This window comes from Nostoc sp. ChiQUE01b (assembly GCF_034531255.1).
GTDB lineage: Bacteria > Cyanobacteriota > Cyanobacteriia > Cyanobacteriales > Nostocaceae > Nostoc.
The window spans coordinates 1-57671 of sequence record NZ_JAVRBM010000014.1; the positions used below are offsets into that span (position 1 = coordinate 1).

The 57671-nt window shown below is 41.7% G+C and carries 45 protein-coding genes and 1 tRNA gene (1 of these 46 running past the window's edge); 14 read left to right on the top strand and 32 right to left on the bottom strand.

Annotation, left to right across the window (positions count from 1 at the left end; genetic code table 11):
- Positions 1-93 precede the first annotated feature (93 nt).
- The 4 genes from RMY63_RS11720 to RMY63_RS11735 form a co-directional block, all read right to left on the bottom strand.
- Positions 94-2292, bottom strand: a complete 2199-nt coding sequence (locus RMY63_RS11720; protein ID WP_322728866.1) for a CHASE2 domain-containing serine/threonine-protein kinase — start codon at positions 2290-2292, stop codon at positions 94-96.
- 331 nt (positions 2293-2623) lie between these two features.
- A complete protein-coding gene (locus RMY63_RS11725) occupies positions 2624-2908 on the bottom strand; it encodes a hypothetical protein (protein WP_322728867.1) in 285 nt (94 codons plus the stop codon).
- Between the two features lie 109 nt (positions 2909-3017).
- Positions 3018-3308 (bottom strand): zinc ribbon domain-containing protein, encoded by a 291-nt coding sequence (locus RMY63_RS11730; RefSeq protein ID WP_322728868.1) that lies wholly within the window; start codon positions 3306-3308, stop codon positions 3018-3020.
- Complete coding sequence (locus tag RMY63_RS11735; protein WP_322728869.1) at positions 3302-4177, bottom strand: RNA-guided endonuclease TnpB family protein; 876 nt, start codon at positions 4175-4177, stop codon at positions 3302-3304. The genes RMY63_RS11730 and RMY63_RS11735 overlap by 7 nt, the downstream gene beginning before the upstream one ends.
- 325 nt (positions 4178-4502) lie before the next feature.
- Between RMY63_RS11735 and RMY63_RS11740 the strand changes: the two genes are divergently transcribed.
- A complete protein-coding gene (locus RMY63_RS11740) occupies positions 4503-7541 on the top strand; it encodes a PAS domain S-box protein (RefSeq protein ID WP_322728870.1) in 3039 nt (1012 codons plus the stop codon).
- Between the two features lie 356 nt (positions 7542-7897).
- Here the strand turns inward: RMY63_RS11740 and RMY63_RS11745 are convergent, their stop codons facing one another.
- The 17 genes from RMY63_RS11745 to RMY63_RS11825 all read right to left on the bottom strand — a co-directional run bounded on the left by RMY63_RS11745 (position 7898) and on the right by RMY63_RS11825 (position 30449).
- Complete coding sequence (locus tag RMY63_RS11745; RefSeq protein WP_322728871.1) at positions 7898-8935, bottom strand: aliphatic sulfonate ABC transporter substrate-binding protein; 1038 nt, start codon at positions 8933-8935, stop codon at positions 7898-7900.
- 214 nt (positions 8936-9149) lie between these two features.
- Positions 9150-10238 (bottom strand): sulfonate ABC transporter substrate-binding protein, encoded by a 1089-nt coding sequence (locus RMY63_RS11750; RefSeq protein ID WP_322728872.1) that lies wholly within the window; start codon positions 10236-10238, stop codon positions 9150-9152.
- A 90-nt stretch (positions 10239-10328) separates the two neighbouring features.
- Entirely contained in the window at positions 10329-11522 is a 1194-nt protein-coding gene (locus RMY63_RS11755) for an aliphatic sulfonate ABC transporter substrate-binding protein (RefSeq protein WP_322728873.1), read from the bottom strand.
- Positions 11523-11808: 286 nt separating this feature from the next.
- Positions 11809-12672 carry a TauD/TfdA family dioxygenase gene (locus RMY63_RS11760; protein ID WP_322728874.1) on the bottom strand — a complete coding sequence of 288 codons (864 nt, stop codon included), beginning with the start codon at positions 12670-12672 and terminating at the stop codon, positions 11809-11811.
- A 36-nt stretch (positions 12673-12708) separates the two neighbouring features.
- Complete coding sequence (locus tag RMY63_RS11765) at positions 12709-13815, bottom strand: aliphatic sulfonate ABC transporter substrate-binding protein (RefSeq protein ID WP_322728875.1); 1107 nt, start codon at positions 13813-13815, stop codon at positions 12709-12711.
- Positions 13816-13968: 153 nt separating this feature from the next.
- Complete coding sequence (locus tag RMY63_RS11770) at positions 13969-14997, bottom strand: aliphatic sulfonate ABC transporter substrate-binding protein (RefSeq protein ID WP_322728876.1); 1029 nt, start codon at positions 14995-14997, stop codon at positions 13969-13971.
- Positions 14998-15495: 498 nt separating this feature from the next.
- Complete coding sequence (locus RMY63_RS11775) at positions 15496-16317, bottom strand: class I SAM-dependent methyltransferase (RefSeq protein WP_322728877.1); 822 nt, start codon at positions 16315-16317, stop codon at positions 15496-15498.
- A 154-nt stretch (positions 16318-16471) separates the two neighbouring features.
- Complete coding sequence (locus RMY63_RS11780) at positions 16472-17653, bottom strand: acyl-CoA dehydrogenase family protein (RefSeq protein WP_322728878.1); 1182 nt, start codon at positions 17651-17653, stop codon at positions 16472-16474.
- A 267-nt stretch (positions 17654-17920) separates the two neighbouring features.
- Positions 17921-19408 carry an amidohydrolase family protein gene (locus RMY63_RS11785; protein ID WP_322728879.1) on the bottom strand — a complete coding sequence of 496 codons (1488 nt, stop codon included), beginning with the start codon at positions 19406-19408 and terminating at the stop codon, positions 17921-17923.
- Between the two features lie 123 nt (positions 19409-19531).
- Complete coding sequence (locus RMY63_RS11790) at positions 19532-21022, bottom strand: amidohydrolase family protein (protein ID WP_322728880.1); 1491 nt, start codon at positions 21020-21022, stop codon at positions 19532-19534.
- A gap of 181 nt (positions 21023-21203) precedes the next feature.
- Positions 21204-22253, bottom strand: a complete 1050-nt coding sequence (locus RMY63_RS11795; protein ID WP_322728881.1) for an ABC transporter substrate-binding protein — start codon at positions 22251-22253, stop codon at positions 21204-21206.
- A gap of 19 nt (positions 22254-22272) precedes the next feature.
- Positions 22273-22602 (bottom strand): ferredoxin family protein, encoded by a 330-nt coding sequence (locus RMY63_RS11800; protein WP_322728882.1) that lies wholly within the window; start codon positions 22600-22602, stop codon positions 22273-22275.
- A complete protein-coding gene (locus tag RMY63_RS11805; RefSeq protein ID WP_322728883.1) occupies positions 22599-24242 on the bottom strand; it encodes an FAD-binding protein in 1644 nt (547 codons plus the stop codon). The genes RMY63_RS11800 and RMY63_RS11805 overlap by 4 nt, the downstream gene beginning before the upstream one ends.
- Positions 24243-25074: 832 nt before the next feature.
- Entirely contained in the window at positions 25075-27657 is a 2583-nt protein-coding gene (locus RMY63_RS11810) for a GAF domain-containing protein (RefSeq protein WP_322728884.1), read from the bottom strand.
- A gap of 726 nt (positions 27658-28383) precedes the next feature.
- Positions 28384-28920: a bifunctional pyr operon transcriptional regulator/uracil phosphoribosyltransferase PyrR gene (gene pyrR / locus RMY63_RS11815; RefSeq protein ID WP_322728885.1), complete on the bottom strand. Its 537-nt coding sequence runs from the start codon at positions 28918-28920 to the stop codon at positions 28384-28386.
- 77 nt (positions 28921-28997) lie between these two features.
- Positions 28998-29972 carry an adenosylcobinamide-phosphate synthase CbiB gene (cbiB, locus tag RMY63_RS11820; RefSeq protein ID WP_322728886.1) on the bottom strand — a complete coding sequence of 325 codons (975 nt, stop codon included), beginning with the start codon at positions 29970-29972 and terminating at the stop codon, positions 28998-29000.
- Between the two features lie 36 nt (positions 29973-30008).
- A complete protein-coding gene (locus RMY63_RS11825) occupies positions 30009-30449 on the bottom strand; it encodes an Rrf2 family transcriptional regulator (RefSeq protein WP_322728887.1) in 441 nt (146 codons plus the stop codon).
- A gap of 449 nt (positions 30450-30898) precedes the next feature.
- Between RMY63_RS11825 and RMY63_RS11830 the strand changes: the two genes are divergently transcribed.
- Positions 30899-31312 carry an AbrB family transcriptional regulator gene (locus tag RMY63_RS11830; RefSeq protein WP_104909531.1) on the top strand — a complete coding sequence of 138 codons (414 nt, stop codon included), beginning with the start codon at positions 30899-30901 and terminating at the stop codon, positions 31310-31312.
- A 190-nt stretch (positions 31313-31502) separates the two neighbouring features.
- Here RMY63_RS11830 and RMY63_RS11835 read toward each other — a convergent pair whose 3' ends face one another.
- Both RMY63_RS11835 and RMY63_RS11840 read right to left on the bottom strand, forming a co-directional pair.
- Positions 31503-33407, bottom strand: coding sequence for a chloride channel protein (locus RMY63_RS11835; protein ID WP_322728888.1), 1905 nt, complete (start codon positions 33405-33407; stop codon positions 31503-31505).
- Positions 33408-33586: 179 nt separating this feature from the next.
- A complete protein-coding gene (locus tag RMY63_RS11840) occupies positions 33587-33715 on the bottom strand; it encodes a hypothetical protein (RefSeq protein WP_322728889.1) in 129 nt (42 codons plus the stop codon).
- A gap of 167 nt (positions 33716-33882) precedes the next feature.
- Here RMY63_RS11840 and RMY63_RS11845 point away from each other — a divergent pair, with 167 nt between their 5' ends.
- Entirely contained in the window at positions 33883-34269 is a 387-nt protein-coding gene (locus tag RMY63_RS11845) for a hypothetical protein (protein ID WP_322728890.1), read from the top strand.
- Positions 34270-34768: 499 nt separating this feature from the next.
- Here the strand turns inward: RMY63_RS11845 and RMY63_RS11850 are convergent, their stop codons facing one another.
- Positions 34769-35773, bottom strand: coding sequence for a hypothetical protein (locus RMY63_RS11850; protein WP_322728891.1), 1005 nt, complete (start codon positions 35771-35773; stop codon positions 34769-34771).
- Positions 35774-36097: 324 nt separating this feature from the next.
- Positions 36098-37717, bottom strand: coding sequence for a glycosyltransferase family 39 protein (locus RMY63_RS11855; protein ID WP_322728892.1), 1620 nt, complete (start codon positions 37715-37717; stop codon positions 36098-36100).
- A 588-nt stretch (positions 37718-38305) separates the two neighbouring features.
- Between RMY63_RS11855 and RMY63_RS11860 the strand changes: the two genes are divergently transcribed.
- From RMY63_RS11860 to RMY63_RS11870, 3 genes are all read left to right on the top strand, one after another.
- Positions 38306-39475, top strand: a complete 1170-nt coding sequence (locus RMY63_RS11860) for a hypothetical protein (protein ID WP_322728893.1) — start codon at positions 38306-38308, stop codon at positions 39473-39475.
- A 106-nt stretch (positions 39476-39581) separates the two neighbouring features.
- Positions 39582-39707, top strand: coding sequence for a hypothetical protein (locus RMY63_RS11865; protein ID WP_322728894.1), 126 nt, complete (start codon positions 39582-39584; stop codon positions 39705-39707).
- Between the two features lie 491 nt (positions 39708-40198).
- A complete protein-coding gene (locus RMY63_RS11870) occupies positions 40199-40975 on the top strand; it encodes a PEP-CTERM sorting domain-containing protein (RefSeq protein WP_322728895.1) in 777 nt (258 codons plus the stop codon).
- A gap of 318 nt (positions 40976-41293) precedes the next feature.
- On the opposite strand, the gene RMY63_RS11875 is transcribed toward RMY63_RS11870, so the two are convergent.
- On the bottom strand, positions 41294-42601 hold the full coding sequence (locus RMY63_RS11875; RefSeq protein WP_322728896.1) for a recombinase family protein: 1308 nt from the start codon (positions 42599-42601) through the stop codon (positions 41294-41296).
- Between the two features lie 227 nt (positions 42602-42828).
- Here RMY63_RS11875 and RMY63_RS11880 point away from each other — a divergent pair, with 227 nt between their 5' ends.
- From RMY63_RS11880 to RMY63_RS11895, 4 genes are read left to right on the top strand one after another with little or no spacing between them, the layout of a single operon-like run.
- Positions 42829-44043: a transposase gene (locus RMY63_RS11880; protein WP_322728897.1), complete on the top strand. Its 1215-nt coding sequence runs from the start codon at positions 42829-42831 to the stop codon at positions 44041-44043.
- Positions 44044-44068: 25 nt separating this feature from the next.
- Positions 44069-45652 (top strand): class I SAM-dependent DNA methyltransferase, encoded by a 1584-nt coding sequence (locus RMY63_RS11885; RefSeq protein WP_322728898.1) that lies wholly within the window; start codon positions 44069-44071, stop codon positions 45650-45652.
- Positions 45582-47267 carry a type I restriction enzyme subunit R domain-containing protein gene (locus tag RMY63_RS11890; RefSeq protein WP_322728899.1) on the top strand — a complete coding sequence of 562 codons (1686 nt, stop codon included), beginning with the start codon at positions 45582-45584 and terminating at the stop codon, positions 47265-47267. The genes RMY63_RS11885 and RMY63_RS11890 overlap by 71 nt, the downstream gene beginning before the upstream one ends.
- On the top strand, positions 47264-47956 hold the full coding sequence (locus RMY63_RS11895) for a SprT family zinc-dependent metalloprotease (protein WP_322728900.1): 693 nt from the start codon (positions 47264-47266) through the stop codon (positions 47954-47956). Before RMY63_RS11890 ends, RMY63_RS11895 begins: the two co-directional genes overlap by 4 nt.
- A 3-nt stretch (positions 47957-47959) precedes the next feature.
- Here RMY63_RS11895 and RMY63_RS11900 read toward each other — a convergent pair.
- The 3 genes from RMY63_RS11900 to RMY63_RS11910 form a co-directional block, all read right to left on the bottom strand.
- A tRNA-Ala gene (locus tag RMY63_RS11900) sits at positions 47960-48032 on the bottom strand.
- A gap of 66 nt (positions 48033-48098) precedes the next feature.
- Complete coding sequence (locus RMY63_RS11905; protein ID WP_322728901.1) at positions 48099-48827, bottom strand: HAD family phosphatase; 729 nt, start codon at positions 48825-48827, stop codon at positions 48099-48101.
- Complete coding sequence (locus RMY63_RS11910) at positions 48824-49708, bottom strand: class I SAM-dependent methyltransferase (RefSeq protein WP_322728902.1); 885 nt, start codon at positions 49706-49708, stop codon at positions 48824-48826. Before RMY63_RS11910 ends, RMY63_RS11905 begins: the two co-directional genes overlap by 4 nt.
- A gap of 404 nt (positions 49709-50112) precedes the next feature.
- Between RMY63_RS11910 and RMY63_RS11915 the strand changes: the two genes are divergently transcribed.
- Positions 50113-51294 (top strand): RtcB family protein, encoded by a 1182-nt coding sequence (locus RMY63_RS11915; RefSeq protein WP_322728903.1) that lies wholly within the window; start codon positions 50113-50115, stop codon positions 51292-51294.
- A gap of 298 nt (positions 51295-51592) precedes the next feature.
- Here the strand turns inward: RMY63_RS11915 and RMY63_RS11920 are convergent, their stop codons facing one another.
- Positions 51593-52741 (bottom strand): alanine--glyoxylate aminotransferase family protein, encoded by a 1149-nt coding sequence (locus tag RMY63_RS11920; protein ID WP_322728904.1) that lies wholly within the window; start codon positions 52739-52741, stop codon positions 51593-51595.
- A 174-nt stretch (positions 52742-52915) separates the two neighbouring features.
- On the opposite strand from RMY63_RS11920, the gene RMY63_RS11925 reads away from it, so the two are divergent.
- From RMY63_RS11925 to RMY63_RS11935, 3 genes are all read left to right on the top strand, one after another.
- Positions 52916-53305 carry a DUF1499 domain-containing protein gene (locus RMY63_RS11925; RefSeq protein ID WP_322728975.1) on the top strand — a complete coding sequence of 130 codons (390 nt, stop codon included), beginning with the start codon at positions 52916-52918 and terminating at the stop codon, positions 53303-53305.
- 336 nt (positions 53306-53641) lie between these two features.
- Complete coding sequence (locus RMY63_RS11930) at positions 53642-54310, top strand: DUF1345 domain-containing protein (protein ID WP_322728905.1); 669 nt, start codon at positions 53642-53644, stop codon at positions 54308-54310.
- A gap of 38 nt (positions 54311-54348) precedes the next feature.
- Positions 54349-54591: a hypothetical protein gene (locus RMY63_RS11935; RefSeq protein ID WP_322728906.1), complete on the top strand. Its 243-nt coding sequence runs from the start codon at positions 54349-54351 to the stop codon at positions 54589-54591.
- A 247-nt stretch (positions 54592-54838) separates the two neighbouring features.
- On the opposite strand, the gene RMY63_RS11940 is transcribed toward RMY63_RS11935, so the two are convergent.
- Positions 54839-55006, bottom strand: coding sequence for a hypothetical protein (locus tag RMY63_RS11940; RefSeq protein ID WP_322728907.1), 168 nt, complete (start codon positions 55004-55006; stop codon positions 54839-54841).
- A 239-nt stretch (positions 55007-55245) separates the two neighbouring features.
- Positions 55246-57671, bottom strand: partial view of a PAS domain S-box protein gene (locus tag RMY63_RS11945; protein WP_322728908.1) — the 3' portion only. 1807 nt of this gene lie beyond the right edge of the window; only the last 2426 of its 4233 coding nucleotides appear in the window; its start codon lies beyond the right edge, outside the window; it ends in the stop codon at positions 55246-55248.

The following is a 57671-nucleotide window of genomic DNA, read 5'->3' on the forward strand; positions in this document are numbered from 1 at the left end:
GCACTCAGCACTCAGCACTCAGCACTCAGCACTCAGCACTCAGCACTTTGCTATAGTAACTTAGGACTTACGCAAAACATAACGAAAGTAGGTTTAAAAACGTTTTAAATCTTGTAAAACTGCGGTGGCTGATTGATAGCGATCGCTAAAATGATAGCAAACCATTTTATCTAAAATTGCCGCTAATTCTTCGCTCACTTGCACCGTTTGTCGCCACATCACATTCCCCGTTTCTGGATCTGGGTGCAGTTCTTGCGGTGGTATCCCAGTTATGGCTTGAATAGCAATCATTCCTAAAGCATAAATATCACTGCATAAGCGGGGATGACCTGCAAATTGTTCTGGAGGTGCATAACCCCGCGTCCCGATGGCTACTGTCGCTAATTCTGTTTGCTCACTACTCGGCGGTTGCATCAATTTCACAGCACCAAAGTCAATCAATACCAGCCGATTATTTTGAACGCATCTAATAATATTAGTCGGTTTGAGATCGCGATGAATCACTCGATGTTGATGAACAAATTCTAGAATTTCTAAAACTTGTTTAAGCATCTCCATTACAAATGATTCGTTTTGCACATTTTGTACAGGTGGTAATTCTTCGCTGAGGGTATGTCCCTCAATATATTGTTGAATTAAATAAAATTCGTGGTTATCTTCAAAATAAGCAAGTAGTTCAGGAATTTGATGATGTTTACCCAAAGTTTCTAAAATTTCAGCTTCACTATGAAACAACCTGCGAGCGACTTGCAAAAATCGTGTATCTTGACGGGCTGGCATTAACTTTTTAACTACACAAGTAGGATTACCCGGTCGTTGAGTATCCTGTGCTAAATAAGTCCGACCAAATCCACCTGCACCGAGAGTTTGAGAGATTTTGTAGCGTCCACTCAAAAGCAAATCACCTGATTTTATTTCTGGTGAATCAATTGGGGGAAGAAAGTCAACAGAGGAATCAGGAAGTGCTGTTTTATCTTCTAAGAGTACATTTAATTGGGCGATCGCTTCTTGTTGTTTTTCAACTTGCAAAACAATCACCTGAGTTTGTCGTTGATTTTGGTAGCTAGTATAAGTAATCACACAGATACTACTAATCACCAAAGCAAGAGCAGAGGGAATTAATGGTATCCATCCAGCTTGCAAAAACAAAGCAATGCAGATTACTACTAAGCCAAATAGAGTTATCGTTCCCACTACTAGCAAAAGCAGTGGATTTTGCCACCGCCATGCTAAAACACCACCTAATAGCGACCAGCCCCATACCCAAATAAGTTCCGCCCAGTCTGGCCAATACCAAATCAAGGGTCGCTCATCCAACACTGTACTGATCAGTTGACTTGCTATCTGTGCATGAATAAATAGAGCAGGCATTCTGGCTGGTTGATCTGGCAAAGCGCTGTAGGGCGTATAAAAGCCACCTGGAGGAATGTTAGCTGCTGTAGTGCCAATAATTACTAGACGGTCTTTAAATAAATTGGGGTTGACTCGACCATTAAGAACATCTGTAAGGGTTACTTGGTCGGCGAGGCTATTGGGATGACGGTAATTTAATAATATTTGATAGCCCTGTGTATCCAAATGTTGGTAGCCACCAGAATTAGGTTGTAAAGGCAAAATCTTGTTTTTACCTAACAGAAAATCTCCTTTTTTAGTAAAATCATATTCAATACCTTGTTTTTCCAGATAACGAATTGCAATTAATGCACCAAATGTAAATGATGTTGTACATTTCTTGTCTGTAGAGTTAGCAAATAACAAACTGCGGCGGAGAATTTGATCGTTTTCATTGTCAGTAACTACATCGCTAAATCCAACATTATCTATAGGAACATTCGGCGGCGGGGGAATTTCATCTCTACCCAAGCTGCTGAACAAACAGGTAGTGACAATGTTATCTTGATTTTGGAGATTAGCCGCCAAATTATTGTCTTCTGGTCGGAAAAGATATAAACCAACAATTCGCGGTTGATAAGACTCTATTTTCTTTAATAGCTGATTGATTGTCCGATCTGATATGGGCCATTTCTCTCGTTTGAGATCCTCATCAGTAATTTTTACTAGCAAAATCCGCCGATCGGGTGCTTGTGCGGGACGCGATCGCAACATTTGGTCATAAACTCTTAACTCCCAAGGCTGTAACCATTTGATTTCCCGAACTCCCCAGATAAAGACGGTAACTCCTACACTGGTAACAAAAATAATTTGCAGCCAGCTTTTGCTCTTAGAAGTTTCACGGGAATCCTGAACTTTGACAAAAGGTACACGGAGTTTTTCTAATAGTCCACTAATCACGGCGTTGGGGCGGTAGCCTGAATTGGGTAGATGTTGCAGGCGCAGAAGTTAATTTTCGGAATCTAGGTTAAAAGCTAGTTAACCTGAAGCTCCTATTAATGTAGCAATTTACTTACTATTTAAAGACTTTGACGTATTCCTACTTTTAACAAAGTGTAGGGGTTTAAGTCCCCGGCTTCTATCAAGCCGCAAGTGTTGGGCTGCTTGTCTTTATCCCCGTTACAACACGTAATTGCGAATTGCTCTCTTCGCAGCGTTAGCGACGCAGGAGCGTCATTGCGAATTGCGAATTGGTTTAACGCCCAGCCTCAACCATAGAATCAGACAAGCACTAATCATCTGTTTGAGATGTTTGAACGTCTTCAACAGGACTGGTAATTGGGAAATAAATCGGATTAGTAGATGGAGTTAGTGAATCTAACTGAGGTTGTTCAAGCGATGCTTCCATGCTGGAATCAGCAAAATAGGAACCAACAATTTTATCATAGTTAGAAGCAACAGCTAAAAAAGCGCCACCCAAAATATAGATAGGTAATGGCAGATTAAATTCTTGCAACCAGTCAAACAGTTCCGCTAAGGCAAACAGCACCAAAAAGCAGGCAAGCCAAACCTTCATATTCTTATCCCCTGAATTGAAACAATTCTATTACTAGCTTAAATAGCTTGCATGATAGTTGATGTAATACTTGACAACTCCCCGTCGTAGAACGACGGGGATTCTTCCTTCATCCAACATTGCCTCTAAAAGCAGTGCCTTTAGATGGTCTTACACGTTGTCCAGAAGCGGTAGCGAGATGCCCTCCCGCCAAAAGTCGTAAACCTTCATCTCTGATATTGATAGCGGCGTTGATATCTCTGTCATGTGTCATTTGACATTTAGGGCATTGCCAACTACGAATCTCTAAACTGAGATTATCTACTTGGCACAAGCAGTTACTACAAGTCTTTGAGCTTGGGAAAAATCTATCAACTTCAATGTAGATTTTCCCCTCCCATTGTGCCTTGTATTTCAACATGGTGCAGAACTGTCCCCATCCAGCGTCACTAATTGTTTGGCTAGCTTGGAGTTTCTTACCATGTTTTTAACTGCCAGATTTTCTACAGCTATGACTTGGTTTTCGTCAACTAATTTACGACTTAGTTTGTGTAGAAAGTCTTCACGACATCTAGTAATTTTTGTGTGTACCTTAGCAACTTTAATTCGTGCTTTATTTCGATTTTTAGATCCATAAAGTTTACGGCTAAGTTGCTTCTGCTTCTCGATCAATTTGATTTCATATTTACGGTAATATTTGGGGTTGCCATACTTAGTCCCATCAGATGTAATTGCATAGTGATTTATCCCCATATCTACCCCAATAGCCTTGCCTTGTGATGATGAAACAGGTTTATCTTTACCGTCATCATATAGGCAGGCAGCGTAATATTCACCTGATGGAATTAGCGATACCGTGACGGATTTAAGCCTATCCTCTGGCATCCGAGATACCTTGCAGTAAACTTTGCCTACCTTTGGTAGCGTCAGATAGTCGCCATCTAGTTTTACCCCTTGCGGGAAACGAATAGATTGCTTTTGTCCCTTTTTCTTGAAGTTTGGGTATTTAGCCCGTTTCTCAAAAAAGTTCAAAAAAGCACTGGACAGGTCTAATGCTACTTGCTGCAAACATTGAGAAGGAGGTTCCGTTAACCACTCATGTTCTTTTTTCAAAGCAGGCAACAAATTAATGATGTCGTTACGACTTAATCCTTTACCTGTTGAAGAGTAAGTTTCACTAGTTAAGTTAAGCGCAAAGTTGTAAAACCACCGTACACAACCAAACGACTTAGCAAGTAATACTACTTGCGATTTTGTCGGATAGATTCTGTATTTGTAGGCTTTTAACATTGTGTTTACCAAACTAAAATTACTAATGGTAAGCTAAAACAAAACAAATGTAAAGTTCCCCTAGAAGGGGGAGGTTTTAGACCCAAATTTTCGATAATCATCAACTTACAACCTCTATAACCTTAGATGGGTGCAGTTAGAGCTATAGCATCTGCTACTATATTGCATTAGAAAAATCAAAATATATTTAAATTGAGCTTATGCCAGCAATCGAACAGTCGAGGATTGACAGTTGGTTCGTGAGACTCGGCAGCACTTTAAATTTACACAGGTAAAACTGGCAACGATATTAGGGGTTCCCCTCCACACTAGAAATTGATGGAAAATGAGTGAGAATCTGAAAGCTCAAGAGGTTACTGATTTGCAGCAATATTTGAGCAAACAGCAAGTTGCACTGCGCGATAGTGAAGCACGCTACCGTTCACTGGCAGAAGCAAGCGCATCCATTGTCTGGAGGGCAGGACCTTGGGGCAACGTTGTTGATGATATTCCAACTTGGCAGGCGTTCACAGGGCAAAGTCTCGAACAATACAAAGGATGGGGTTGGGTTGAGGCATTGCACCCAGAAGATCATGCCTCGATGGTGGAAATTTGGAAACAGGCATTTCCTACACGCAGCGTTGCAGTTGCCGAGTATCGTCTTCTACGGTATGACGGCGAATACCGTTATATGAATATACGCGGTGTGCCCATACTCGACGAAACAGGCGAAATCCGCGAATGGGTGGGAATGTGCGTCGATATTACCGAACGCAAACAGGCTGATGCCAAACTGCGCGAGAGTGAGGCGCGTTTTCGGCTGCTGGCTGAGAATTCAACTGACATTATTTCCCGCCATACAGTCGATGGAATTATTCTGTACATTTCACCAGCTTGCTACACAGTGCTGGGATATCAACCAGAGGAACTAGTCGGTCATTCCAGCCATGAGTTAGTTCATCCAGACGATTTGGTAGAGATTGCCAGGAATTACCCAGTCAATGGCGATTTACCAGATATTTATACCATTACTCACCGTGCGCGTCACCAAGACGGACATTATATCTGGTTGGAAGCAACTATTCGAGCGATTCGCGATCGCCAAACTCAAGAAATTTTAGAGATGCAAGTGTCTTCGCGAAATATTACTAAGCGGAAACAGGTGGAAGAGGAGCAGCGTTTTCTGGCTGAGGCTAGTAGGATTTTGGCTGCATCATTAGACTACGAGACAACCTTAGCAAGTTTAGTGCGTTTAGCAGTGCCAGAAATCGCTGATTGGTGCTTAATTGATATTATTTGTGACAATCAATTACTCCGTGGGGTTGCAGCAGCCCATGCCAATCCAGAGAAACAAGAATTGGTAGAACAGTTACAAAATTATCCGCCTGATTTGGCCGAAACAGCAGGTGTTGCGAAGGTAATACAGACAGGCAAATCACAAATTATTCATTTGATTTCTGATGAACAGATCCAAGGGGCAACCCACAACGCCAGTCACTTGAAAATATTGCAAGAATTAAATCCGACATCTGGTATGAGTGTACCGCTAATTCTTCGGGGACGAGTGCTGGGAGTTATGACTTTGGTATCTTCTTCAAATCGTCGCTACGACACCAAAAGCCTGATGTTAGCTGAAGAGTTGGCTAGAAGGGCAGCGATCGCAGTTGATAATGCCCGACTTTACAGAGAAGCACAGCAATCTCAACAGGCGGCTTTACGCGCAACATCTCGCATTACCCGTCTGCAAGCGATTACCGCTGCCCTTTCCGAATCTTTAACTCCAACACAAGTTGCTGAAGTAATTGTAGAGCAAAGTATGGCAGCTTTGGGAGCTAGTTCTGTTTTTGTCGCACTGCTGACACAAAGCGGCACTGAATTAGAAATTATCCGAACTGTTGGTGAACAACAAGAAATAGTCGATTCCTGGCGTCGATTCTCGATTAATGCATCTGCACCACTGGCAGAAGCAGTAAGAAATAAGCAACCTATTTGGCAAGAGCCAACCGAAACAAGGGTGGCTGGTTACTCAAATCTGGCTCAGGAAAACGCTCAGTCCAACTACAGCGCTTGGATTTCGATTCCATTGATCGTTGAGGGACGAGCTATCGGGGGAATGTCTCTAGCTTTTACCGAAATTCAAAAGTTTAATCAAGACGATCAAGCCTTTATGCTGGCACTAGCACAGCAGTGCGCCCAAGCGATGGAACGTGCCCGCCTATACGAAGCAGAGCAAAGCGCCCGGAAAGCAGCAGAAAACGCCAACCGAATTAAAGACGAGTTTCTGGCAGTACTTTCTCATGAATTGCGATCGCCACTCAACCCAATTTTAGGTTGGTCGAAGCTACTCCAAACCAAAAAACTCGATCAAAAGACAATTCCTCAAGCGCTGAAGACTATTGAGCGAAATGCGAAGTTACAAGCTCAACTAATTGAAGACTTACTGGATATCTCCCGGATTTTACAAGGTAAAATCAGCTTGAATATCTACCCAGTCGATCTGGCATCTGTGATTTCGGCAGCAATGGAGACAGTGCGGCTATCGGCAGAAGCTAAATCAATTGAGATGCATATTAGCCTGGAACCAAATTTGGGACAAGTTTTAGGAGACTCCAACCGATTGCAGCAAATCGTTTGGAATCTGCTCTCAAATGCGGTTAAGTTTACACCAGAAGGCGGACGGGTTGACATTCGACTATCATCATCTTCTAAATCAAATTCCAACTCAGCACTGATTCAAGTCAGCGATACAGGTAAAGGTATCGACCCTAATTTTCTGCCTTACGTGTTTGAATATTTTCGCCAAGAGAACAGCAGCACCACCAGAAAATTTGGTGGATTGGGGTTAGGATTAGCGATAGTCCGTCACTTAGTCGAACTGCATGGCGGGACAGTCCAGGTAGAAAGCGAGGGCGAAGATCAAGGGGCAACTTTTACTGTGAGATTACCGTTAATCCAAAATCAATTAGAGATTAAACAAGACAGTGGCAATTCTGAGCCATCCTCAAATTTGAATGATGTGAAAATTTTAGTAGTGGATGATGATACAGATACGCGAGAATTTATTGTCTTCTTACTAGAGCAATATGGGGCAAATGTGACAGCAGTAACATCAGCAAATGAAGCCCTAGCTACTTTAGCCCAATCCTTGCCAGATCTACTTTTAAGCGATATTGGGATGCCAGAAGTAGATGGATGTATGTTCATGCGACAGTTGAGAACACTGCCAGCAGAGCAAGGAGGAAAAATTCGAGCGATCGCACTTACCGCCTATGCTGGAGAAATGAACGCCCAACAGGTACTAAGAGCCGGATTTAACAAGCATATTGCCAAACCAGTAGAGCCAAGTGAGTTAGTAGATGCGATCGCCAACTTAATCGCTGAATAAACCTGCCTCTACCTGTTCACCGTTACTTGATACCTAAAATTTTAGTTAAAACTAATTGTCAGTTCAAAATCATATCTGTAAGAAGATTTGCGATCGCTTGTTCCTTCGTCGGTTTTGACTTAACCAGACAATAGGCTTAACAAGTTAGTTGAGCAACTTGTTAAGCCCCTTGTTGAAGTTAGGCAAACTTCCGCTACAGTGTAATATAGCGTTTCCTAAGCAACTGAGGTACACCGAGATATTTCCAAATATTTTTTAACAAGCTTAGTAGCTTTGAAAACGTACCTCACCAGGTCGGGAACCGCTATAGCTAGCCAAGTTAATAGCTGAATAAACCTGCCTCTACCTGTTTACCGTTACTTGATATTAGCAGGTATGATCGCTTTATATTCTAGATCAGAAAGAATCCCTTGTTTGATATCAATCTTACGCGAGATGACTTTTTCATCATAATAAAAATCAGCAACGCGCTGCTGTTCGGCAATGATCGCAGGTGTAATTTTTCTCAATTTATAAGTACGACGGCTTGCCACTTTTAGTGCAACTGCTGGAGTTAATTTCTGTTCATCAACTAAAATTTTGGCATAATCGCTTGGGTTTTTTTCAGCTTGTTCTCCTACCTTCTCTGCTTCCTCTAAAAACACTCGCACCAATTGCGGATTTTGGGTGACAAATGCACGCCTGCCAATATAAAATCCACCAAGAGTGTTAATTCCTGCTGCATTTCTCAGATTCCGAATCGGGGTAGTACTTTCCACAGCAGCTAAAAGGGGATCGCCACCCACCCAGGCGTCAGCCCTGCCTTGAATAAAGGCATCGCGGGCTTCAGTTGGAGTCAAAGCAACGATTTGGATATCGCTAATTTTTAACCCTACCTCTTTCAACGCTTTTGTTAGTAAATACTGTGCATTGGAACCTACTTGAAAAGTAATTTTCTTCCCTTTAAGATCGGCTACTTTCTTAATGGCAGAATTAGCTTTCACCACAATACCTTGGTTTGTACCATCGGTGGGTGTGCGTCCAGTAAGATAGACAACTTCAGGGATGAGACCTGGACGTGCGGCTTGGTCAAATATTGGAGGTGTTTCTCCGACATTACCGATATCCACCTTACCTTCATTTAGCGCTTTTATCAATTGCGGTCCTGCTGCGAATGGCCCAACCCAATTCACGGTTACACCCAATGCTCGGAAACGTGGCTCAACAGCTTTTTTAGACTTGACAATATCACCAGAACTTTGATAAGCCAAGTTAATTACTTTGGCAGGCACTGCTTGAGTGCTTTGCATAAGGCTACCAGCCAAGGGAGATAATAAAGTAAACAGTCCCAATGCAGAATATTGGACAATACGCTTTAAGACTGTACGGCGTTGTGGTTGAAATGACTTGTTCATTAGTTGTGATTTTCCTTGTAAGTTTTAGCTTTTACCTTGTCAGTCTTACTTTCTTTGGGCAAGTAAGATAATAGGAAGTTGCTATTTAAACCTCCTAAAACACCAATTTATGATGAAAATTTGAGATTATGCTAATTTAACAAATCTCCTTTTTCATTTAGTAAATTGGTATTCTAGTTTGTTTAAAAAAACAAACTTTATATCTGATTATTCTCTACTTTTCACTTATAAGTGTTGGTGGAGTAATAGCTACATATTCTTGAGGCGTGAGCAATGCTTCTTTAACATCAATCTTTTTGGGTAATATTTTTTCGTTATAAAATAAATCAGCAACACTTTGTTGAGCTTGCATTAGTTCTGGAGTAATTCCTCTTAAGCGATAATTAGCACGGCTAGAAATTACTTCCTGAATAGGTAAATCAATTTTGAGTACAGGTGCTATGAGTTTGGCTACTTCTTTACGATTTGCTTCTGCCCATTGACCATTTTTCTCAATTTCTTCTAGGATGATGCGAACTAATTCGGGATTTCCCTTAGCAAATTCTCGTGTTCCTACATAGTATCCCCCTGGAGTACCGATATTGGTTGCATCTCTCAGCACACGTGCCCCATGGAGTTTTTCTACCAAAGCTAAATGAGGATCGCCAGTTACCCAAACTGGAATAGTACCCTGAATAAATGCACCACGAGCTTCGACATTGGGCATACTCAAAACTTGAATATCACTATATTTTAAACCTACTTCTTTTAAGGCTTGGATGATAAAGTAGTGAGAAGCAGAACCTTTTTGAAAGACTACTTTTTGACCTTTGATATCAGCTAAAGTTTTAATTGGAGAATTTTTAGGAACTGCGATCGCACTACCTTTACCGGAATTAGGGCCAAGTCTTCTCCCAGCCAAATAGATGATTTTTGCACCCGCAGCTTGGGCAAAGATCGGAGGCGTTTCTCCAACTGAGCCAATATCAATTTTGCCCACATTCATCGCTTCCATGAGTTGTGGCCCTTGAGCAAATTGTGACCACTCTACTTTCAAGCCCAAAGGCTCCAAACGTTTTTCTAAAACTCCTCTGACTCTAACTAAATCACCAGAGCTTTGATACCCTATTCGCAGTAACTTTGTTTTCAAAGTTATAGTTTTAGCCCCTGCTGGTTCTGCTTTCGGTTCAGTTCCTGTATTTGTGTTAAATACAGTTGACGTACAACTGATTAAAGTAGTAGATAAAGCTAGAAAACCAGGTATTGTAAACAAGGCAAATTTACTGATAACTGTTGTCTGGGATTTTACGAAACTTTTAAACATTTTTGCACCTCAATTTTTGATGGAAGACTAGTATAAAACCATCATTGAATAAATGAGAATATCCAATTTTATAAAGTTGATTACAACTATTTACTTATTAGATTTAATTGAATCAGGTGTGAATGCTGCATACTCTCCTGGAGTAAGTACTCCATCTTTGACATTAACTTTTTTTGGTAGAAGTCCTTGTGCATACCACAAATCAGCTATTTGTTGTTGTTTTTTAACAACTTCATCAGTGATTGGTAGTAGACCATATACTGCTTTACTATGAATTGTTTTAAGAGTAGGTACATCAATACCAACGTTACTCGTCTCAAGTTCTGCTAACTTATCAATATTTTTCTGTGACCAATCTTCAGCTTTGGTAAACTCCTCTAGAAAAACTTTGATAATCTCAGGATGCTCTTTGGCAAATTTACGTGAGGTAGTATAAAAGCTACCAATATCCTGAAGTCCTTGTCCATCTATTAATACACGACCAAGATTTTTTTGGACATTTCTAGTAATGTAAGGTTCCCAAATTACCCAAACATCAATTCCGCCCTGGCTAAAAGCCACATTTGCATCTGGAGGTGGGAGAAAAAGAGATTTTACATCACTTAATTTTAGTCCCTCTTTTTGCAACGCTTTTAGCAAAACATAGTGGGCAATAGAGGCTTTTTGAAAGGAGATTTTTTTGCCCTTAAAGTCAGCAACACTTTTAATCAGAGAGTTTTTTGGTACTAAAAAAGAAACTCCTCTACCATTAAATCGGGTCGTTGCAATATACACAAGAGGTGTACCTGCTGCTTGAGCAAATATAGGTGGTGACTCAGCTGTAGCTGCAATGTCAAGGGAACCAGCATTTAAGGCTTCTAAAGCTTGTGGGCCAGCAGCAAATTCTAGCCACTTTACAGTAAAATTCTTTGCTGCCAAACTTTTTTCTAGAGTTCCTTGTTTTCTCATCACTGCAAGAGAACCAAGCTTAGAAGAAACAACTCGTAGCTCTTGTTTTTGTGGAGTATTAGAAACTGTTTGACTTTGAGATTGTGTACTAATTTGGGATAGTTCGTTTTGAGTAGTTTTAGTTTCTTGGCTACAGCCAATCATGCTCAATGGTATGGTAAGAGTGCAAGCAGCGATTGATAAAGATATATGTTTAGACTCAATTTTATATTTGGCTTCTATGGGTTTAGTATTTAGGCTATACTCACATACCGTCTTAGTATTTTTGATTTTTGATTGTAGTAGCTGTTTATTGCTAAACAAATTTAGCCTTTGCCAACATTTCAAAAGCATCATAATATTTATTTTTAATTAAACTTAATAATTTTTGTTGTAGCGTTTTTAATGAGTGCTAACAACTATCAATTTCAGTCTATAGTGTATCAAGTTTGGTCTGAGAATAAAGTATTAATAAACACTTGTTTTGAAACAAAAAATATTTTTTTACTATTTTTGATTTACAAGCATAGAGTACGATCTTCAGACAAGTTTTATTGATCAATAGTTCAGAATAACTCTTGACTATTGACCAATAAAATGTATATTTAAACGCCCATTAGCTTAATCTTCTGAGTTATAAATCCTAAAAGGGACGACTACCTGCAAGGCTAACCCGCTTTAATACTCGTCGCTCATTCGGATTGAATGCTTGGCGGTAATGTAAGGTAGCTTGATTATCCCAGTAGACAATATCGCCTACAGACCATTTGTGTTGGTAGTAAAACTTGGGTTGATTTAGATGTTGCCTCAACTGTTCAATCAGTTTAGATCCTTCTTCCGGCTCTAATCCGACAATTTCCACTTCTGTAGCAGCATCTAAGTAAAGATGCTTTTTACCACTCTCTGGATGGGTTCTAACTAAAGGATGGGGAAAAACAGGACTGATTAAAGGAATATTCTTATCCAAACGATATAAAGGGCGCGGTGCATTCCGGTCTTGTAAGAATGGGTTGTAGGTAATTAGCTGTAAATCTGCAATCCGTTCTTTGGTGGTTTCATCTAATGCTTGATATGCCAAATTGGTATTTAACCAATAAGTATCTCCACCTTGAGAAGGTATTTCCAAAGCATAAAGAAGTGAACCGCTAGATGGGGTAGGAGTCCATTTGTGGTCAGAATGGAAAGTGAGTTCTCCAGTACCGGTATAGCCGCCATCAACGTTAGAAATCGGAATCACCACTGGGGTTTCTCCCGGTTTAGAAGCTAAGACTGGAGTTTCATCAGATGGTACAAACAGTGCGCCAAAGTATAGAGAAAAGTTCAAAAGTTCTTGCTCGGAGAGCTTTTGCTCTTTGAAGATCAAGATGTGGCGATCGCGCAGTGCTTGCTTAAGTTGTAATATAACTTCAGGTGCGATCGCTTGACTGGCATCAAAATCGGTAACTATAGCTCCCAAAGGGGCATCAATAGCACTAATTTTAACCTTTGTCAAAGTCGAGGTAGGCATAATATTCTCCTGTGCTTTAATTTTTTCTTCAGATAATTACTTATTCGCTAGAACGTCAGAGGGAGTAATTTTGGTGTACTCTTCAGGCGTTAAAAAGCCATCTCTAACATTTACCTTTTTGGGGATAAGTCCGAGGCTGTACCACTTATCTGCAACTTCCTGTTGCTTGTTAATCACTTTCTCAGTAATTGGTACTAGCCCATAATCATATTTCTTATGCATTATTTCTAGAGTGGGCGGATCTAGCTGAGTTACAGGAGCAAGCAGTTGTGCTACTTCTTTGGGATGATCTTTAGTCCAGATTTCTTTCTTTTCTAGCTCCTCTAAAAACACTTTGATTACATCAGGATGAGCCTGATAAAATTGGCGTGAGGTTGAGTAAAAGTTGCCCGTATCCCTCAACTTACCGCCATCTGCTAAAACACGAGCGATTTTATTTTGTACATTTCTAGTAGCAAATGGCTCCCAAATATACCAAGCATCCACTTTATTCTGACTGAATGCCGCATTTGCATCTGCCGGTGCTAAAAAAACTGATTGGACATCGCTCAGTTTAAACCCTGCATCTTCTAATGCTTTAACTAATAGGTAGTGACCAATGGAAGCTTTCTGAAAAGCAACTTTTTTACCCTTCAAATCGCTAACAGTTTTTACCGGAGAGTTTACAGGAACTAAAAGTGAAATAGATTTACCACTAGGCTGTGTAGTAGCTAGATAAACAAGAGGTGCTCCTGCTGCTTGGGAAAATACAGGAGGCGATTCGGCTGTCAATGCGATATCCAGTCCATTTGCATTCAGGGCTTCTAGCTGTTGTGGGCCAGCCGCAAATTCAGCCCACTGTACTTTAAAACCTAGAGGCTGTAATCGCTTTTCTAAGGAACCCTGTTTTTCTAAAACTGCTAAAGCGGTAAGTTGTTTTGAACGTACAATCCGCACTACTTGCTTCTCAGTTGACTTCTCTGTAGTGCTAGACGCAGCTACAGACTCAGGGGAAGCTGATGACTGCTGAGTGTTATTTTTGGCTTCACCACAACTCGATAAAACCGTCGATAGCATTAAGCAGTAGCCCAGAGCAAACAACAAGGAACGGCGTGTTGCTCTCTGGTTTTTCCTGAATTCAAACTTTCCTTTTAAAGCTGGCATGGGTTGTTATTTTATTCCTTGTATCGATGGTTGAAACGATTATGATTAATTGCGAATTAAATAATCCAAAGAACTCTTCCTTTTCCTTAAAACCTCTCAGAAAAAGAGAGGAGAGCTTGGTTATTCTTGAATTCTGACTTCTCTTTTAATAAATCAACTCTTAGGTTTCCATACTGCATCTTTGACTTGGAAAGTTTTAGGAATTAGCTTTTGACTGTAGAAAAGTTCAACTACCTGCTGTTGTTCAGCGACAAATTCATCAGTTATATCAAACACCCCTAAGATAGGTCGCCTTTCTAAGGCCCATTTCCAGACTCCTGGTTCTTGTCTAGTTTGCGCTGCCAACAAATTAGCAACTTCATTGGGGTTAGCTTTAGCCCATTCTTCTACTTTTCTTTGTTCTTCCAAAATTACCTTTACTAAGTTGGGGTGATTTTCAGCAAAATTGCGTGTAGCAATATAGTAGGCTCTTTGGGGAGCGACATCAGAACCTTTGGCTAGAACTCGTATTTCATTTGCTCGCTCTTTCCGAGCGTAAAAGGGATCGCTAGTAGGTAAAACATCAACCCTGGCACTTTCAAAAGCAACCTGACTTTCTGGAATAGTCAGGTAAGCAGGTTGAATATCATTGAGAGTTAATCCGGCACTTGCTATAGCTTTCAAAAGCAAATATTGCAGAGCAGTTCCTTTTTGGATCGCAACTTTCTTACCCTTGAGTTCCGCAAGAGTTTTGATTGGTGAATCTTTACGGACAATAACTGCTTGAGCACCTGCGTTGGAACCAGTTGCAGCAACATAGACAATGGGATTATCACCAGCTTGAGCAAAAATTGGTGGCAGATTTCCAACGTTGCCAATATCAACACTGTTTGCGGCCATTGCTTCCATCATTGGTGGCCCGCCCCGAAATTCTATCCACTTGATAGCAATACCATCAGCAGCAAAGCGCTTTTCCAAATAGCCCTGAGCTTTGAGTAGATTCAAACCTGGTGTACCACTCTGATGACCAATGTTGATAACCTCTAGTTTTTTTGAGCTTGCAGTAGTTGCCTCAACTTGGGGACTCTTGCTTTGAGTGCTTGAAGAGCTACAGCCTGTAACTAACAGAAAAGTCGTAAACGCCAGCAAAAAATAACGAGCTATATTCGCAGGCAACCATGACTTTCTGTAGCTTATGAACATGATTCAATGTAATTTGTTGAGGTAAGTGGATATTTTTAGTTTTTATTTTGTTAGACTGAATTTTATGAGTAATTCAGATTTAAAAAGTAGACCATTGGCCTTTCAATACGTGGTAAATCATGTGTCAATATTAGGGTTTTGTTGCTCATTCTAAACTGTATTGGATCGTAGATACTCTTACCACTTTCATAAAAAACATTTTTATCATGTCTATAGCGTCATGGAGAACATTTTTTTAATAAATAAAAATAATTTTTTGTAATATCTAAAATAGAAAAGAGAGTGGGTATTACCCACCCTATAACGACTCGAGGAACTGAAAATTTAAGAGTTGAGAGGGAAAATTTAGGAAGTGGAGTGAGAAGGACCCACTCCAGGGTTGTGCTAGTGGAAGATTGAAATTTGTGGCGTCTTGATTCTGACGCCTTGGCGGAGCGTCTTTGGCCTTTGCTCTTGAATTCTGACCTCTGAATTCTCCTTCAATCATGTTCAATTTTGCTAGTGCTTCCAAGCAACTAGGATTGTAGCTTTGAGTTCTTCTGTAAAATGTCCAGATGGCTCAACTGCTAATAACGCTTCTTTAAGATCCTTTTCAAATGCTGGAGCGTTATTGCCATAGAAAATTTTCAGAGAGAAAGCTGTAGTGTATAAATAGCCAAGATAGCTATCAACAGTCCAAGATTTTTCAAATGGCACTTCATAGGTTTCTTGACGAGCAAAAGCCGAATTCCCAATTACGACTTCATGGGGAGGATCGACTAGCTTACGAGTGCCTTGTCCTCGTAAGCCAGTTCGGCGTTCTTCACCTAACCATTTTTTCACTACTCCAACAGCAGCTTGTTTCCAAGGTAGATTACTTTGCCAAGGATTATCACCAGTTTGAAGCAGTGCTAATCCACCATCATCAGTAAGCAATTCATAAAGGCTCTCAAGCACTAGTTCGCGTTCCATCCAGTGGAAGGCTCTACCAATAGTGGCTAACTTAAATGTCCCTAAACTAGAGTCGATGAATTCGGCTCCTTGTTGTAACCAAGTGATATTATTTGCTCCGACTGCTGCTGCTTGCCGTTTAGCTTCTGCAATCATGTCGGGATCGGGATCAATCGCCACAACTTCTTCAAATCTGGTTCGCAGACCAATTGAAATTAATCCTGGGCCAGTACCTAAATCAAGGAGTCGTCCTTGACCATTGAGATGAAATATTTCGGCTAGTTTGTCGAATACAATCGGTGGGTATTTGGTTCTATATTGAGCGTAGCCCTCTGCGGCTCCCTCAAATAAACTTGGGTCGTAGGTAGGAAGTGTTTTTAGTTGAGTCATATCAATTTTGGATTTTAGATTGGTAAATGGGAGTGGGGAGTGGGGAGTAGGGAGCAGGGGGAGCAGGGGAGGCAGGGGGAGCAGGAGAGAATAATAATTCCTGACAAATGACCAATGACAAATGACAAATGACAAATGACAAATGACAAATGCCCTAAGAATATTGAGTGATAACGGGTAGTTGATCGTTAAGTACCCAATCGCCGATCGCTTTCAATTTGTAGTCCACAGGATCGTGCAGGGTAAAGGTTCGCAAATCTCGCCAGTAACGATCAAATCCATATTTGGTTGCAGTGGCACGGGTTCCCGTAACTTCAAAGATACGGTTGGTAATATCTATACCTACACGAGTAGCTAATGCTTTGGCTGCGGAAACTGCGATCGCTACTTCTCCCCTTTCTTGATGAGTGAGGTCTACATCCTTGTCCCATGCTGCTTGCACCTTCTCGGCTGCTTGGTCAGCTAGAGCGATCGCAGCTTGAATTTCCACCCAAAAGTCTCCGTAATGATGTAGGATATATGGGTCTTGAGTAGCACTATCTACTCCTGATGTAATCCACGGTTTAGTTGTAGTTTTTGTGTACTCACGAGCGGCAGAGAAGGCTGCTTTAGTAATTCCCAGATAAACGTTGGTTTTTGTTAGCTGGGCAATAATGCCAAGAAAAGTTGAGAAGGCACTATCAGGAGGATTGGGTGGCCCCAAAATCTCATCTTTTTCTACTAGGACATTGTTAAATGTATAACTAGTGCTATCAGTGCGACGTTGCCCAACATTGTCCCAATCTTGATTAGAAACTAACCCTTCCCTGTCTTTGGGAATTATGAATATGAAGGGCAATTCTACGCCATCTTCCAAAGCGGAGAATACCCGATAATCTGCAACAGAAATACCTGTACCAAAGCTTTTAATACCATTAACCCGAAAGTTCTCACCTTCGGGATTTATTTTCAGCCTAGTGTCTTTTGTATTGATAGCATTTGCCCAAAATAAGTTATTTTTAGCAGTTTCTCTATAATATTTTTCCTTTTGAGACGACGTGCCGGAAACATGACCCAAAGCTGTCAAATTGAGATGATTACCATATAACTGACCAATTGATCCATCTGCTTTTGATAGCTTTCTGACAATTTTTAAGGCATCAATCCAAGTTGCACCAATGCCACCATATTGCTTGGGTACAATCAGTGGTAATAAGCCACTTTCACGCAGTTTATTAATTTCCTCTTCGGGAACTCCAGCTTTAGCATCCCGTTCAACTGCGGATTGAGCAAGTTCCTTGGATAGAGAAGCTGCTAGGTCAATATAATCTTTTGGTTTTGTAATATCTAGCACCATAATCAAACCGTCCTAATAATTCGTAATTCGTAATTAAGGTAAACACAGAAAAATGCTTATGAATATAACCAGTTTTTCTGTGAAAGGGAAACAATATCTTGTTTCATAATTTGCTATTAGACACAAAATTTAGAAGAAATGCAGAGTGGGAAAAACCCACCCTACAAATGAACAGAGGAAATGGAACATGGAACGTTGTAATTGTCCTTTGCATTAGTCATTTGTCCTTTGCAAACGACCATTGTACAGACGCGATTAATCGCGTCTCTACTGACTAATGACTAATGACAAATATTCGTTTGCGGCTTTCTCGACACCTGTACCTTTGAAGAAGTCTTGATTGAGACTGGTGTACAACTCCAAAGGATGGATTGAAAGGAAGTAGCGGAGGTCTTCTTCGGTAATGATTTCGCGTTCTGCCATTGAGTAGGCATTGGCAGTAACGGCGGTGATATCAGGCACATCCCAGTGGCCAGAATCGGAACCTAAGAAGGCTTTAACGCGATCGCCAAAGGGATTAGCTGCACGATTAAATGCTTGGGATACACGGGTATCGTCTGATTCCGTACCGAAGTAGAAATGATTCAAGAAGCGATCGCGCACATCTTCTGGTTTCTCAATTCCTGCTAGTTCAAATTCGTCGAGTTCGCCTGGATTTTCTGGAGCCAATAGTTGATGGTGGAATCCTAAACCGTCACCAATTTTATCTAAGCGTCCATCTACTAGTTCGCCACCGTAACGAGTATACAACTCTACGAGTGCTTCTTTGTCAATAATGGCAGGATTATTATTTGACAACAAATGTTGTTTGTTGCGGGTTTCCCAATGCCAAATAATATCAGCATATAGGCTAGCACCCCAAGCTGAACCACCTTCTAAAAAGGCAAACTTTAATTGTGGGAAGCGGCGAGTAACTCCACCAAAGAACAGCGATTTGCATAATGCTTCGGCTGCAAAGGCAAAGTGATTTATGTGATTGTATTGGGCGTTGGTGACAGAACGCTGAGTTGTCCAACCTTGGCTAGAAGCATGAGTTGTGGGTACAACTTTTAGTTCTACGCACTTCGCCCAGAATGGATCGTAATCATACTGGCTATCTAAGCCAAAGTTATCAATCCAAACCACTTCGTTAGCCACTTCTTTACCATATTTCTCAAAGGCAGGAATTGGGCGACGGACGTAACCAGGAATTTGAATTGCTTTGAGTCCGAGAACATTCACTGCATATTCCAATTCTTCAATCCCTTCTTCGGGAGTGTGCAGTGGGATAGCGGCGATGGGTGTTAAGCGATCACTATAAGGGCGGAAAATATCAGCATGGTAAGTGTTAACTGCTCGACAAACAGCCCGCCGCATTTCTTCGTTGCCGATATTCGGGGCCATTGTTGCCAAATTGGGGTACACAACGGCAAAGTCTGTACCTGCTTCTTCTAAGCGCTCATGCAGCAACTTGGGCAAGCTAATGGTAGCCAAATTCAAAGTATTTTTGGTTGGACGACCCCACCAGTTAGGGCGATTGCTACGATAAGCAAAACGTTCTTCCCAACTTTGTTTGTACCATTTAAAGCGAGAAGCTCCTGGTAAATTTTCTTTGAAACGTTCGACAATTTCAGTTCCACCAACTTGCTCTAAATAATCCAAGACTGCCGGTTCAAATTCTTGGGTATGTACATCAGTGTCAATGATCGGATAACCAAGTTTTTCCCGAATTTGAGCAGACCTAGTTTTTTGTGGGCGGTCTAGAGCGATCGTCATGATATTTTACCCTCATCAATGTTTATAGGCATTGGCAAAGACGCGATAAATCGCCGTCTTTACAAGAATCAATCCTTTGTAGAGACGGCGATTTATCGCGTCTCTTAAACCGAACCGTATTGCCTAGTCCCTACTCCCTTTCCCAGCCAGAAATTCATCTGCGGTTTTCTCCACAGTCGTACCTTTGAAGAAATCACGATTCAGGCTGGTGTACAACTCCAAGGGATGAATTGACAGGAAGTACTGCAAATCTTCTTCGGTGATAATCTTGCGTTCTACCATTGAATAGGTATTGGCTGCGATCGCAGTAATATCAGGTACGTCCCAATGACCAGAATCAGAACCCAAGAATGCTTTAACCCGATCGCCATAAGGATTAGCTTTACGGTTAAAGGCTTGGGCTACACGGGTATCATCTGATTCTGTACCAAAGTAGAAGTGATTCAAAAAGCGATCGCGGATATCCTCTGGCTTCGTTACTCCTGCTACGGCGAATTCATCCAAATCACCTGGTTCTAGGGGAGATACTAAGTCAGCGTGGAAACCTAAACCACTCCCTAGTTGATCCAAGCGACCATGTACTAGTTCACCACCATAACGGGTATAGAGTTCTAGTAGTTCTTCATAATTAACATTGGCGGGATTGTTATTTTCCACCAAATGGTCTTTATTGCGAGTATCCCAGTGCCAAATCAAATCGGTGTACAAACTAGCACCCCAAGCTGAACCTCCTTCTAAGAAAGCAAACTTGAGTGTAGGGAAGCGGTGAGTTACACCACCAAAGAACAAAGATTTACATAGTGCTTCCCCAGCCGATGCAAAGTGACCAATATGGTTGTATTGGTAATTGCTAATCGAACGCCGATTGATCCAACCCATACCGGAAGAGTGGGTGGTGGGTACAACTTTCAGTTCTACGCACTTAGCCCAGAAGGGATCGTAATCATATTTACTATCCAAGCCAAAGGTATCAATCCAGATGGCTTCGTTGGCTACTTCTTCGCCATACTTCTCGAAAGCGGGAATCGGACGGCGGATATGTCCGGGGATTTGAATTGCTTTGAGTCCCAGAATCTTCACCGCATATTCCAATTCGGCGATCGCCTCTTCGGGCGTATGCATGGGAATAGCAGCTATGGGTGTTAAGCGATCGCTATAAGGACGGAAAATATCAGCGTGGTAAGTATTAGCCGCACGACAAACAGCCCGCCGCATCTCTTCATGACCGATGTGTGGTGCCATCGTTGCCAAGTTGGGATACACAACAGCAAAGTCTGTACCTGCTTCTTGTAAGCGTTCGTGCAACAACTTTGGCAAACTAACAGTAGCTAAATTTAAAGCATCGTTAGTGGGACGAGTCCAGAAAGGAGGGCGGGCGGTGCGGTAAGTGCGGCGTTCATCCCAAGATTGGTTAAACCATTTAGAGCGAGATGCACCGGGTAAGTGTTCTTGAAAACGCTGTGCGATCGCAGTTCCAGCAACTTGCTCTAAATAGTCCAAGAATGCTGGGGGAAATTCTTGGGTATGTACATCAGTATCGATAATCGGATAACCCAGTTTTTCCCGAATTTGAGCAGACTTAGTTTTCTGTGGACGGTCTAGTGCAATAGTCATGATAGTTTACCCTAATTATTAATTAATGTCTGGGCATTGGGCAGGAGTTAGAAAACTCAGTTCATCCACCTTTAATACTCATGAATAAGTCTTTGAATTCCGTTAATGAGTCTTTAATACTCGTGCCCAACAAACATTAAAACTCCACTTACCTCATGCCCAATGCCCAATGCCCCATGCCCTATTTTTCTTCAGCAACCCAGTTTGTTAATTTAAAGTCTGATTTTGCTAACCCCTGCGAGACTAAAAATTTCTTTGTACCCTCTAAAAGTTTCACTCCCTCGGCTGGTAATGGTTCTTCTGATACCTGTTTTAGTGGGAACGATACTTTGATAATATCGATGGGATATTTAGTAATTTGGGCATGATACTGATAATATTCTTCAGAATTAGCTTTTAAATCTTTGGCTGCTTCTGTGAGAATTGCATTAAATTTCTGAGGAAAATCAGGCTGTTTCGCCAAAAAACTTTCAGTTGCGACAACTAATGATGTCCCTGAAAGACCCTTATGATTCGCCGAAGAATCAATCACTGGAAACCCTTGTGATTTCAAATATGGCCCTAGATCGCTTGAAGTTGCATAAGCAGCTACATCACCACGTTCTAAAGCCGCTTTTGCCTCAGTAGTCATCAAGTGAACAACTTTTACATCCTTGGCAATTTTAGCTTCAGCTAACAGACCCAGCAGGTATCGATGCATATAAGAACCTTTTTGAGTAGCTACTTTTTGACCCTTAAGTTCAGCAAGCGATCGCGGCCCATTTTTTCTCGCCACTAACCAGGCGGTTGTATTAAATTGGCTAATCCGTAACAGTCGGGTTTCTTGACCCCTAGCTTTCAAAACTATAGCTGGTGTATCGCCTAAAGAACCAACATCTAATTGTCCGGCAACAAGCGCCTCATTTAGATCCGGCCCGTTAGGAAACCTTGCAAAAGTAATGTTTTTAAATCCTGCTTTTTGCAACTCCCGTTCTAATATTCCCTTTTTCTTTGCCCAACCAAGCGATCCTGTAGGTTCTGAACTACCTACATAACCTATTCGTAGGGTAGAAATGTTATTGGAAGCAACAGTATTATTGACATTAACAGCCTCAATGGATTGAGCAGATTTAGTTTCGCCTTGGCTACACGCTGTAGTTAGTAGCAATAGGACACAAGCTACTGAAGTTGATAATCTTGATGTAAATTTATTTTTACTAATAAAACCTGTTCCTACTTTGAACGACAGCATGACTATTTTCTCCGCTGCACTATTTAATCTGCTTCAAAATCTGGAATGTTTGATCGGCTTTCGCTGTTGAAGTGCGTTTATGTCCCCAACCGACGTTTTCCCGATAACTACCCAGTAGTCCAACTTCTGCCAATTCCGCCTCGTTAACTGAAGTTGTCACATCACTCTCTGGTGCAACATAAAGAGCATCAACTGGACAATACAATTCGCACATATAACAGGTTTGGCAGTCACTCTGTCGAGCAATGGTTGGCGCTGCATTAGGTACTTTGTCAAATACATTAGTTGGACAAATCTTCACGCAGATATTACATTTTATGCACCGCGACTCACTGACCAACTCAATCACACTGCCACCCCTATTTTAGATTTTGGATTTTTGATTTTAGATTGGGAAATATCTTCTGTATTGAGTAGTGGCTGAGTTTTCACCCAAACCCGATCTAATCCGCCACTAATTAGGTGATGTTGCTGGTTAGCATCAAGTTCTGGATAGTCTAGATGTTTGTGCATACCACGAGTTTCTTTACGTTCAATGGCACTGCTGTACATCCATCGTGCTGTAGCTACCATCGCCGCAGCTTCTCGCGCCTTGGGAAGCTCTTTCTCTGATGTTACCTGGCTACTGCGGAGTTCTTGCCAAAGATGATTTAGCTTACCCAAAGACTCAGTTAAGCCTTGTTCTGTACGGAAATAGTTCTTTTCATAGGGAAATACTTCGGCTTGGACTGCTTGAATAATTTCATCAGTCACTAAGGAGCGATCGCTCCCACTCTGTAATCCTACCTCTCCAACACCCTTAACTTGTCGTTGAGTTCTCTGTTCCCCCAAACTGCGGCTATATTCAGCAGCCGATTTCCCCGACCAATAGCCAGAAGATATTGCCCAAGCCGCGTTATGGCTACCACCGCCAGTAAATCCGCCACAAATCAGTTCCCGTGTAGCGGCATCTCCAGCCGCATAGAGTCCCCGTACAGAACTGGCACAACTTTCATCTACAATCCGAATTCCTCCCGTACCGCGCACAGTTCCTTCTAAGCGCAGAGTCACAGGAAAACGTTGAGTAAATGGATCAATACCTGCACGGTCAAAGGGTAAAAAGAAGTTGGGCTGTGCTAAACGCATAGATGCCCGCATCGATTCCGCCGCTTTGTCTATGATGGCATAAACTGGCTGTTGCAGTAATGTCTGAGCTATTACTGAACGTCTATGAGAACTTGCACCCGGAATTACAGTACCGTCTTCGTAGGTGAAGGTTGCCCAATTATAAAACAGGGTTTTGGTGACTGAAGAAAAGGCGGGAGAGATGCCGTAAGCATTAGAAAATTCCATACCCGACATCTCAGCTCCTGCTTCTGCCGCCATCAGATAACCATCCCCCGTCAGGACGTTACATCCTAACGCTTTACTAAGAAATGCACAGCCACCTGTTGCGATAATTGTGGACTGCGATCGCACTAGCCATTTCTTACCAGTCTGACGGTTCACACCTGTTGCACCAGCAACAGTACCATCCTCATCAACCAGTAATTCTAAGGCGGGGCTGTTGTCTAAAATCTTGACTCCAGCGCGTTGAATTTGCCGCCGCATCAGCCGCATATACTCCGGCCCTTGCAGCGATCGCCGATAGGGTTTACCTTCATCGTCGGTAGGGAAGGGATAACCCCACTCTGCTAACTGATTAACGTTTATATAAGTCTGATTCAGTACCCGATCCATCCAGTTGCGATCGGCTAAAAACCCACCCAAGGATTCCCGACTTGCCTTTGCTGTTTCTCGTGCTTCTGGATCTGGTGGCACATACCACACACCATTACCAGATGCAGCAGCGCATCCAGTCGTACCACAGTATCCTTTGTCTACCAGGACAACTCTAGCTCCACTTGATGCAGCACTCCAAGCTGCCCAAGTTCCAGCTGGCCCACCTCCAATCACAAGCACATCTGCTTCTAAGTTGAGTTCAAAATCGGTTGTTAACGTCTTCAGCATCTACTATTTCCCCCCATCTATAAAGTCTTAAGCATCAAGTCTTCACCCCATCCATGCTGCGAAATAAATATTTAAAAATCTAGAAATTGCGATCGCTTAATACAGATTCTCACCAGCTCGATACTGTAAATTACTTTATCTCGGTCGGTAAACCGTAGTTTTAGCTTAATAAAGTGTTTCACAGTTTTCGACAAAAAGCAAGCATTTTAACAAACAACTTCAAAGGTAAATTTATGTAAAATCAACTTTGTTGGGGTGAGGCAGGAGGCATGGGTGTCAACTTCAGCTAAAACTCCTTTTCAAACCTCGTTTCCAGCCAGAAGCTATTGCTGACAACTCAAAGCAATTGCCCTAATGTCAAACAGGGTGTGCAGACAAGTCCAAAGGCGCTTTGTGTCTGGATAGTCGTGAATATTTGACGATTCCTAAATCACGGTTTTGGGGGGAAACCAGATAAGCAATCAGATCATTAGCATGCGTGAAAAAACTCCGTACAACTCGAAAAGCCTTCAGCCTTACTCCCTACTCCCCAGCTACGTAGATAATTTCAGAAATCAAATATGATTCCTATAACTTAGTTGGTTATATACAGTGGTGTTAGTAGCTCTGAAATTCGCTCTGCTATTACTGAGTTTTCTGGCGCTGGTATATTCTTGTTACGCTTATGGTCTGGATTCCCTACCCGTGGATTTCCCACTACCCTACCCCCTGCCAATGAACCTGTTGACAATTACATGAATCTTAAGTTGTCACCAATAGCCTCTTGCTGGAAACGAGACTTTTAAAAGGATTTTGCCTTAAGTTTACACCAATGCACATCTGTGCGCCCCGACTATTCATCAGAGTTAGCTTCAGCAGCTTGATACGCTTGTAGGAGCCTAGCATGATCGAGAGTAAATCCTACTTGCATGGCTATCTGGGCAAATAAATCAATCTCAGATTGTTGCCAATCACGGGGTTCAGAACACTGATGTGCAATTAACAAGCCAAATAGCTGCTCATCTTTAATAATTGGTGCTACTAAATTTGCTTTTACACCAAAAGATTCGAGCAGATTAATGTGACAATCAGCCAAACTAGACTCATAAATGTTGTTGATTGCGACAACGCGACCAGACTGGTACTTTTCTATATAGCCTTGAGTGAAACAGGGGTCATGGATTTTAGACCGCAAAACTTTGGGATAACCTGGAAGCACTGATTCAGCAATAATAATTCCAAACCAATTAGCGTAAAAGCTATAAACTAACACTCGGTCAGTACTCAGTGCTTTGCGAACCTCTTCCACAGTAGTTTTGATGATATCCTCTTCTTTGAGGGATTGGCGAATGCTGCGGATAATATCCACTAGTAACTGACTTCGCATCCTTTCAGCTTCGATTCGTTGCAGAAGTCTTGCGTGGTCGAGGGCAAATCCTACTTGCATCGCTATCTGGCCAAATAAATCAATCTCAGCTTGTTGCCAATCACGGGGTCTGGAGCATTGATGTGCAATTAACAAGCCAAATAGCTCTTTATCTTTAATAATAGGGGCGACCAGATTTGCTTTGACAGCAAAGGATTCGAGCAAGTTAATATGGCAGTCAGCCAAACCAGCTTCATAAATGTTGTTGATTGCGAGAACGCGACCAGACTGATACTCTTCTACATAGCCTTGACCGAAACAGATGTCTTGGATTTCAGCTTGCAAAACTTTTGGGTAGGTGAGAACAACTGATTCAGCAATCACTATTCCAGACCAATTAGCATCAAAGCTATAAACCATTACTCGGTCGGTACTCAAAGCTTTGCGAACCTCTTCCACAGTGGTTTTGAGGACATCCTCTTCGTTGAGTGATTGGCGAATAATGCCGATAGTATCCGCTAACAACTGACTTTGCACACCCTCAGCTTCGATTCGTTGCAGGAGTCTTGCATGGTCGAGGGCAAACCCGACTTGCATCGCTATCTGAGCAAATAAATCAATCTCAGATTGTTGCCAATCACGGGGTCTGGAGCATTGATGTGCAATTAATAAGCCAAATAATTGTTCATCTTTGAGAATGGGGGCGACCAAATTTGCTTTCACAGCAAAGGATTCGAGTAAGTTAATATGGCAGTCAGCTAAACCAGCTTCATAAATGTTGTTTGTGGCTACAACGCGACCAGACTGATACTTTTCTACATAACCCTGACCAAAACATAAGTCTTGAATTTCAGACCGCAAAACTTTGGGATAACCTGGAATTACTGATTCGGCAATTATAATTCCAGACCAATTAGGGTAAAAGCTATAAACCAGTACTCGGTCAGTACTCAATGCCTTACGAACCTCTTCTACCGTTGTTTTGAGGACATCTTCTTCGTTGAGCGATTGGCGAATGCTGCGGGTAATTTCGATAAATACCTGAGCTTTATCTGCCTTGGTATCTACTTGTTGTAGAAGGTTGGCGTAGTCAAGGGCAAATCCTACTTGCATGGCTATCTGAGCTAACAAATCAATCTCAGACTGTTGCCAAGAGCGAAGTCTAGAACACTGATGTGCAATCAATAAACCGAATAGCTGTTTGCCTTTGAGAATAGGTGCGATTAAATTAGATTTGACAGCAAATTGCTCCAGCAACTCAATATCACTATTACTGAGATCGCCTTGATGGATATTATCAATAGCATGGATGCTACCATTGTAATATTTGTCTATATACCCTGCCTCAAATCCCGGCTCAGAGACTGTAACCCCTAACATTTTCGGTAAGCCCGGTGCTACTGATTCGGCGATAAAGGTTCCATTATAGTTGGACTCAAAGCAAAAGATGGTTACGCGATCGATGCTTAAAGCTTTACGAATTTCTTCTGAGGTAGTTTTGAAAACATCTTCTTGATTGAATGATTCTCGCACCCAACGGGTAATTTTTATTAATATTTGGGAGTAATCAGTTTCGGCTTCTTTCTCCTCTACCAAAACTGAAAGCAGGTCTGTAAATAAGGTGATGTTTCTCTCTAACATCACTAATTCATCTTGGTTAGCGATGAAGACTTGAGTAAACTCACTGTCTGGACGTAGCCTCTTTTTAATATTATTAGAGATTGCAGCAACGTTGCTGACTCGACTCATAACTCGATTCGTCACAAAAACAGCGATCGCACCTGCTAAAATTGCTGTCACTCCCATACCAGTTAACAAGAATGACAATTGTCTTTGTAAAGCAAGTTTACTTTCTGCTGAAATTTTTGCACTCTCAAGTCTTACTTGCGGAATTTGTGTGTTAATTAAATTAATTCCATATTTGTAAGTAGCTGTTCCAATTGCAACTACAGGAAGCACACTGATACTTAGTGCCCAAACTATTGCTTTAGTCTTTAAACTCCATTTTTGTTGCCAAAGTTTCTGTTGGCGATTTCGTCTTGCTTGATTTTGAGAAAAAGACTGACTCATAAATGAAACCTGGATTGCTGCAATTGAGAATCAAGTAAATAACCTCACCACCAAATTCTACACAAACCTTATTAAATAAGGACTGGCTTTCAGGAGTATTTTGAGGCATTAATCTTCTAAGTTATGTCCCATAATGCTTTTGTTTCCTTTCAATTCAAAAAAATGGGTCTGATTAACAGGTTTATTAACAATCAAATGGCGATCGCTTGGTTATAATGTCTTATTTTCTCATTAGGAGTTGTGGTTTGCTGACAAGACAGCCAAACAATCTTTATTAGACTTCTTGCATAAATCAAAAAAAGAACCCACCCCGCCTTTGACTTATAGCAAAGTGCTGTTAGCGGAAGCGGGGCGTTTAGCCCGTGCTGTTAGCGATAGCGGGGCGTTTAGCCCGTGCTGAGTAGAAACTCAGTATTATCAAAGGTTTCAGCAACCAACATAGTCCTAACCTATGCTTCGACTGCTATACATCAAATTCTCCCCTAAGAGCAGGCTCTTAGGGGTTGGGGGTGGGGTGTTAGGGGACTTTTGCAAGAGGTCTATTTTTTAACGAGGTTGTACAGACTTCTTTTCACAGTTACCCTTACCCGTAATCTCATGTCCGCTTGATTACTGAGATTATTTTTTAAGTACATGAGTGACAAAATGCAGGATTCATGCATCAGACATAAAAAGTTTGTACTTCCTGCCTTCTGCCTCCTGCCCCCTGCCCCCTGCCTGCATAGCCTAATCTGCAATCAACTCTACTGCATCTCGTCCATCACAATTTTGTAAGTAAACTTTGACAATTTCTTCTTTAGCTGTAGGCAACTTCTTGCCAATAAAATCCGGGTGAATTGGTAATTCTCGATGGCCTCTGTCTACTAACACAGCTAAACGAATCATCTCTGGCCTACCATAATCGTTGACTGCGTTCAAAGCAGCGCGAATCGTCCGTCCTTTGAAAATCACATCATCCACGAGTACAACCGTTTTCCCAGTCAGGTCAAAAGGAATTTCGCTTTTCGTTGGAGTCCGCAATCCAATTTTGTCAAGGTCATCTCGATAAAATGTAATGTCCAAAGCACCAACTGAGACTGCTACACCTTCAAGCGTCTCAATCTGACGCGCCAATAATTCGGCTAATAACGCACCCCTGGTATAAATACCAAGAAGCACCAGTTGAGACAAATCACGCGTCCTTTCGACAATTTGAGAGGCAAGACGAGTCAAGGTACGACGGATTTCTTGGGATGAGAGAATTTCAACTACTTTGGCAGACATAGCAAGTGATCAGTGAGGAGTGATGAGTTAAGAGTTAGGAGTTTTTATTCTTAACTCTTAACTCCTAACTCCTAACTTTACATTTTATTTGGGAGCATTAAGAATATTGCGATCGCTATCCCTAACCATAGCAAAAAACAATATCGAGTCAGCTGCAAAGCATTTTGAATAGAAGTTGCAGTAATGGCATAAATAGCATCTCCTAGCAGAGGTTTGTACTTAGCTACCCCCCGATACCAATTTGTACCACCCATCTGCACACCCAAAAATGCAGCATAGGCGCACTCACTCCAGCCAGAATTGGGACTAGGATCGTTAATTGCATCCCGACGACAAATTTGCCAAATATGCATCGGTTTACCCGATAGCAGCGCCAGAGTCGCAACTGTTAACCGACAAGGTAGCCAAGTCAAACAATCTTCTAACCGCGCACAGAACCATCCTAAATAAGTATAGGGTGCTTCTCGATAGCCCACCATTGAATCAAGGGTACTGCTGGCTTTATATGCTAAAGCCAAGGGAGTTGGCCCCACAACTGGTATAAAGACACCAACAATTGCATAAAAAAGCGGAGCCATTACCCCATCGGTGGCATTTTCTGCAACCGTTTCTAAAATGGCTCGGGAAATTTCTGCTTGTGAGAGGTTTTGGGTATCTCGACCAACGTAATTACTTAAAATCTTCCGAGCCTTCTCCAAATCTCCGACTGTTAAAGGTTGTAAAACAGCCTCCGCTGCTGCTCGCAAACTTCTGCCAGCAAAACAACTAGCCAAAAGAATGCTATCTATTGCAATTCCTAAGAGTGGATGAACCCATCTGACAATTTGAATAATCAAAAAGCCAACAAGACCACTACCAATTATTAAGATAATACCTAGTACAATTCCAGCTAGGCGTTGTGTTAGAGAATTTTGACATAAGTGGAGAAAAAACTTGGTCAGGCGAGAAATTACCCACCCCATAACTTGCACTGGATGAGGCCAATCCCAAGGATCGCCAATTAAGTAATCTAAAAATGCTGCAATTATTAAGATATAGATATTATTAGTCATAAGTCACGAGTCAAGGGTTAATATTTCGACTATTGACTAAACCACAAAACTAGCTTCTTCTCCAAGGGATGCTTGCCGACTTCGAGCATCGTAATAAAGGTCTGCCAGAGTAATACTATATAAAGCTTCTTTAACCTTTTGGTTGAGTCTCTGCCAAAGGCTAAACGTTACCCAATCTTCAGCTTGTGTCGGTGCTGGGGTGTGATGAGGTAAATGGCTAGTCTCACCAACAGCTTCTAAAATTTGTCCTATAGATATTTGTGCAGGCTCTCTGGCCAATTGGTATCCGCCGATGCTACCACGAATTGATTTAACTAAAGACGCACGACGCATTTCTATTAGTAGTTTTTCGAGGTAAGGAGCTGGGATATCTTGGCGTTTAGCGATCGTTCTCACCGATACAGGCCCATATCTTGGCTGTAAACTCAAATCTAGCAACGCCTTTACACTATAGTGTCCTCTGGTAGTTAATTTCATTTTGGCAAGCTTTGTTGTTTGTCATTTGTCATTTGTCATTTGTCCTTTGTAAATAACCAATGACCAATACTTCAACTTTTCTATGAGACGCTGTTCGCGTTTGCTCAGTACAAGTGACCCATGACTAAGGATCAGTTTTGCTTATCATTCTGTGACTCAGTTCTCATCCTTAAGAAATAGACAACTTTTAGAGCGTTAGTTTAGAAAACTTAAAACTTATATAGTCTAGCAGTAATTCACAAACTATATATATAGTTATCAGCATTGCCAGCATTCTCTAAAATAAATTGTCTTGGCAATATTGTTAATGGCATAACAATTGTGCAGCTGAGTGTAATATACTTGGCTAGGTTGAGATAAAAACTAAAGGATTATGTTCCTGTTAGCTCAACCTCAGCTAAAATAAAATCGATTCAAACACTTCAAACATTCATTTTCGACCTAAGTTGATGCCTAAACAGAAAAAAATTGAACCCCTACTCGGCGAAGAACTGCTCAAAAAAGTCAAAGAGCTAGAGAACGAGAGCAAAGAAGACAAAGCCAAGAAGTGCGGCTACTATACCGTTACCAAAAATGGTATAGAGCGCGTCAATATGATGAAGTTCTTAAATGCCCTAATTGATGCTGAAGGCATTCAGTTAGACAGTACACCCAGTGCTAATGGGCGTGGTGGACGTAGTGCTAGCTATAGAATTAGTGTGCAATCGAATGGTAACTTACTTATAGGTTCAGCTTATACAAAACAGATGAATCTTAAACCAGGAGATGAGTTTCTGATCACTTTAGGCAAAAAGCACATTCGTCTGAGACAGGTAGATCCAGAAGATCGCGAAGATGATGAAGCTATAGAAGCCACGGCTTAATAAATGGTCATTTGTCATTTGTCCTTTGTCCTTTGTGAAAAACAATGACTATAAACAGTCATTAGTCAAGTGTCATTTGTCCTTGGTGAAAAATAATGACCAATGACTAATGACCAACGACTAATGACCAATGACTAATGACTAATGACCAATGACCAATGACCAATGACCAATGACCAATGACCAATGACTAATGACTAATGACTATATCTGTAGTGGGTAAGACTGGTAAATAGTGGCGAAGTGCCTTGCGCGTTACTGCTAAATTACAGGTTAATGCAATTTGCTCTTTTTCTAATAAACCCAAAATGCGATCGGGTTTATCTCGTGCTACCACTGGTAATTGATGTAAACCTCGAAGACTCATGCGGTCTAAAGCCTCAGATAAAAGTTCATCTTGCCATGCATAGAGAATTTCAGTAGTACAAATGTCTATGAGGGTTTGACTAGATAAATTATCCGGAATTTCAGTTAGTGAATTTGGGTATGTTTGCCAAATAGCAAGGGCACGATTAATATCTTCTAAAGAAAGTATACCAACTAATTGCTCTGCTTCATCAAATACTAAAGCACTACGGACGCGATCGCGGATCATTTCCACAGCTGCATCTAATATTCCCAGAGTTGCAGGTAACTTTTTGGGACAGGGGTACATGGCATCTTCGACCAAAATTTGCTGCACAATTTCCGCTTGTTCATCTTTCAATTCCGAAAGTCCAATCTGTTGTAGATTAGAGTTAGAGTTAAAAGTTGGTTTAATCCTTTCTACTAGCCAAACACTCAAACCTACAGCTGCCATCAACGGTAAAACAATTCGATAGTCGCGGGTTAATTCAAACAGCATCAAAATAGACGTTAACGGCGCTCTCACACTAGCAGCCAGCACTGCTGCCATTCCCACCATTGCGTAAGCTGGGGGAGCCGCCATTTGATCGCAAATTGTCGGGAATGCTACAGCTAACATTTTGGCGTAAGCCGATCCAAAAGAAGCACCTAAAAACATTGCTGGTGCGAACAAACCACCGATGAAACCGCTACCCGCACTAATTGCAGTCATTAATAACTTCACCAACAACAATACCACCAATAAGTAGAGTGGAAACTCCACATCTTGAAGCATTGCTTCTACAGTTTCATAACCGACACCCAGAATTTGCGGGAAGTGCAAAGCAACAGCGCCAATGATTGCACCACCAATAATTGGATGAATCGGCTGAGGAATTCGTCCCAAAAAATCAAAACCTGGAACCTTCCCAGCAAAGCAGGCTTTTGCTCCCCGAATTGATTGAGTATAAGCCAGAGAAACTAGGCTGGCCCCCAAACCCAAACCAAGATAAAGAGGTAATTCCAAGGGACTGCGAACTTGATAAACAGGTAAATCAAAAGCAGGTTGGGCCCCCAAACCAATTTGGGCAATTAATGCTGCTACCACCGCCGCTAACAGCACCACACTGACAGCAGAAGTAGCGAAAGATGTCGCTCCCATCACCACTTCTAGGGCAAAAAATACTCCAGCAATGGGAGCATTAAATCCCGCCGCAAGTCCAGCCGCCGCGCCAGCACCCAACAGCAAACGTTGTCGTTCTTGAGATACATTGAGGATCTCAGAGAACAACATCCCAAAATTTGCGCCAATTTCGACACTCGGCCCCTCTGGCCCCAAAGAAGCACCACTCCCCAAAGAAACAGATGCAGCCAGCATTTTTGTCACTGGTCTTAGTGGTCGCCTAATCTCTGTTCCCTGAGAGGCGGCGATGAGAGATGAAAGTCCAGGGCCAAAGTCTTGAGTGCGCCAGCGCATCAAGCCAACAATTAATCCGCCAAGGGTGGGAACGCAGGCTAAAGTCCAAGCACCCCAAGCGCCAATTTGACCCATTAAATTTTCCAGCATCAGCTGGTGAACCAACTGGATTAAATAGTGAAAGGTGACTATACCCATACCAGTACCACCGCCAATGAGCATGGCTAAAAACAGCACAACTGTCTCTGGAGATGGTTGAAAACGATTAATTAGGTGAGCTAAACGAGCGGAAGGTGTAGGAAAGGCAGGTTGTTCCGTTACCTTCCTCAGTTGAGTGGGAGGCAAGAGAGTCATTGAGAGGCGGGGTAAATGTAAGAAAAAATTTAAATTTTTATCTGTTACTTATCATTGTGAGCCATTATTTAGCAACCGGACAAGTAGACTTTATTTGCTTAACTTACAAAGCTTTAGCTAAAAATGTGATTGTGCAAAATTTGTGTGGGGAGAACGGTTAAATGAGAGAGAATTATTATTTAAGGGTCAGCGATGCCTAAATTGGGCGTAGCTGCTGCTAGTGGGGCGGGAGCTACGCCCAACGCTATTTTTTCTAGAGACAACAAAGTTTTTTCGGCTGGGTGGACGTACCCGTAAACATTAACCATGAGTCATCCTTGTTTAAATCTAGCTATACTCGTGTTGCGACTATTGAGCCGTCCTTGGTAGTAATAGAATGTATGTATGATTGATGCCTGATGTCAGATCGTACATTGACCCAATTCAATATAGCTATTGTTATAGAGCGAGTAAATGGACTAGGCGGATGAGGTAAATGAATATACACACTTTTGATAATCATTATGTTACTTGCCCAATTTGCCAAAGAAATGCTACGCCAAAACCAATTAAAACACGCATGGGCTTGTTTTGCTGTCCCTATTGCCAGGAAAGGCTAGTAGTTTGCCAAAGTGGTCATTATGTCCGCGATCCGTTTACTTGGAGACAATTGATGATGTCTTCGTCGCTACGTCGTCAAAGCCGACCTTTAGCGAGGATTATCAGAGATTTTGTCCTACTCAAGCGTCCTATGGTAGCCTTGGCTGTAGGTAGTGCCATTTTCTTTAGTGCGATCGCTTTGACCCAAGAAAAGACAAGCTATGATAGCCAAATTCTTCCCACAACAGAGAAAGTTAATGACTTAGGCAACAAATCTCAGTAAATGGATTACTTTTGTATAAATCAAATTCTACTTTGATTTTTGTAATATTATATAAATACTCTGATACAACCGTGTCTTATTGCCCCAAATAGGATGCGGTTTGATATTATGTCCGCTGAAAGACTGATTGCTGATTAGGTATAGCAAAGTGCTGAGTGCTGTTAGCGGAAGCGGGGCGTTTAGCCCGTGCTGAGTGCTGAGTATAAACCCAGTGAAATCAAGGCTTTTAGCAATCAACATTGTCCTAACATATGTGGCTACGGCTATAAGTACTTTAGTACCCAAGGGAAGTATTTTCAGCCCTAAAATGCTAACTACAAACTTTTGTTTTTTATTTATGCTTATTTAATTATCATATTAATTTGAAAATCGGGACACTACAGCATCCAATACGGTTCAGATAAGCTTTTTTTTCTCCCCCTGCTTCCCCTGCATCCCCTGCTCCCCCTGCCTACCTCAACGGATAAATTTTCTTAACTGAACCGTATTGCCACAGCATCTAAAATTTACTGTCTGGCAATACTTGGGGTGAAAAGATTGTCTGTAACGACTCATAGTAAGCGAGAAAATAAGCAGCCTGTTCTGCTTCCAAACGAGAGCGGATCTCAGTGCCGAGCAAGTGAATTAATTGCCGCACCAATTCCCAGCGCACCTTTAATCGAGGATACAACATAACACACAGTGGAAATAACTCTTGTTGTATGGCACTAATGTTGTTCTCCAAAACACAGACCCATAGATATACCTGGAACATCTCTATATCACGGACACTCGAAATTTGAATGTTGGTGTCATTTAAACGACCTGTATGGCATTGATAGTTGGGATACATCTGCATCACCTGTTCTGCAATCTTGGTCGCAATCTCGCTGCATAAGGGCAAAAGTTGCTGGACAGCTTGTAATGGTGGCGCGTCGTAAGCATATTCTGCTGCTGCCTGGTAAGCACGCTGGAGCGGCATATAGAGATGGTCATCAATCACTTTAAAGTAATCCCTCAGCGATGCTTGCTGCACTGGTGGTGTTAAGTTCAGTAGTATTTGTCCGCTGTAGTGAAACTGCATACTAATGAACCCAATCACTCTCGGATCATCTGCTGTGTACTTCTGCCGAATTTTTCCCAAATCCCTGGCAATCCGCGTAGAAAACTTCGCTGGAGAAATCTGTTCGCTGTATGCTGAGAGGGCAGTTTGATAAATCTGGTGAGTATCCTTTGTAACTTCCCACGGATTAATTAATTCAGGGTCAATTTGATGCCGAATCACCTCTTGAGACAAAAGCGCTTCTGTTCTTCCCCACGCTTGAAGACTCGTGGTTCGGAGTGCCTGTGTTAACGTTTTTGCAACCTCTTTTGCGATTTCACTGACCTTGAGAACTTCGATGCGATCGTCCTGTTCAGCTAAATTTCGCAAATACTTCTTCGCCCACGCTTCTGAAAATGGTTGGTTTACTGCTGTCTCAAGCCTTCTGACTGGTTCTGGTAACGATGAAAGATTTTGCGGCATTATTGTAAGCACCTAATTGCCAAACTGAACGAACGAAATATTTCGTCACATTCAAAGCATAGAGAAATCAATTTCGCCAGCAAAACCGCAAAACTACGCGGTTTATCATTTCTTCAAACTAAATTGCAGGTTTTTTACACTTTTTGGAAGAACGCGATCGCTATACGATTATCATTATCTTTTGGACAATAGACCTCTTGCAGTAGTCCTCTAACACCCCACCCCCAGCCCCTCCCCGCAGGCGAGGAACTCGGGGCCCCCTCTGAGGATTAGGGGCAGGGAGAATTTGACGCTTCTCAATGCCCAATGCCCAATCCCCCATATTTATAGCCGATTAGTATCTTTTGTGACTAACTTCCAACCTTCAGCTTGGTCAATTAGCTTCATCGACTCTAGTTGAAGATTGTTGAAAGCAGATGCATGAAGCAGGAAGTAGGGTTGGCCGTTGTAGTGCCAATAATATTCTAGTTCACCAACAGAAGCGGGAATGATGGTGCGATCGCTATAATAATCCAACGAGGGACGATGGTAGGGAAAAGATGTGTAAATCTTCCTCGTCGCTGGATTTGCTCGTACAATCATGGCGGCGACTGGTTTAACTGGATAGGCTTGTGATAATTCCCAAACCCAGTAGTTAGATTTCATTAACAGCAGCAGCGAAATATAACTTCCCCAAAACAAAATCTTCAGAAATTGCCCGTCGCCTCGTTCTGCCAAAATAGCTGCTAAGGTCATAGTTAAAGCTACGGCGGCAAAAATCAGTTGTAAGTCTGTTTTTGGTGTTGTACCCGCACTGAAATAAATGCTACCAGCAGAAGCAGCCACAGCAAGTATTGCTAAACCGGCAACCCAAGCACGGGGATAAGATGAGAGTAAAGGCGAATTTTCCGTATCTGATAACTGGATACCAAAAGCTAAGGCTAAACTAGGGTAAATCGGGAATAGATACCAGGGAACTTTGGTAATCATGAAAGAAATTACCAGTAGATAAACCCCACTCCATGCCATTACTAGTTTTGCCCAGCTAAGGTTACGATTTTCCCAAGTTAAGCGGACAGTTTGTGGTAAGAATAATAACCACGGCCATGTGTATTTGAGAAGTTCAATTACATAGTACCAAGGTGGTTCAGAATTAGCTTCTACAACTGAGCCAATTCGGACTGCTGATGGGTTGGCAATACCAATTTGGGCGAAAGTATAACCATAGTGAATTAGTTGGGCACCATACCAACCAGCTACAGGTAGAATGCCAATTAAGATTGCGATCCAGAGATAGTAACAAGTGAGCAGTCGTGGCGTATCCCAAAACAGAAATACAAGTGCGATCGCACCGAGTAATACACCTAGCAGTCCTTGAGTTAAACAAATAAACCCAAAACTAACACCAACACCAAGACAATAACGTAAATCTCGGCGCGATCGCAATACGCACAACATCATCACCATCAAAAAACTTACCATCGCTCCATCTAACATTGCCAGCCGCCCATGACGTACCACGGGTAGCATTGTTAGGTAAATCAAGGCGCTATAAATAGCAGCCCAACGTTGGCGAAATATTTCTCGAGCAATGCAATACAGTAAAGGTACAGATGTTGCTGTTAAAATTGCTCCAGGTAAGCGTGTTGTCAACTCATTTTCGCCTCCTAGAGAATAAGCCCAAGCTATTAGCAAATGCATCAAAGGCGGCTTGTCATGATATGGTTCACCTCCTAACGTTGGGTAAAGCCAAGGCATTGAACCTGATGGGGCGTGCCAAATTTCACGAGCAACCTGTGCCACAGTACCTTCATCCCAATCTCGCAGCGGCAACCCTCCCAGATTGATGCTAAACAGTAATACTGCTGCCAACAGCAATACTATTAGCCATACCCAATCAATCCATTTGCCAACCGTGCGATGCTGTTTTTCCAAATGACTCCAAATAAAGCTTCCTTCTTGCATATTCTCTGGTAATCATTTTACTTGCTGGTTTGATTACATAGAGACATCTAGCGAATCTCCAATGTTGCCACCCAGTAACAACGTATGTTTTTAACAATTGCTAGTTTCCAAGATTAACTCAATTTTTTCTAATTAGCGCTATTTTTTGAAAAAATTATATTGGTTGTTTAAATAACATTTAAGTTAAAAATGATAAAAATAATACAAGTAATCGATAATTTATTACCTGTTAAATAGTCCGTAAATAAACTTGTATTTTATTTTGTATGTGAGCCTTAGTTTAAATTTTATCTACTTAGTTTTTATCTAGCTAATTTCAGAAACTTAGGAAGCGATCGCTACACTAATTCAATTGTATGCTGAATATTTAAATAATTATCTATATTTATTGAATAATAGCATTATAAATAAACCTAATTATTTATTATCTAAAAAATTAATTCAATAATTATTAATATTATTTAAATAAACTAATTTTACTTTTTTAATTTTAGTTAAGTAGCTGTTTAATTTTAATATCTATGTTGTATAATTTCTCTAAGCATTTTTTATAACAATAAAAAGATAAAAAATTATTGGAGACTGTCAATGAATTTACCTGTAGTTGTAGATATTACTCTTGGCTTAGTTTTTATTTACTTGATTTTGAGCTTGCTAGCTTCGGAAATCCAGGAACTAATTGCCACATTATTACAATGGAGAGCTAAACATTTAAGAACTTCAATTGAATTACTTTTAGCAGGTGGTAGTGAAAGTGAAAAATCAGATATTATTAATGCAATCCAGTTGGTACAGAAACTTTATAACGATCCTTTGATTAATACATTGAATCAGCAAGCCAAGGGTAAAGTAGAAAAGCATTTCCAGGAAATTACTAAAAACCCTAATAAACAAATACTAGAAAAACAAAGCGGCCCTTCCTATCTTCCTTCTGAAACATTTGCAACTACTTTATTAGATACCTTAAAAATTCCCCAGCTAATTAATCATGTTAAACATCCTAGTGAAGAATCAAGAACTAACTTGCACATGATATTAGCCTCTTATAAAGAACTGAAAAAAGGTATTAATAATCCCAATAGTGCAAGTTACACAAAAATTCAAGAAATTTATGGAGATATTGACCAGAAATTTATAGATTTTGTTAATAATGAGTTACCTGATGAAGTTCCGAATAATTTAATCAAGAGCCTTAGTGTAATTGCTCAACGTAGCAGAATAAAGATTGGCGATCTCACAGAAGAAGCGAATCAATTTAAAAATGAAGTAGAAACATGGTTTGATCGCTCTATGGATCGAGCAAGCGGTGTTTATAAGCGCAATGCCAAAGGAGTTGCTATTTTAATTGGAATATTAGTTGCCTTTTTAACCAATACTGATACATTTCACTTGGTTAAAAGACTATCAGAGGATTCGGTTATCCGCTCTACCATTACTCAAAGTGCAAGTCAACGAATCGATTATATCAATGATGAAACAGCCAGAAGGGATATTGAAAAACTATTAGGAAATGCTTCTATCCCGATTGGATGGCAAAATATTAATCAACAGTTTGAGTTATTAGATACGACAAAATCGAATAGAGTTTACATCAGAATTTCACAGGTTTTTAAATTAATTTGCGGTTGGGTAGTGAGTGGTTTTGCTATTGCTATGGGTGCGCCTTTTTGGTTTGATATCCTCAACAAAGTTATCAATGTGCGCAATGCAGGGCCAAAACCTGTTGCCTATACTAAGGATCAACCGTCTCAAAAATAGTCAACTTAAGCTAGGGTGAATGGAATTCGCACGCCAGTTGCTCATTGGGGAAACCAAGCTTCTAATACCACAGTCACTGCGTCCCTAGCGTTCAGGAAATGTAGGAGTGCTTAACGTTGTACGACTAATACCGACAAAGCCGGCTATAGCTGTTGCAGAGCAATGGCTTTTAGCTAATTTAGACTTGCTCGACCTGGATAAATATGAGGTGGAACCTCTGGCGGTTCATTGAGAGGCACTGTGCGCTTTAAGGATTCAGTTCTAGTCTGAGCGAGTGCAACTAATCATTTAAAGCCACGCTAAAATTAAATATTACTATGGATGAAATAATAATTCAAGTTGCTAGTTACCAATTCAGGTGAATATAACGTCTTTATTTAAGCAATAAACACATAAGTGTGACTACAACTCTTATAAAATATAACTTTTCGTAGGTAAAAACATTTAAAGTAACCTTCAGTACTTTAAAGATTCCATAAATTAAGCCTGTAGTAGTTGATTTTTCGTATGTAATTAGTAACACTGAATACATCGCCAGCAACTCAAATAAAAAGCTATTAAAGTTTAAGCCATATCTGCAATTTTGTATAACAAGCAGCACTTACCTATTGCTGTGTAAATGCATCTTGTGGGAGTTTATGCTTGCGACTTTGAGATGAATAGTAAATCTCAATACTAAGTCAATCTACTATCAACCTCTACCTATTTAAAAAAATGATTTTAATGACAATATTTCAAGTGAAAAATAAGTTACGCAAAGCTTTTCTAGGGAGAACATTAACTGGATTTATCCTAAAAAACAGGTTCCAGAAAAAGTTACCAATAGTTAGTGCAGGAGGAGTTATAACTGCTATTTTACTTGGTACTATTACTTCAGCTAAAGCAGCAGAAATTTCTTTTTCGCCAGGAGACGGTGTTCCACCAGTAGTCGTATCACCTCCATTCGGAGAGCTAGCTTCAGGGGGAGAAGTTGGAACAGCATTTATTAACAAAGGCGTTGATTTTAGTTTTGGTGGACGTGAAGGTATCTTTAACGATCCTCCTTTAGCATTTGGTGGAGTAAACAGTAGCAATAATGTTGACCTCATTTCTCCAGTGGATGGTCGAATTGTGTTACCAGGAACTCTCAACAATGGATTGACAAGTTTCCTTTCAATTGAAGCTGGTGCTTCTAATCCAGGGCAACTTCTGCTAGAAGTTTTTGACGCAGGTGGAGCTTTATTATCCTCTGTGGCTAATAACTTACCACTTGGTCCTAACGGTCGTACTACTTTGACAATAGACCGAGGTGGTATCTTTGATATCGCTTCTTTTAAAGTCTCCACTCCTGTTAATGATGCATTTGGAGTAAACTTCATAAAACTAGAAACCCCAATGGCTGCTGATTCTCAATCCGTTCCTGAACCTTCTACTATCTTAAGTTTATTAACAGTTGGTGCTATTGGTGTAGCGTTACGTTGCAAACGTCAGCAACAAGAAAAGGAAACCGCCAAAGTCTAACCTAAGCCATATTTCCCGATATTTATGAAACTAGGACACTAAAACCGCTTGTGTGGCGGGTTGAGGTGAAATGGGTTATGAGACAGCATTTCTCATAACCTATTCAACAATTGAATGCTCTATGTTGGTAATCAACCACGGGGCGATCGCAGACTAAAACTCACATTCTGCAATGCGCTCGTAAAATATAGGGCGGACACCCCCTCTGCCTCCTGCCTTAAAGCGCATAACCTTCCATCATCACCAAAAGCTGACAAGACCCATTACTGGAGTATATTTGCAAAGGTGAGATACTCCCATTTATAACCGCCCTTTAACTCAAAAAATAAAAATAACTTGGAGTTTTAATTCTTTATTCTGACAAACAATCTCAATTTGCCTAATAAATTCTCGAAAGTAAAATCGTCGTTCTGTTTCCGACAAATCTAACCAAAATTGTGGTATAGAAACAGCTTGAGCAACAGAACGCAAGTTAACCGGGGGGAGAGTTGCTAGCTTTGCTTCGAGTGCAGAAATTTCTGTGCGGAGTTTGTAAGCCCTTAACTTTGCTGTTTCGTCATCTAAAATTCCAGTTTCAATTAAAGCGGGTAACTGAGCAAGTATTTCTTGCTGACGAGCGATCGCTTGCCCTAAACTATTCTTGACTGCATCCAACTGGGGAAAATTCATTCCTGCTACCGCCAGAGGTAAATCACGGCAAACGGTTTCAATGGTATGTTCTAACACTTCTTGGTAGGGAATAGCCTTACACTTGGGGTTTTGGGGACAGGTAGTAGAACGTAAATAAAGATACTCTTTATCTTGGTTGCGTTGGGTAACACGGGTAACTGTCAGATGCGAGTGACACTCAGCGCAGACAACCAACCCAGCGAGAGAACGCGGTGCGCTAGCAGTTCGGGATGGTAAACGGCTGTTACGGCGTAAAAGTCGGTCAACTTGGGCTGCTTCTTCCTTAGAAATTATCGGAATATGGGTATTGGAGATAATTTCACCATTTTGGTAAGCTGTATTGCCGCGATAGACTGGATTAGTCAGCCAGCGTCTTCCGGTGGTGACGGAGATTTTCTTGCCGTATTTTTTCGCCAAGTAACGCACTGAACCCCGCAGGGAACCATAGAGTAAAAAGTGTTCAAAAAAATCTTTGACTACTGGTGAAGTACTGCGATCAATGGTATATTTTCCCTTACCTCTGCGATAGCCGTAGGGAACTTTGCCCGGTGGCGGTGCAACCTCAAGACGATTACGGGCGTGTCCTTGGCGGATGCGACGACTACGTTGCTGACGTTGGATTGCGTGTAGCAAATTCAGCAAGTTAGCCCCCAGAGGGTAATTTTCGGAAGTGTAGGGTTGTTCAGTGGCGATTACTGCGATTCCCATGACTTCGAGTTGATTGAGGCGATCGCTAATTTCCTCCACAGTATCCCCCAATTCTTCCAACCGACGAATCAAAAGATAATCTGCTGGTTCCGTTTGGCAATCGGTAAATAATTGTTGTAATTGCGATCGTTCAGAAGAGTCTGGCTTGCCCAAATCTTCATAAACCCGATCCACCTCCCAACCCCAATCGGCTCGATCAAGAGAAGATTCTAATAGCGGATCGGTGTAAGAGTAAGCAATTATTTTCAAAGGTTTAGCGCAGCATCACAAAGAAATGATATCAGTTGTAAAGGCAAATTTCTGATCGTCAAAAGCCGGGGCTAGGCAACAGCACTCCAGAAGCTAACAATTACTCACTTTTACTCACTCTCTTTGATAGCCCAGGAATAAACTCACGTAACACATCAGTCTTGCTGCTTGATGTTTGCTTAGAGAATGCCTCAAGGACTTGTAGTTCTTGGTTTGGAATCCTGATTGTGAGCAATATTCATCTGGCATTGTCTGGCATTTGTCTGTACAATAATTCGATGATAATAGGATTCAAAACACAACTCAAGATTAATCAATCGCAACGCCTACTACTTGCCAAACACGCAGGTACGGCAAGACACGCATGGAATCAAGGTTTGTGTTTATGCAAGGAGGTGCTCAATTACAACCGCATCAATCCTGATGAGAAAATCAAATTTCCGTCAGCGATCGATTTACACAAGTGGCTAGTAGTATCGGTTAAAGTCGCTAATCCTTGGTACTACGAGGTGAGCAAATGCGCCCCTCAGTATGCACTCAGAGCTTTATCTGATGCGTTTAAAGCCTTCTTTAAAAAGGTCAAAGGATTTCCCAAATTCAAGAAGAGAGGACGTAACGACAGTTTTACCTTGGATGGCTCAATTCAGATTGACCATCGTCAAGTAAAAGTGCCTGTAATTGGTTGGATTAAGACTTACGAGCGATTACCTCATGGGGTAAGACCTAAATCAGTCACAATTAGCACAAGTGCAGATAAGTGGTTTATCTCATTCAAGATTGAGGTAGAGCCAAGCGATTCATTAAAGCTAGTAGATGTTGTTGGTGTGGATTTAGGGATTAACCACCTAGCTACATTATCAACTGGTGAAGTGTTTGACGGTGCGAAAAGCTACAAGAGCTCCGAGAATAAATTATCTCGGATGCAGTGGCTTAATCGGCGCAAACAAGTAGGGTCAAGCAATTGTAAAAAAGCCCAATTGAAAGTGGCGAAACTGCATCGCAAAGTAGCCAATATCCGTAAGCACACATTAGACAAAATCACGACTTATATCAGCAAAAACCACGCTGTAATCGGGATTGAAAATTTGAATGTGCGCGGGATGTTATCCAATGGAAAACTAGCCAAAGCGCTCGCGGATATGGGATTTTATGAGTTCCGCAGGCAGTTAGAGTACAAAACTCAATTGTATGGGAGCAAACTTGTGGTCGTAGATAGGTTTTATCCGAGTAGCAAGACTTGCTCTAGCTGTGGAATTAAAAAAGAATCTCTGTCTCTCAAAGAACGTATTTTCATCTGTGAGCATTGTTTATTTGAATGCGACAGAGATTTAAATGCATCGATTAATTTGGAGAAGGCGGCCAGATCGGTCGTGTCAGCTTGTGGACTGGATAGTGCCGACACTTCCAGGTTGAAGCAAGAAGAAAATGTCAGCAATTGTTAGCATTTTTGGATCGGATTCTACTGTTATGGCAAAACTCACTCTTCCGAAGCTGGAACGTCACTTATTTGCGGCGGCTGATATTTTACGCGGCAAAATGGACGCTTCTGAATATAAGGAATTTATTTTTGGGATGCTGTTCTTAAAGCGGGCTGCTGATGTGTTTGATGGGCGCTATCAGCAAATTGTCAGGGAGTTTATGGATAAAGGGGAGAGTGAAGAAGCCGCTAAAGAAAGGGCCAACAACCCTAACCGCTACGTTCCAACTAATACAGAAGCTTATACGTTATTTGTGCCATTAGAATCTCGTTGGAGTACCATAGTTAACACTTTTCATCAACAAATAGGCAATAAACTTAATATTGCCCTACACAAACTTGCTGATGCTAATCCGGCGGTGCTGCGGGATGTTTTTGAGCATATTGATTTTAATAGGCAGGTGGGTGGCAAAAGTACGTTAAGCGATTTGCAATTACGTCAAATGATAGAACATTTTGACAAGCGATCGCTACGGAATGAAGATTTAGAATTTCCCGATTTATTGGGTGCGGCGTATGAGTATTTAATTTATTTCTTTGCTGACTCTGCTGGTAAAAAGGGCGGTGAATTTTATACTCCCCGTGGAGTGGTGAAGTTAATGGTGCGAATTGTCAACCCCCAAGAAAAGATGGAAGTTTATGACCCCTGTGTGGGTTCGGGGGGAATGTTAATTTTATCTAAGCAGCACATAGAAGAACACGGTGGAAATTCCCGCGATTTGAGACTCTACGGACAAGACAATAACGGGGGAGTTTGGGCTATCTGCAAGATGAATTTATTGCTGCATGGAATTCCCAATGCTGTGCTTCAGAACGACGATACCTTGATGGTGCCGATTAAAGAGGGCGGGAATTTAAAGCATTATGACCGAATATTGAGTAATCCACCCTTTTCGCAAAACTACAGCCGGGGTAATAAAGATAATGATATGGAGTTTAAAGAGCGATTCCGTGTTTTTTGCCCTACGAGTGGAAAAGCTGATTTGATGTTCGCCCAGCACATGCTAGCGGTGTTAAAGCAAGATGGAATTATGGCGACAGTAATGCCGCATGGGGTACTGTTTCGCGGTGGTGAAGAAAAGAAAATCCGCCAGTTATTTATTGAAGAAGATAATTTAGAGGCGGTGATTGGTTTACCACCACAATTATTTTATGGGACAGGGATTCCGGCGTGTATTTTGGTGATGCGTCCTACAGGTGCTAAACCAAAAGCGACTCAAGGTAAGGTGTTATTTATCAACGCTGATGCGGAATTTCAGGCTGGACGCGCTCAAAATTCTTTGCGTCCTGAACATATAGAAAAAATTGTCTCAGCTTATGAAGATTTTACAATTAATGCCGATTATCCTGGGATTCCTGGTTATGCGGCGGTGGTGACTCAACAACAATTAGCTGACTACGAATACAACTGCAATATTCGCCGCTATGCTGATAATACCCCACCGCCAGAACCTCAAGATGTGCGATCGCATCTTTTGGGTGGTGTACCCAAGTCTGAGGTGGATGCAAAGCAAGAATTGTTTACTAGTCATGGGAGCAGTCAAAGGAGCAAAAACCCTAGACCAACTTTTTGAGGTGCTATTTCAAGACTATACCGCAGAAGAACGCGCAGCGATTAAATCCAAATACGTTGGTAAGAAAAACGTCCTCAACTCCAAAGAACTGATGAAGGACAAGGCTAGGCATATTTTACGGCACTATGTCACCCGGATTATGCAGGGTAAATTTAAAGCTCAGGTAGCAGCAAGCGATCGCGATGCTTGCGTTTTGTACCAGCAATATCTTACCGCAGCCAAAGACGAACTGATTCAAGAATTAGAATCAAATGCGATTATTCTGCAAAGTCTGAAATTAGAATCAGCACCTCCCGAATACCGCACCCTGGTACAAGCTTATCCTTACCTCGATACCATCAAGCGTTTAGAATTTGCGGCGATTATCTCCGCCAACAGCAAAAAAGACCCCCAAGCCTGGAAACAATGGACGGATGAAAATAACCATACCATCTACAAAAACCGCTTTTGGAAAAACTTAGATGAAGACGGTTTAGCTTTTTTAATTGTGAATAATAAACTCTTGGTAGGCTTCGACGCACCTTTAGAACAAGTGCTATATGTAGACCGCAGCTTAGTAGAACATGATTTATTACAAGCGATCGCTCGTACTAACCGCACTGCCGAAGGTAAAGACTACGGTTTAATTGTAGACTATTACGGTATCGACATCGCCGCCGCCATGAGTGTTTACGACCAAGAAGATGTCGATGGTGCTTGGTTTGATGTCCAAGAAGAACTACCCAAACTACACGAAGCCCATCAACGGGTAATGAACTTTTGGCAAGAACGCAACTTAAATATTTACGATGACAAAGAAGCTTGTGTAAATATCCTAAATCATGACGAGCGGTCGCGTGCAGAATTTTATCAACTTCTGCGGGAGTTTCTGCAAGCAATGGATGCCTTTTTACCTCGTCCGCAAGCTTTGCGCTACCTGAAGGATGCGAAAAAAGTGGGAGAATTAAAGAAATTAGTCGATGATATTTTTCGAGATGAACGCCCAGAAGACGCGAAAGAAAAAGTTCAAGCGTTGATAGACCAACACATTCAATCTCAGGGGATTAACCTGAAAGTTTCACCAGTAAATATTTTAGACTTAGACTTTGAGCAACGGGTACAACAAAGACGTTCCGTCGAAACTCGTGCGGCCCAAATGGAACACGCTATCCGTTACCACATCCGCACCCACCTAGACGATGACCCAGTTTATTATCGCAACCTCAGCGACAAACTAGAAGAAATTTTACAACGTTTGGGTGCAGATTGGAATGCGATCGCTACAGAATTTTTAAACCTAGCGCAAAAAGTCCGAGCCGAACAAACCGAAGTCAGCGAAAATCAACCATCAGTCAGAATTCGCCCCTTCTTTAATATTCTCATCGATACGCTGGAGTCACCAACACCCGAAATTACCGCCAAACTACAAACCTTTACCACCGAACTAGTAGACTTTATCTACAACCAAAGTTATGTAATTGGTTTCTGGAACGATTTGGTAGCTAGAGAAATCCTCTGTAAAAATATCTGGCTGAAATTAGAAGATTTAAATGTCTTCCCAGATAGTAAACTGGATAGTTTAGCAGACCAAATCACCCAATTAGCCGAACGACACGATGCAAATCGAGGGCGATGAAAACCATTAATGTTGGAGAACTTTCTTTTGAACTGCGCGAAAGTCCCCGTCGTCGCACAGTTGAAATTACCATCGAACCCGACGGTCAACTAATCATCACAACACCACCTCAAGTCCCTGTAGAAAAACTAGGGAAAATTATCGAACAACGCCGCTTCTGGATTTACAGCAAACTCCTCAAAAAATCAGCTATCAAACCGCCATCTGCACAAAAAACTTATTTACCAGGCGAAGGCTTCCACTATTTAGGACGCAGTTATCGCCTGAAATTAGTAGACACCGCAGACAACCCCCTTAGATTTTACCAAGGACGCTTTGAACTTTTGCGATCGCATCAACATCAAGGTCGAGATTTATTTATTCAGTGGTATCGCGGACATATTCAACAGTATTTAGAATCAATCATTACATCTATTACTAACAGAATCGGCAAAGCACCGACTTCTATGCAAGTGCGCGAACTCGGTAATCGTTGGGGTTCATGTAATCCAAAAGGTGATATTTATTTCCACTGGCGGGTTGCTTTGCTTCCTAGTTCCATGATTGAATATGTGGTAGTGCATGAAATGGTTCACTTAGTTCAACCCAACCACAATAGAGACTTTTGGGATAGGGTAGAGCGAATCTTACCTGACTGCATGGATAGAAAAGAGTGGTTGGCGAAAAATGGCGCAACTTTCAGTTTATAAATATGGAGAATAACGGATTTGAACCGATGGCCTCTGCGGTGCGATCGCAGCACTCTACCAACTGAGCTAATTCCCCAAAATCTGTGCTAAGTCAAGAGTACTATTATCTCATTAACTCAAAACATTATCACCATAGATTATTCTAACATTCAGTTACCGATGGTTGAGGCTGCTTTTGGGAATAAACTTTTTGCACCCGTTCGAGTTCCAAATCGCTGAGATAATCAACAGTCCAGTTACAGCAGCGCTGGAGCATGTGGAATGGGTAAGTATTTGCGACGCCAACAACTTGCATTTGCGATCGCTTCGCCGCTTCGATACCTGCTGGAGTATCTTCAATTGCCAGACACTCTTGTGGTTGAAGATTCAATTCGGGATATTCTTGATTCAGGCGTTTCACTGCCAGTAGATAACCATCGGGTTCTGGCTTACTGGTGGTGATGTCGTCACCCGCGACAATGATTTTAAAATGTTCAGCTAGTTTAGCGCGATTGAGTACCAGTTGTATTTCTTTACGAATCGCGCCACTAACTAATCCTAGTTTTAGATGACGCGCTCGCACCTGAAATATTAAGTCTTCTACACCTGGATATAAAGGCAGTTTCTTTATTTTCTCTAGTTCCACCACATAGGCTTGGGCTTTGCGGTACAGCAACTGAGTTAGATAGTTTTCATTGCCTACTCTACCACGATTAGCGAGTAGTTGCTGAAAACAAACGCGATCGCTGCGTCCCAAAGAAGCTTGACGCTCACTCACTTTTTGGGGTTGGAGATTCTCTTGAATGAGAATCTCATCGATCAGTTGCAGGTGGATTGGCTCATCGTTAATGATGACACCATTAAAATCAAAGAGAACTGCCTTTAAACTCATGCCATTATGCCAAACGCTGGAGAACCAAGTCCCTCCAAATTATTATCTATTGATGTGGCAGTATACTGACGGACATTTTCGGTTGCTATTGGTTTAACGCCGCTAGTTACCTGATTTATCCACCATACATCCTGCGATCGCACTGCTTCAAATCCGGCTGCACCCATATTCGCTTCTATACTACTAGCAGCATACTCACGAATATATGGCTCCTCAAAAACATCATTAAGCCATTCTAACTGACGCAGAGTCTTCTGATTCCCATCTAGAATTAATACTTGTCCTCCAGTTACCAGCAACCGGAAGCTTTCTTGCAGAATTGCTAGAGACACTGCATCTGGTGTTTCGTGGAATAGCAAAGAAGCTGTTACTAAGTCAAAAGAAGCATCCCTCAAACCAGTTTTTTCAGCATTTCCGTGTCGCCAAAGTATCTCTAAACCAGCATTTCTAGCTTTATCTTCCGCCCTTACCAGCATATAGGGCGATAAGTCCAAACCAATAACTTCCGCTTCGGGGAAAGCCTGTTTTAACATTAAAGTAGTGGAACCTGTACCGCAGCCTAAATCGAGTATGCGTCGTGGTTTTACCTTCACGGCATCAACTAAAGCTTGACGGACAATACCTTCATTCGGTGGTAGAACATATTGAGTAACCGGATCGTAAGTAACTGCTGCATCGGAATTGAGATATCCGCCAGTAATACCGTGAAAGTTTTGATTACTGTAGTACGACGGAATTATGACATCATCTCGTCGATAGCGATCGCTCTCTTTCTCCCAATCAATACTATCAGCGTAACGCCGTAACCCGTCTTCATCAATCAAAAGACGCACTACAGGGGATAAAAAACGTTCCCAGATTGTATCTTGACGCACTGCCATATTGTGTCAGAACTTTAAGGAGCTATTTAAACAAAGTGATTTTCTTTACAAATTTTAATACATTTGAGAAACATCTGCTTTCTCCCTGTGGTAATAGGTTGACGCTTGTAATCTATTTTGTTACATTTGTAGTATATAAATGTAACTCCTAAAAGTAGTTCTTCAGCTTCACAAAAATTCAGAGAGCCAAATGAAAGACAATACAACATTTATATTGCTACAACTAACTAGTACAGCACGGCGGAAATAAACCAACCATCTAAAATCCGGGAAAAGCTTACAAAATAAGCATTCTTTCTTTTGCCTTTTGCCTTTTTACTTTTGCCTTCTTGTACTAGGTAATGGGTTATAAGTCATACCGATAATTATCACTGCCCTATACCAAATCCAAAATAGAAAAAATTATGCCCTACGAAAAGTTAGAAATTACCACACCAGCACCCGTCTTATCTTGGGCAAATCACTCTTTGGGGCCAGAAGAAACCAAGATGGCCAAGAATGTGGCATCATTACCATTTGTATTTAAGCACGTGGCATTAATGCCAGACGTTCACTTAGGAAAAGGTGCTTTAGTGGGTTCTGTAATTGCAACCAAAGAGGCGATTATCCCAGCTGCTGTGGGCGTCGATATTGGTTGTGGGATGAGCGCTATCAAAACATCATTTACCGCCGAACAACTAGAAGGGAAACTAAAGAAAATTCGCCTGGATATTGAAGCTGCAATTCCGACTGGATTCAACGAAAACAAAGACGTTGAAAAATCCGTCAGTAATTGGCAACACTGGGATGATTTTAAAGACTTGCATCGCGGTGTGCAAGACCTACAAGCTAAAGCAATGAAACAGATGGGTTCTCTCGGTGGAGGAAACCACTTTATTGAAATCTGCCTCGATACAGAGAATCAAGTTTGGCTGATGCTGCATTCTGGTTCGCGTAACATTGGCAATAAACTTGCCCAGTGTCATATTCACACAGCCAGAGAATTAGCAAAAATGGCAGGTAATAAATTGCCTGACCCGGACTTAGCTCACTTTGTCGCTGGTACGCCAGAATTCCAGGCATATTGGCACGATTTACAATGGTCACAAAACTACGCGCGTGTCAACCGTGATGTGATGATGGCGCGTTTTAAGCACATAGTTGAGAAGCATTTAGCCGGTGGGAAGGCAACTAAACCTTTATTGCAGGTTAATTGTCATCACAATTACGCCGAAAAAGAAGTGCATTTTGACGAGGATGTATACGTTACTCGTAAGGGTGCAGTCCGTGCCCAGACTGAAGATTATGGGATTATTCCTGGTTCAATGGGGGCAAAGTCTTTCATTGTTAAGGGTAAAGGTAATGCCCACAGTTTTTGTTCTTGTTCTCACGGTGCAGGGCGTTTGTTATCTAGAAATAAGGCAAAAAATGTCTACACACTTGATGATTTGATTGAGCAAACAAATGGTGTAGAATGCCGCAAAGATGAGGGCGTGTTAGATGAAATTCCCGGTGCTTATAAACCGATAGAACAAGTTATGGAAAATCAAGCGGATTTGGTTGAGGTTGTAGCAACGCTCAAGCAAGTTCTTTGTGTTAAGGGATAAGTTTGTCGAGTGGGCAATGCCCACCTTTTTTTATTTTTTAAACGCAGAGGTACGCTGAGGGAAGCGCAGAGGTACGCTGAGGAATAGATGATTGTTTTAAGTGAATTGACTGAACAAATAGAGCCAGTCCTAGCCTCGGAACGCCTTGGTGTTCTTTATACAGCAGTTTGCAAGTAAATGAGGTATGAAATCAATTCGCAATTCGCAATTCGCAATTCGCAATAGTCAGCGTCCATAAAATTTCGCCTTTTGTATCAGGTGCGTTACACTACTGTTAACGTACCTGATTGCGTAAAAACTACTTAGGTAAAACCTGCCGTAGTGCTGCTAAAAGTTGGTCAACACTTTCTTTTCGACTATTAAAGCCCATTAATCCCACGCGCCAAACAAGACCCGCGAGTTCGCCAAGACCACCGCCAATTTCAATATTATGTTCATTGAGTAACTGCCGAGCGATCGCTTTCCCATCTATCCCGGCTGGAATACGGACAGTGGTAAGCGTTGGCAGTCTATACTCTTGCTCAACGTGCATACTCAGTCCTAAATTCTCTAAACCTTCCCAGAGATATTCTACGTTCTTTTGATGCCGCTGCCAGGAATTTCCTAATCCCTCTTCTGCAAGCAAACGTAGTGCTTCCCGCAATGCATAGTATAAATTAATCGGTGCTGTGTGGTGATAGGTGCGTTCAGCGCCCCAATACTTGCCCAGCAACAACATGTCTAAATACCAGTTTGCAACTTTCGTTTGCCGTTGTTGCAATTTCTCAACTGCACGCGCACTCATTGTAAAAGGAGAAGCACCGGGCGGGCAACCTAACCCTTTTTGGCTACAACTATAAGCTAGGTCAACTCCCCAAGCATCCAAAAACAAGGGGACACCACCCAAACTTGTCACGGTATCCACTAATAACAAAGTGCCAAATTCACGACACAAATCAGCCACCCCTTCCAACGGTTGACGTGCGCCGGTGGAAGTTTCGGCATGAACTAGAGCTAAGATAGCTGGACGATGAGTTTTTAAGGCAGTTTGGAGTTCCTCCAAGTTGAAAACTTGTCCCCAAGGTTTGGTAATGGTTCGCACATCAGCGCCATAACGTCCAGCCATATCTACGAGGCGATTACCAAAATAACCAGCTACACCAATTAAAACCACATCACCGGGTTCTACAGCATTGGCGATGGTTGCTTCCATTGCGGCTGTTCCCGTACCGCTGACTGCAATGGTAAGTGAGTTTTCTGTTTGCCATACGTAGCGTAGCAACGACTGAATTTCATCCATGAGTGCGAGAAAAGCTGGGTCAAGATGCCCAACGGGTGAAGTATTCATCGCTTGCAGAACTGTCGGATGGGCATTAGATGGCCCTGGCCCCAACAGCAGACGGGATGGAATTTCTAGCGGCGTGAGTTGCAACCGCCCGGAGTCGTTAATTGAAATTGTTTGCGTCATAAATCTCTCTTCATTTAGACGATACTTACCGGATCATAGAGCGAACGCATCACCAATATTTTAGTGAATCTGTCATTTGCCAGAAGATGCGATTACGGCAAAGTAGGCAAAGTATTACAGTGATTCAAACAAATGTGTGAGAGTATATTTATTCACTCACCTGGAGACACAATTATGGTTTTTGCTGGCAAACGACCAAATAATTTAGGTATTAACAACGGTAAATTAGCATCCTGCCCTAATTCCCCCAATTGCGTTTCTAGTCAGAGTACAGATGCATCTCACCAAATTGCACCACTGACTTTTGCATCTACTCCAGAAGAAGCGATTACTAATCTTAAACAGATTATTGAGTCTTTACCAAGAACCAAAATCATTACTGACAATAAAGATTATTTATATGCAGAATTTAAAAGTGCTTTACTGGGATTTGTGGATGATGTAGAATTCTATCTAGACCGGAATACCAATGTTATCCATGTGCGTTCAGCTTCACGTTTGGGTCAGAGCGATTTGGGTGTTAATCGTCAACGAATAGAGACGATTAGAGCCAAGTTCAAGTAATTTGTAATTGAACTAAAGACTGGAGATTAAAGACTGTGAGACAATTTTGGATTTTGGATTTTGGATTTTGGATTTATTCTCGCGTTTAAATTCGGGAGCCACTGCGTTGGACGGGTTCCCCGGCTTGAAGCAGGTGGCGTGGGCTTCAAACCAATTTAAATTCTAAATGAGAGAATTTTCAATCCAAAATTTAAAATTTAAAATCTAAAATTCGGTGAAGATCAAGAAGTAGTTGAGACCCCAGTCAAACCTGGAATGACGATTGTGTAATGTGGTGTGGTGTTTCACCGAAAATTATGAATTACGAATTAGTTAAACTCTGCGATCGCAATATTTGTGAGACTTAATTTATTTAAAAACTTTGACTCCCGACCCCGACTGATGATTGCTGTCGGACTTGCGGTATTAGTTTCAGTAATCCTGCCGCCTTGGCTGCACTTACCCACTCGCATTCTCTGCGCTTGGGACTTTGGTGCTGACTTTTTCTTAGCCGTAACGTGGTGGAAAATGAATAAGGCTACGCCAGAAAAAATTCGCCGTTATGCTGAGAATGAATATGAAGGACATTTGGCTATATTCATGCTGGTGATAAGTGCAGCTAGTGCGAGTGTTTTAGCCATTGGGTTTTTACTAAATGATAAAAAAGGATTGTCAACAATTCTGCTTACCCTACATGTCCTACTTTCAATTATGACCATTATCGGTTCTTGGTTACTAGTGCATACGATGTTTGCAGTGCAATATGCACACAGCTATTACAAATATATTAATCGTAATCATAGTGAAGAAATCACCAGAGGTTTAGATTTTCCTGATAACGACTGTCCAGACTATTGGGAATTTTTATATTATTCATTTGTAGTCGGCATGACCAGTCAAGTTTCAGATGTGCAGACAACATCACCCGATATGAGGCGCTTGACTCTGTTACATGGCATATTATCCTTCTTTTTCAATACCACCATTTTAGCGATGAGTATTAATATCATTGCATCGTTGATTTAAATAAAAAAGTAAAATTGTAAGAGTTAAACACAAAGAAAATGACCGACACACCTTTCCCTAGCCGACTAGACCGTGCTGAACAAATAATTTTAGGATTAGCTGAAAGACAAGCTAATACCCAGACACAAGTAGATGAACTAAGGCAGGAAATGAGAGAGCTTACAGCGAGTGTTAACAACCTTACAGATAATGTTGACCGTGTTTTAGCTCGTAGTGCAATTTTGGATGACGTATTGCTTGAGTTACGTGATAGTCATGAACAACACCAGCATATATTTTGAAGAACATCAACGCACTACTAATGCTGCATTACAAAGCCTTGAATCAATACTTTTGCAGTTAATTAGAAACAATTCTTGAGATAAGTAGGTCGACAGAATAAAACCAAACTATGTTAACAAAAATGAACGACTTTTGACTTTTGACTTTTGACTTCCCCGTTCGCGTAGCGTCTCGCAGAGAAGGGGCTGACCGGATACCGAGAGTAGTGGATAAGCCTACACCGTAGTGTAAGAGTATGTCACTAAATTAACTCGCGTGTTCCCAGTCACTAAGTAACTCATGTTGTTGTGCTATTTTATGGCATTTACGGAATGGTACTTTAGGAGTACCAATACTCCTACCAGGAAAAGACTGTTTTTTCGTCTTGGTAGGTCTATTTTCTAGGGTTGTTGAACTGAACTGTTGGGTTTTCATTGGTAAATAAATCTCTGATTAAAACCTGAGCACCAATTTATAACATCAATTGGCAAACGGCAAATTTCTGAAGAAAAATAAAAAGTTTATTTACTCTCAACTGGTTGCGGCGTTAGCGAACGCAAGTGCGTCTTATAGAGAAGCGGTAGCATTTTTGAGCTGATTACCCAACCCCAATCCCTTATCCCCATTACCCCTTATCCCCAGAGGGGCCCCACCTTCCGCAGTCCTTTTTATGGTTAATTGTGCCCAATGAGACTAAGGATCGCTGTAGCTAAATCCACTGGATCGACAGGTTTAGGTAGATGTTTTTGAAATCCTGCTGCCATTGCTTGGTTGTAGTTAAGTTCTCCAGCATAAGCAGTCAAAGCGATCGCTGGAATTTGTCCGCCTTGCTCTGGCGGTAATTTTCTCACTTCGCCCAGCAACATATACCCATCCATTAAGGGCATTCCAATATCGCTTAAGAGAATATCTGGCTTTGACTGCACTAATGTTTGCAGCGCTTCATCTGCTGATTCAACTGCCGTTACCGTTGCGCCATATTGTTCCAGCGCAAAGCTAAAAAACTCTCGCACATCAGCTTGATCGTCCACGAGCAGGATTTGGACTCCCGCAAGTAATGTATCGTCATTACTGACTTCTGGTTGAGAAGCCTCACCACTGCTAACTCGCAACTCAGAATTTTTCAGCAAAGGTAGTTTGACTGTGAAGGTAGCCCCTTGTCCTTCTCCCAGACTCTCTGCCTGAACTGTACCACCGTGAAGTTCTACTAAATGGCGCACAATTGCCAGTCCCAATCCCAACCCGCCAAATACTCTGGTTGTCTTAGCATCTGCTTGCCGGAAGTAATCAAAGACGTAGGGTAAAAATTCTGGGTTAATTCCTTTACCTGTATCAATTACCTGGATTTGAGCGTCTAAACCAACTTGCTCTAGACGCACTTCTACAAGTCCTTCTGTGGGTGTGAATTTGACGGCATTGGAGAGGAGATTCCACATCACTTGTTGCAAGCGATCGCCATCACCGAGAACTTTGCCGATATCATTACTTAATACCGTTTGAATTTGAATTGATTTGGCTTCTGCTGCTAAACGCACCGTTTCTAATGCAGATGCGATCGCTATTTTCAAATTCACTGCATGGAGATTTAACCTAACCTTACCTTGCAAAATCCGCGAAACATCAAGTAAATCTCCAATCAATTGGGTTTGTAACTTGGCATTGCGCTCGATTGTTTCCAATGCCTGGATTTTAGTAGCTTCGTCGAACTTGCGGGTTCTGAGTAACTTTGCCCATCCTAAAATCGGATTCAAGGGAGTTCTAAGTTCGTGGGAAAGGACAGCCAGAAATTCATCTTTAATGCGGTTGGCTGTCTCGGCTTCTGCCCTGGCAATCTTTTCAGCTTCGTAAAGTTGAGCGCGGGCGATGGCTTGTGCACACTGTTGTCCCAGTGTCAACATAAATCCCCGGTCTTCTTCATTAAATATTTGTCCAGTAGTAAAGCTTAATCCCAAAGCCCCAATTACTTTACCTTCTACCACCAAGGGAATGGAAGCCAAGGCATTATTCCCTATAACAGTCACAACATCTGCTAAGTCAGGATATCTCGCAATCATGGCTGCTAAATTTTCTAAAAAAATCGGCTGCCCAGTTCTGACTGTTTCTGCTATTTGGTTAGGTGCTGTGATGGGAAAAGTTGTCGAAGTATTTATCAGCGTTTGCGGATAGCCAATTGCTTGCACAACTTTTAGGGTAGTATTTCCCTCAGTAAGTAAGACAACGGAACCACCAGTAGCTTCCAAGGCGGCAATGCCTTGGTTTACCACTACATCGGCTACCTGTTGGGGAGTTAAGGCTTCCGAGAAGGCAGCAGTTATTTTTTGTAAAAGTATGGTGCGATTGACAGACCGTTGAGTTTCCTGGTAAAGTCTGGCGTTGTCGATGGCTGTCGCCGCTCGCCGAGCAATATCTTCTGCTAAAGCCAAGTCTGTTTGTTGATAGTACCGACCAGATTCGGCGGTAAAAAAAGAGATTGCTCCAAATAATTGCCCACGGGAACGAACTGGAATTACCATCAGAGAACGAATACCTAGACTTTGCAGCAATTGTAGATGTTCGTCGTCTTCAGACATCTGTAGAAGATGTGAGTCAGATAATTCAGGATAAAAGATAGATATTCCTAAGCGTAGCTGCCGTACAAGCTGTTTGGCTTTGGTTTTGGGTCGATAACGCCGTCGGATTTCGTCTAAAATATTTAGTTTTGTGGAATCGGCAATTGCGATCGCAATTTGTTTACTTGACCAATCTTCCTGGAAGACATCTACAATACACAAGTCGGCTAAAGTTGGAACTGCTAGATTAGCTACATTTTCCAAGGTGATTTCATAATCCAATGAGCCAGCTAGTAAGGTGCTGGCTTCGACTAAAAAGTTTTGTGTGGCTTCAACTCGTTTGCGATGGCTAATATCCTCAATAATCCCTAATGCATACATTGGTTCAAGGTTCGCATCCCAAACTGCTGATGAAGTTAGGTTTGCCCAAACGATAGAACCATCTTTGCGAATGTAACGCTTCTCTAGGGAATAACCACTAATTTCTTTTGCTAAAACTCGCCGAGCATTTTCCCAATCAACTTCTAAGTCGTCAGGGTGGCTAATTTCCT

Coding starts and splice junctions, on each gene's coding strand:
- RMY63_RS11895 (WP_322728900.1), top strand. CDS start 47,264: ATGAAAACCATTAATGTTGGAGAACTTTCTTTTGAACTGCGCGAAAGT.
- RMY63_RS11835 (WP_322728888.1), bottom strand. CDS start 33,407: ATGACTCTCTTGCCTCCCACTCAACTGAGGAAGGTAACGGAACAACCT.
- RMY63_RS11840 (WP_322728889.1), bottom strand. CDS start 33,715: ATGGTTAATGTTTACGGGTACGTCCACCCAGCCGAAAAAACTTTGTTG.
- RMY63_RS11860 (WP_322728893.1), top strand. CDS start 38,306: ATGAATTTACCTGTAGTTGTAGATATTACTCTTGGCTTAGTTTTTATT.
- RMY63_RS11735 (WP_322728869.1), bottom strand. CDS start 4,177: ATGTTAAAAGCCTACAAATACAGAATCTATCCGACAAAATCGCAAGTA.
- RMY63_RS11850 (WP_322728891.1), bottom strand. CDS start 35,773: ATGCCGCAAAATCTTTCATCGTTACCAGAACCAGTCAGAAGGCTTGAG.
- RMY63_RS11870 (WP_322728895.1), top strand. CDS start 40,199: ATGACAATATTTCAAGTGAAAAATAAGTTACGCAAAGCTTTTCTAGGG.
- RMY63_RS11825 (WP_322728887.1), bottom strand. CDS start 30,449: ATGAAATTAACTACCAGAGGACACTATAGTGTAAAGGCGTTGCTAGAT.
- RMY63_RS11750 (WP_322728872.1), bottom strand. CDS start 10,238: ATGTTTAAAAGTTTCGTAAAATCCCAGACAACAGTTATCAGTAAATTT.
- RMY63_RS11765 (WP_322728875.1), bottom strand. CDS start 13,815: ATGCCAGCTTTAAAAGGAAAGTTTGAATTCAGGAAAAACCAGAGAGCA.
- RMY63_RS11785 (WP_322728879.1), bottom strand. CDS start 19,408: ATGACGATCGCTCTAGACCGCCCACAAAAAACTAGGTCTGCTCAAATT.
- pyrR (WP_322728885.1), bottom strand. CDS start 28,920: ATGTCTGCCAAAGTAGTTGAAATTCTCTCATCCCAAGAAATCCGTCGT.
- RMY63_RS11810 (WP_322728884.1), bottom strand. CDS start 27,657: ATGAGTCAGTCTTTTTCTCAAAATCAAGCAAGACGAAATCGCCAACAG.
- RMY63_RS11845 (WP_322728890.1), top strand. CDS start 33,883: ATGAATATACACACTTTTGATAATCATTATGTTACTTGCCCAATTTGC.
- RMY63_RS11935 (WP_322728906.1), top strand. CDS start 54,349: ATGACCGACACACCTTTCCCTAGCCGACTAGACCGTGCTGAACAAATA.
- RMY63_RS11830 (WP_104909531.1), top strand. CDS start 30,899: ATGCCTAAACAGAAAAAAATTGAACCCCTACTCGGCGAAGAACTGCTC.
- RMY63_RS11910 (WP_322728902.1), bottom strand. CDS start 49,708: ATGGCAGTGCGTCAAGATACAATCTGGGAACGTTTTTTATCCCCTGTA.
- RMY63_RS11790 (WP_322728880.1), bottom strand. CDS start 21,022: ATGACTATTGCACTAGACCGTCCACAGAAAACTAAGTCTGCTCAAATT.
- RMY63_RS11915 (WP_322728903.1), top strand. CDS start 50,113: ATGCCCTACGAAAAGTTAGAAATTACCACACCAGCACCCGTCTTATCT.
- RMY63_RS11905 (WP_322728901.1), bottom strand. CDS start 48,827: ATGAGTTTAAAGGCAGTTCTCTTTGATTTTAATGGTGTCATCATTAAC.
- RMY63_RS11925 (WP_322728975.1), top strand. CDS start 52,916: ATGGTTTTTGCTGGCAAACGACCAAATAATTTAGGTATTAACAACGGT.
- cbiB (WP_322728886.1), bottom strand. CDS start 29,972: ATGACTAATAATATCTATATCTTAATAATTGCAGCATTTTTAGATTAC.
- RMY63_RS11730 (WP_322728868.1), bottom strand. CDS start 3,308: ATGTTGAAATACAAGGCACAATGGGAGGGGAAAATCTACATTGAAGTT.
- RMY63_RS11770 (WP_322728876.1), bottom strand. CDS start 14,997: ATGTTCATAAGCTACAGAAAGTCATGGTTGCCTGCGAATATAGCTCGT.
- RMY63_RS11885 (WP_322728898.1), top strand. CDS start 44,069: ATGGCAAAACTCACTCTTCCGAAGCTGGAACGTCACTTATTTGCGGCG.
- RMY63_RS11775 (WP_322728877.1), bottom strand. CDS start 16,317: ATGACTCAACTAAAAACACTTCCTACCTACGACCCAAGTTTATTTGAG.
- RMY63_RS11760 (WP_322728874.1), bottom strand. CDS start 12,672: ATGCCTACCTCGACTTTGACAAAGGTTAAAATTAGTGCTATTGATGCC.
- RMY63_RS11940 (WP_322728907.1), bottom strand. CDS start 55,006: ATGAAAACCCAACAGTTCAGTTCAACAACCCTAGAAAATAGACCTACC.
- RMY63_RS11920 (WP_322728904.1), bottom strand. CDS start 52,741: ATGACGCAAACAATTTCAATTAACGACTCCGGGCGGTTGCAACTCACG.
- RMY63_RS11725 (WP_322728867.1), bottom strand. CDS start 2,908: ATGAAGGTTTGGCTTGCCTGCTTTTTGGTGCTGTTTGCCTTAGCGGAA.
- RMY63_RS11740 (WP_322728870.1), top strand. CDS start 4,503: ATGAGTGAGAATCTGAAAGCTCAAGAGGTTACTGATTTGCAGCAATAT.
- RMY63_RS11890 (WP_322728899.1), top strand. CDS start 45,582: ATGCAAAGCAAGAATTGTTTACTAGTCATGGGAGCAGTCAAAGGAGCA.
- RMY63_RS11780 (WP_322728878.1), bottom strand. CDS start 17,653: ATGGTGCTAGATATTACAAAACCAAAAGATTATATTGACCTAGCAGCT.
- RMY63_RS11795 (WP_322728881.1), bottom strand. CDS start 22,253: ATGCTGTCGTTCAAAGTAGGAACAGGTTTTATTAGTAAAAATAAATTT.
- RMY63_RS11855 (WP_322728892.1), bottom strand. CDS start 37,717: ATGCAAGAAGGAAGCTTTATTTGGAGTCATTTGGAAAAACAGCATCGC.
- RMY63_RS11755 (WP_322728873.1), bottom strand. CDS start 11,522: ATGATGCTTTTGAAATGTTGGCAAAGGCTAAATTTGTTTAGCAATAAA.
- RMY63_RS11745 (WP_322728871.1), bottom strand. CDS start 8,935: ATGAACAAGTCATTTCAACCACAACGCCGTACAGTCTTAAAGCGTATT.
- RMY63_RS11805 (WP_322728883.1), bottom strand. CDS start 24,242: ATGCTGAAGACGTTAACAACCGATTTTGAACTCAACTTAGAAGCAGAT.